The sequence below is a fragment of the Arthrobacter sp. TMS2-4 genome, from assembly GCF_054511075.1.
The window spans coordinates 455,923-512,644 of the sequence record NZ_JBTNDI010000001.1 but is presented as its reverse complement, the minus strand read 5'-3'; the positions used below and the strand labels follow the sequence as shown (position 1 = coordinate 512,644).

Annotated in this window: 52 protein-coding genes and 1 tRNA gene; 25 read left to right on the top strand and 28 right to left on the bottom strand. The window is 70.3% G+C overall.

What is annotated here, in order from left to right; genetic code table 11:
- From ACX80F_RS02345 to ACX80F_RS02335, 3 genes are all read right to left on the bottom strand, one after another.
- A complete protein-coding gene (locus tag ACX80F_RS02345; protein WP_459334768.1) occupies nucleotides 1-510 on the bottom strand; it encodes a hypothetical protein in 510 nt (169 codons plus the stop codon).
- 139 nt (nucleotides 511-649) lie between these two features.
- Nucleotides 650-1,672 (bottom strand): MraY family glycosyltransferase, encoded by a 1,023-nt coding sequence (locus ACX80F_RS02340; RefSeq protein ID WP_459334767.1) that lies wholly within the window; start codon nucleotides 1,670-1,672, stop codon nucleotides 650-652.
- Nucleotides 1,669-3,624, bottom strand: coding sequence for a polysaccharide biosynthesis protein (locus ACX80F_RS02335; RefSeq protein WP_459334766.1), 1,956 nt, complete (start codon nucleotides 3,622-3,624; stop codon nucleotides 1,669-1,671). Before ACX80F_RS02335 ends, ACX80F_RS02340 begins: the two co-directional genes overlap by 4 nt.
- A gap of 200 nt (nucleotides 3,625-3,824) precedes the next feature.
- Between ACX80F_RS02335 and ACX80F_RS02330 the strand changes: the two genes are divergently transcribed.
- Together ACX80F_RS02330 and ACX80F_RS02325 are read left to right on the top strand one after the other, a co-directional pair.
- Nucleotides 3,825-4,799 carry a glycosyltransferase gene (locus tag ACX80F_RS02330; RefSeq protein WP_459334765.1) on the top strand — a complete coding sequence of 325 codons (975 nt, stop codon included), beginning with the start codon at nucleotides 3,825-3,827 and terminating at the stop codon, nucleotides 4,797-4,799.
- A complete protein-coding gene (locus ACX80F_RS02325) occupies nucleotides 4,799-5,749 on the top strand; it encodes an NAD-dependent epimerase/dehydratase family protein (RefSeq protein ID WP_459334764.1) in 951 nt (316 codons plus the stop codon). The genes ACX80F_RS02330 and ACX80F_RS02325 overlap by 1 nt, the downstream gene beginning before the upstream one ends.
- A gap of 1 nt (nucleotide 5,750) precedes the next feature.
- On the opposite strand, the gene ACX80F_RS02320 is transcribed toward ACX80F_RS02325, so the two are convergent.
- The 10 genes from ACX80F_RS02320 to argS all read right to left on the bottom strand — a co-directional run bounded on the left by ACX80F_RS02320 (nucleotide 5,751) and on the right by argS (nucleotide 18,685).
- On the bottom strand, nucleotides 5,751-6,449 hold the full coding sequence (locus ACX80F_RS02320; RefSeq protein WP_459334763.1) for an L-threonylcarbamoyladenylate synthase: 699 nt from the start codon (nucleotides 6,447-6,449) through the stop codon (nucleotides 5,751-5,753).
- 69 nt (nucleotides 6,450-6,518) lie between these two features.
- The gene (locus tag ACX80F_RS02315; RefSeq protein ID WP_459334762.1) at nucleotides 6,519-7,460 is read right to left on the bottom strand and encodes a glycosyltransferase; all 942 of its coding nucleotides are present in this window, start codon (nucleotides 7,458-7,460) and stop codon (nucleotides 6,519-6,521) included.
- The gene (prmC, locus tag ACX80F_RS02310; protein ID WP_459334761.1) at nucleotides 7,457-8,326 is read right to left on the bottom strand and encodes a peptide chain release factor N(5)-glutamine methyltransferase; all 870 of its coding nucleotides are present in this window, start codon (nucleotides 8,324-8,326) and stop codon (nucleotides 7,457-7,459) included. Before prmC ends, ACX80F_RS02315 begins: the two co-directional genes overlap by 4 nt.
- A gap of 2 nt (nucleotides 8,327-8,328) precedes the next feature.
- Nucleotides 8,329-9,408, bottom strand: a complete 1,080-nt coding sequence (gene prfA / locus ACX80F_RS02305; protein ID WP_459334760.1) for a peptide chain release factor 1 — start codon at nucleotides 9,406-9,408, stop codon at nucleotides 8,329-8,331.
- 125 nt (nucleotides 9,409-9,533) lie between these two features.
- Nucleotides 9,534-11,720: a transcription termination factor Rho gene (rho, locus tag ACX80F_RS02300; protein ID WP_459334759.1), complete on the bottom strand. Its 2,187-nt coding sequence runs from the start codon at nucleotides 11,718-11,720 to the stop codon at nucleotides 9,534-9,536.
- 330 nt (nucleotides 11,721-12,050) lie between these two features.
- Nucleotides 12,051-13,034, bottom strand: coding sequence for a homoserine kinase (thrB, locus tag ACX80F_RS02295; RefSeq protein ID WP_459334758.1), 984 nt, complete (start codon nucleotides 13,032-13,034; stop codon nucleotides 12,051-12,053).
- A 1-nt stretch (nucleotide 13,035) separates the two neighbouring features.
- Nucleotides 13,036-14,139, bottom strand: a complete 1,104-nt coding sequence (thrC, locus tag ACX80F_RS02290; protein WP_459334757.1) for a threonine synthase — start codon at nucleotides 14,137-14,139, stop codon at nucleotides 13,036-13,038.
- A complete protein-coding gene (locus tag ACX80F_RS02285; protein WP_459334756.1) occupies nucleotides 14,140-15,471 on the bottom strand; it encodes a homoserine dehydrogenase in 1,332 nt (443 codons plus the stop codon).
- Nucleotides 15,468-17,039 (bottom strand): diaminopimelate decarboxylase, encoded by a 1,572-nt coding sequence (lysA, locus tag ACX80F_RS02280; RefSeq protein WP_459334755.1) that lies wholly within the window; start codon nucleotides 17,037-17,039, stop codon nucleotides 15,468-15,470. The genes ACX80F_RS02285 and lysA overlap by 4 nt, the downstream gene beginning before the upstream one ends.
- Nucleotides 17,036-18,685, bottom strand: coding sequence for an arginine--tRNA ligase (gene argS / locus ACX80F_RS02275; RefSeq protein WP_459334754.1), 1,650 nt, complete (start codon nucleotides 18,683-18,685; stop codon nucleotides 17,036-17,038). The genes lysA and argS overlap by 4 nt, the downstream gene beginning before the upstream one ends.
- A 214-nt stretch (nucleotides 18,686-18,899) precedes the next feature.
- Between argS and ACX80F_RS02270 the strand changes: the two genes are divergently transcribed.
- From ACX80F_RS02270 to ACX80F_RS02235, 8 genes are all read left to right on the top strand, one after another.
- On the top strand, nucleotides 18,900-19,430 hold the full coding sequence (locus tag ACX80F_RS02270; RefSeq protein WP_459334753.1) for an FMN-binding protein: 531 nt from the start codon (nucleotides 18,900-18,902) through the stop codon (nucleotides 19,428-19,430).
- A 5-nt stretch (nucleotides 19,431-19,435) separates the two neighbouring features.
- A complete protein-coding gene (locus tag ACX80F_RS02265; protein WP_459334752.1) occupies nucleotides 19,436-20,296 on the top strand; it encodes an FAD:protein FMN transferase in 861 nt (286 codons plus the stop codon).
- The gene (locus tag ACX80F_RS02260; RefSeq protein WP_459334751.1) at nucleotides 20,293-21,804 is read left to right on the top strand and encodes an FAD-dependent oxidoreductase; all 1,512 of its coding nucleotides are present in this window, start codon (nucleotides 20,293-20,295) and stop codon (nucleotides 21,802-21,804) included. Before ACX80F_RS02265 ends, ACX80F_RS02260 begins: the two co-directional genes overlap by 4 nt.
- Before the next feature lie 111 nt (nucleotides 21,805-21,915).
- Nucleotides 21,916-22,317 (top strand): VOC family protein, encoded by a 402-nt coding sequence (locus ACX80F_RS02255; protein WP_459334750.1) that lies wholly within the window; start codon nucleotides 21,916-21,918, stop codon nucleotides 22,315-22,317.
- 123 nt (nucleotides 22,318-22,440) lie between these two features.
- Nucleotides 22,441-23,199 (top strand): LamB/YcsF family protein, encoded by a 759-nt coding sequence (locus ACX80F_RS02250; protein WP_459334749.1) that lies wholly within the window; start codon nucleotides 22,441-22,443, stop codon nucleotides 23,197-23,199.
- Complete coding sequence (locus tag ACX80F_RS02245) at nucleotides 23,196-24,848, top strand: 5-oxoprolinase subunit B/C family protein (RefSeq protein WP_459334748.1); 1,653 nt, start codon at nucleotides 23,196-23,198, stop codon at nucleotides 24,846-24,848. The genes ACX80F_RS02250 and ACX80F_RS02245 overlap by 4 nt, the downstream gene beginning before the upstream one ends.
- A gap of 11 nt (nucleotides 24,849-24,859) precedes the next feature.
- Nucleotides 24,860-26,614: an ATP-binding protein gene (locus ACX80F_RS02240; protein ID WP_459334747.1), complete on the top strand. Its 1,755-nt coding sequence runs from the start codon at nucleotides 24,860-24,862 to the stop codon at nucleotides 26,612-26,614.
- A gap of 38 nt (nucleotides 26,615-26,652) precedes the next feature.
- Complete coding sequence (locus tag ACX80F_RS02235; RefSeq protein WP_459334746.1) at nucleotides 26,653-27,339, top strand: GntR family transcriptional regulator; 687 nt, start codon at nucleotides 26,653-26,655, stop codon at nucleotides 27,337-27,339.
- A gap of 15 nt (nucleotides 27,340-27,354) precedes the next feature.
- On the opposite strand, the gene ACX80F_RS02230 is transcribed toward ACX80F_RS02235, so the two are convergent.
- Nucleotides 27,355-28,161 (bottom strand): putative hydro-lyase, encoded by an 807-nt coding sequence (locus tag ACX80F_RS02230; RefSeq protein WP_459334745.1) that lies wholly within the window; start codon nucleotides 28,159-28,161, stop codon nucleotides 27,355-27,357.
- Nucleotides 28,152-29,369, bottom strand: coding sequence for an NRAMP family divalent metal transporter (locus ACX80F_RS02225; RefSeq protein ID WP_459334744.1), 1,218 nt, complete (start codon nucleotides 29,367-29,369; stop codon nucleotides 28,152-28,154). Before ACX80F_RS02225 ends, ACX80F_RS02230 begins: the two co-directional genes overlap by 10 nt.
- A 131-nt stretch (nucleotides 29,370-29,500) precedes the next feature.
- Here ACX80F_RS02225 and ACX80F_RS02220 point away from each other — a divergent pair, with 131 nt between their 5' ends.
- Nucleotides 29,501-29,698 (top strand): hypothetical protein, encoded by a 198-nt coding sequence (locus tag ACX80F_RS02220; protein WP_459334743.1) that lies wholly within the window; start codon nucleotides 29,501-29,503, stop codon nucleotides 29,696-29,698.
- Nucleotides 29,699-29,775: 77 nt separating this feature from the next.
- Here the strand turns inward: ACX80F_RS02220 and ACX80F_RS02215 are convergent, their stop codons facing one another.
- Nucleotides 29,776-30,564 (bottom strand): hypothetical protein, encoded by a 789-nt coding sequence (locus tag ACX80F_RS02215; protein WP_459334742.1) that lies wholly within the window; start codon nucleotides 30,562-30,564, stop codon nucleotides 29,776-29,778.
- A gap of 249 nt (nucleotides 30,565-30,813) precedes the next feature.
- Here ACX80F_RS02215 and ACX80F_RS02210 point away from each other — a divergent pair, with 249 nt between their 5' ends.
- The 8 genes from ACX80F_RS02210 (at nucleotide 30,814) to ACX80F_RS02175 (ending at nucleotide 37,527) form a co-directional block, all read left to right on the top strand.
- The gene (locus ACX80F_RS02210; protein WP_459334741.1) at nucleotides 30,814-32,130 is read left to right on the top strand and encodes an ATP-binding protein; all 1,317 of its coding nucleotides are present in this window, start codon (nucleotides 30,814-30,816) and stop codon (nucleotides 32,128-32,130) included.
- Nucleotides 32,131-32,160: 30 nt separating this feature from the next.
- Entirely contained in the window at nucleotides 32,161-33,132 is a 972-nt protein-coding gene (locus tag ACX80F_RS02205; RefSeq protein ID WP_459334740.1) for an NAD(P)-dependent alcohol dehydrogenase, read from the top strand.
- 117 nt (nucleotides 33,133-33,249) lie between these two features.
- Nucleotides 33,250-33,322, top strand: a tRNA-Arg gene (locus ACX80F_RS02200).
- 103 nt (nucleotides 33,323-33,425) lie between these two features.
- Nucleotides 33,426-34,157 carry a DUF4129 domain-containing protein gene (locus ACX80F_RS02195; protein ID WP_459334739.1) on the top strand — a complete coding sequence of 244 codons (732 nt, stop codon included), beginning with the start codon at nucleotides 33,426-33,428 and terminating at the stop codon, nucleotides 34,155-34,157.
- Complete coding sequence (locus tag ACX80F_RS02190) at nucleotides 34,154-34,612, top strand: hypothetical protein (protein WP_459334738.1); 459 nt, start codon at nucleotides 34,154-34,156, stop codon at nucleotides 34,610-34,612. Before ACX80F_RS02195 ends, ACX80F_RS02190 begins: the two co-directional genes overlap by 4 nt.
- On the top strand, nucleotides 34,609-35,643 hold the full coding sequence (locus tag ACX80F_RS02185; protein WP_459334737.1) for an AAA family ATPase: 1,035 nt from the start codon (nucleotides 34,609-34,611) through the stop codon (nucleotides 35,641-35,643). Before ACX80F_RS02190 ends, ACX80F_RS02185 begins: the two co-directional genes overlap by 4 nt.
- A complete protein-coding gene (locus ACX80F_RS02180; RefSeq protein WP_459334736.1) occupies nucleotides 35,636-37,000 on the top strand; it encodes a DUF58 domain-containing protein in 1,365 nt (454 codons plus the stop codon). The genes ACX80F_RS02185 and ACX80F_RS02180 overlap by 8 nt, the downstream gene beginning before the upstream one ends.
- Nucleotides 36,997-37,527, top strand: coding sequence for a hypothetical protein (locus ACX80F_RS02175; protein ID WP_459334735.1), 531 nt, complete (start codon nucleotides 36,997-36,999; stop codon nucleotides 37,525-37,527). The genes ACX80F_RS02180 and ACX80F_RS02175 overlap by 4 nt, the downstream gene beginning before the upstream one ends.
- Before the next feature lie 73 nt (nucleotides 37,528-37,600).
- Here the strand turns inward: ACX80F_RS02175 and ACX80F_RS02170 are convergent, their stop codons facing one another.
- The gene (locus ACX80F_RS02170) at nucleotides 37,601-39,280 is read right to left on the bottom strand and encodes an HNH endonuclease (protein ID WP_459334734.1); all 1,680 of its coding nucleotides are present in this window, start codon (nucleotides 39,278-39,280) and stop codon (nucleotides 37,601-37,603) included.
- A gap of 260 nt (nucleotides 39,281-39,540) precedes the next feature.
- Here ACX80F_RS02170 and ACX80F_RS02165 point away from each other — a divergent pair, with 260 nt between their 5' ends.
- Nucleotides 39,541-39,894: an IS110 family transposase gene (locus ACX80F_RS02165; protein ID WP_459334733.1), complete on the top strand. Its 354-nt coding sequence runs from the start codon at nucleotides 39,541-39,543 to the stop codon at nucleotides 39,892-39,894.
- A 9-nt stretch (nucleotides 39,895-39,903) separates the two neighbouring features.
- Here the strand turns inward: ACX80F_RS02165 and ACX80F_RS02160 are convergent, their stop codons facing one another.
- Together ACX80F_RS02160 and ACX80F_RS02155 are read right to left on the bottom strand one after the other, a co-directional pair.
- Nucleotides 39,904-40,587, bottom strand: coding sequence for an NAD(P)H-dependent oxidoreductase (locus ACX80F_RS02160; RefSeq protein ID WP_459334732.1), 684 nt, complete (start codon nucleotides 40,585-40,587; stop codon nucleotides 39,904-39,906).
- Between the two features lie 49 nt (nucleotides 40,588-40,636).
- Entirely contained in the window at nucleotides 40,637-41,161 is a 525-nt protein-coding gene (locus tag ACX80F_RS02155) for a TetR/AcrR family transcriptional regulator (protein WP_459334731.1), read from the bottom strand.
- 288 nt (nucleotides 41,162-41,449) lie between these two features.
- On the opposite strand from ACX80F_RS02155, the gene ACX80F_RS02150 reads away from it, so the two are divergent.
- Nucleotides 41,450-42,484, top strand: a complete 1,035-nt coding sequence (locus ACX80F_RS02150) for a helix-turn-helix transcriptional regulator (RefSeq protein ID WP_459334730.1) — start codon at nucleotides 41,450-41,452, stop codon at nucleotides 42,482-42,484.
- Between the two features lie 14 nt (nucleotides 42,485-42,498).
- Nucleotides 42,499-46,542 carry an ATP-dependent RNA helicase HrpA gene (hrpA, locus tag ACX80F_RS02145; RefSeq protein WP_459334729.1) on the top strand — a complete coding sequence of 1,348 codons (4,044 nt, stop codon included), beginning with the start codon at nucleotides 42,499-42,501 and terminating at the stop codon, nucleotides 46,540-46,542.
- On the opposite strand, the gene ACX80F_RS02140 is transcribed toward hrpA, so the two are convergent.
- The 4 genes from ACX80F_RS02140 to ACX80F_RS02125 all read right to left on the bottom strand — a co-directional run bounded on the left by ACX80F_RS02140 (nucleotide 46,514) and on the right by ACX80F_RS02125 (nucleotide 49,395).
- On the bottom strand, nucleotides 46,514-46,972 hold the full coding sequence (locus ACX80F_RS02140) for a hypothetical protein (protein ID WP_459334728.1): 459 nt from the start codon (nucleotides 46,970-46,972) through the stop codon (nucleotides 46,514-46,516). The two genes, hrpA and ACX80F_RS02140, sit on opposite strands and share 29 nt — an antisense overlap.
- 196 nt (nucleotides 46,973-47,168) lie before the next feature.
- The gene (locus ACX80F_RS02135) at nucleotides 47,169-47,594 is read right to left on the bottom strand and encodes an HIT family protein (protein ID WP_459334727.1); all 426 of its coding nucleotides are present in this window, start codon (nucleotides 47,592-47,594) and stop codon (nucleotides 47,169-47,171) included.
- A 183-nt stretch (nucleotides 47,595-47,777) separates the two neighbouring features.
- On the bottom strand, nucleotides 47,778-48,605 hold the full coding sequence (locus ACX80F_RS02130; RefSeq protein WP_459334726.1) for a sulfurtransferase: 828 nt from the start codon (nucleotides 48,603-48,605) through the stop codon (nucleotides 47,778-47,780).
- A gap of 130 nt (nucleotides 48,606-48,735) precedes the next feature.
- Nucleotides 48,736-49,395: an MBL fold metallo-hydrolase gene (locus ACX80F_RS02125; RefSeq protein ID WP_459334725.1), complete on the bottom strand. Its 660-nt coding sequence runs from the start codon at nucleotides 49,393-49,395 to the stop codon at nucleotides 48,736-48,738.
- Nucleotides 49,396-49,472: 77 nt separating this feature from the next.
- Between ACX80F_RS02125 and ACX80F_RS02120 the strand changes: the two genes are divergently transcribed.
- From ACX80F_RS02120 to ACX80F_RS02110, 3 genes are all read left to right on the top strand, one after another.
- Nucleotides 49,473-49,967, top strand: coding sequence for a Fur family transcriptional regulator (locus ACX80F_RS02120; protein WP_459334724.1), 495 nt, complete (start codon nucleotides 49,473-49,475; stop codon nucleotides 49,965-49,967).
- A gap of 91 nt (nucleotides 49,968-50,058) precedes the next feature.
- Nucleotides 50,059-50,568, top strand: a complete 510-nt coding sequence (locus ACX80F_RS02115) for a MarR family winged helix-turn-helix transcriptional regulator (protein WP_459334945.1) — start codon at nucleotides 50,059-50,061, stop codon at nucleotides 50,566-50,568.
- 69 nt (nucleotides 50,569-50,637) lie between these two features.
- Nucleotides 50,638-51,177: a MarR family winged helix-turn-helix transcriptional regulator gene (locus ACX80F_RS02110; protein WP_459334723.1), complete on the top strand. Its 540-nt coding sequence runs from the start codon at nucleotides 50,638-50,640 to the stop codon at nucleotides 51,175-51,177.
- Nucleotides 51,178-51,216: 39 nt separating this feature from the next.
- Here the strand turns inward: ACX80F_RS02110 and ACX80F_RS02105 are convergent, their stop codons facing one another.
- From ACX80F_RS02105 to ACX80F_RS02085, 5 genes are all read right to left on the bottom strand, one after another.
- A complete protein-coding gene (locus ACX80F_RS02105) occupies nucleotides 51,217-52,122 on the bottom strand; it encodes a metal ABC transporter permease (protein WP_459334722.1) in 906 nt (301 codons plus the stop codon).
- Between the two features lie 3 nt (nucleotides 52,123-52,125).
- On the bottom strand, nucleotides 52,126-52,968 hold the full coding sequence (locus ACX80F_RS02100; RefSeq protein ID WP_459334721.1) for a metal ABC transporter ATP-binding protein: 843 nt from the start codon (nucleotides 52,966-52,968) through the stop codon (nucleotides 52,126-52,128).
- A gap of 103 nt (nucleotides 52,969-53,071) precedes the next feature.
- On the bottom strand, nucleotides 53,072-54,085 hold the full coding sequence (locus tag ACX80F_RS02095; RefSeq protein WP_459334720.1) for a metal ABC transporter solute-binding protein, Zn/Mn family: 1,014 nt from the start codon (nucleotides 54,083-54,085) through the stop codon (nucleotides 53,072-53,074).
- Nucleotides 54,086-54,177: 92 nt separating this feature from the next.
- Nucleotides 54,178-55,266, bottom strand: a complete 1,089-nt coding sequence (locus ACX80F_RS02090) for a hemolysin family protein (RefSeq protein WP_459334719.1) — start codon at nucleotides 55,264-55,266, stop codon at nucleotides 54,178-54,180.
- On the bottom strand, nucleotides 55,263-56,690 hold the full coding sequence (locus tag ACX80F_RS02085) for a hemolysin family protein (protein WP_459334718.1): 1,428 nt from the start codon (nucleotides 56,688-56,690) through the stop codon (nucleotides 55,263-55,265). The genes ACX80F_RS02090 and ACX80F_RS02085 overlap by 4 nt, the downstream gene beginning before the upstream one ends.
- Between the last annotated feature and the right edge of the window lie 32 nt (nucleotides 56,691-56,722).

Here is a 56,722-nt window from a genome sequence, read left to right as displayed (position 1 = left end):
TCAGTGCCCTTCCCGTCGCGAGGGCGCGGGGGGACCCGCCACCGCCCCGGGCGTGTCGTCGTAGAGGGGCGTACGGAGCCGCGAGAACGCGACGACCTCCGCGACCTGCCACACGACGACGGTTGCGAGGGCGCCCCAGAAGAACCAGGTCCGGTCCAGCCAGCCCGGCGTCCCGAACAGGAACAGGACGGCGGCGAACCCCACGACCTTGATGGCGTAGGTGACGGCGAACAACCCGAGCGCCCCGGAGGGGTTGGTCCTGCCGGTGAAGTGGCCGATGAGGAGGCTGAGGCCGAAGAACACCATGACGAGGGCCGCGCCGAACAGGACACTCAGGCCGGCGGCGGGTGAGGCCGCCAGCAGCGCCGCGATCGCGAGCAGGACGGCGACCGACGCTCCCCCGGCCGCACTCCATCCGAGGATGCGCAGCCAGGGACTCTCCGTGGGCCCCGACGCCGGGGAGAACGTCGCATGGTCGGCTCCGGTGGCCGGGTCCTCCGGTCGTGGCACGTGCTGTCCGCTCTGTCGGCTGCGCCGTGGGCGCCCTGCTGGTCCCCGAACGACGGCGTCGTGAGGTCTGGGGCCGGAACTGCGGGACGGTGGGTCACCGCGCCCGGCGCCTGAAATTCTACCCCACAGGGGGGTTCGATCAGGCGTCGATCGCCGCCCGACGACGCGCGAGTGCCCGGAAGATCCGCGGGGAGTAGAGGTACAGCGCGACCACGGCCGCGGCGAACAGCGAGGCCGATACCGCGAGCGGCGCGGGCGCGGTGGCGAGCACGAAGCCCGCAGCACCGGTGAGTGCGGACAGCACGCTCACGAAGAGCGCGACCTGCACGTGGTTCAGCCCCGTGTCGGTGAGCCTCTGGTACACGTGCTGCCGGTGCGCGACGGCCAGCCGCTCCCCGCGCCGCGCACGGCGCAGGAACGTGGTGAACGTGTCCGCCAGATAGATGAGCACCGGCGAGAGGAGGTACTCGAGGTAGACGCCCGCGAGCAGGCCCGTGACGGCGATGGCCGCGATCGACGCCCCGAGCAGGTAGCTGCCGACGTCGCCCAGGAACACGAAGCCCCGGCCCAGGTTCCAGGGCAGGAAGCCTGCGAAGGCGGCGGCGACCACGAGCCCGGCGACCGTGAGCCACAACTGGTCGCTGAGGAACCCGGCCCACGAGTAGAAGAGGCCCACGACCACCCCGTGCATGCCGGAGATGCCGTTGATGCCGTCCATGAAGTTGGCGGCGTTGATGTACGTGGCCACGGCGACCGCCCCGACGGGGACCCACCAGTAGCTGCTGTCCTCGATGGTCGTCGCGAGGACGACCGTGCCGAGCACCCCGATCAGGAGCTGCGCGGTGGCCCGCACCCGGATGGTCAGGCCGCGGAAGTCCTCGATCCAGCCCAGGGTGGCGGCCGCCCCCACCATTCCGATCACGGCGAGGATGAGCGAGCGGTCGACGGCGACGAGCCCGATGGCCAGGGAGACGGCCAGTGCCACGAGGATCGCGACCGCGACGGCCATCCCCATGCCCCGGATCACGACTGTGGTGTGCGAGGAGCGGTCGTTGGGGATGTCGACCACACCCCACCGCTTCAGCAGGGGCTTCACGGCCACGGGCAGCGCGAGGGACAGCCCCAGGGCGACGAGCCCGACGATCACCAGGTCGGCGCTCATGCTGCGGGTCCGGCGCTGGCGGTGGACGGCGCCGGGCTGGCGGCCGGTCGTGGGGTGCCGGCGGCCGGAGGCGCGGTGCCGGCGGGACGGCCCGCGACGTCCCGGCCGTCCTCCGGGAGGACGTCGAGCTGCCCCTGCCCGAAGCCACCCTCGGTCTTCCAGCGCTGGAGGCTCAGCGTGCCCGGGTTCAGCGCGTCCACGGACGTGTGGGAGATCTTCGGGTGCAGGGGACGGGAATCGTTCTCGCCCACGCCCATCAGGTCCTCGTGCATCTTCTCCCCCGGCCGCAGGCCCGTGAAGACGATGTCGATGTCCTTGCCGGACATCGCGATCATGCGCTGGGCGACGTCGAGGATCTTCACGGCCTCACCCATGTCGAGGATGAGCACCTCCCCTCCCCTGCCGATCGCGCCCGCCTGGACGACGAGCTGGCAGGCCTCGGGGATGGTCATGAAGAAGCGCGTCACCTCGGGGTCGGTCACCGTGATGGGACCGCCGTTGCGGATCTGCTCGGTGAACAGCGGCAGCATGGAACCACGGCTGCCGATCACGTTGCCGAAGCGCACCGACACGTACCGCTGGCCCGTGGCCTCGGCGTGCCAGGACGTGAGCTTCTCGGCGACACGCTTGGAGTGGCCGAGGACGCTCGTGGGGTCCGCCGCCTTGTCCGTGGAGATGTTGACGAAGTTGGTCACGCCGACGGCCGCGGAGGCCCGGAGGACGTTGAGCGAACCCTGGACGTTCGTCTTCCAGGCTTCCTCCGGGTACTGCTCGAGCAGGGACACGTGCTTGAGGGCGGCCGCGTGGAAGACGACCTCGGGCCGGCGGTCCTCGAAGATGTTCAGCAGGGCGTCCGCGTCCCGGATGTCGGCGAGGACGGTGTCGCGGCCGGTCAGCAGGCCGCGCCCGGTGAGCGAGATCTGCGTGGACTGCAGCCCGCTCTCGTCGCGGTCGAGCATGATGAGCTCGGACGGGGCGAAGGCCGCCAGCTGGCGGCACAGTTCGGAGCCGATCGACCCACCCGCCCCGGTCACGAGCACGCGCTTGTCCGCGACGTACCCGGCAACCTCGTCCGGGTGGATGTCCACCGGACGGCGTCCGATGAGGTCCTCGACGGCCACCTCGCGGAAGTCCGCGATGGCGGCGCCTGCGGCTCCGAGCATGTCCCGGAGCGGGGGCAGGACGAGCACCCTGATGCCGAGGCCGGCCACGAGGTCGGATACGCGGCGCACCTGCGCGGCCTCCACCTCGGAGAACGCGATGACCAGGACCGAGGCCTGCGTCCTCGACACGACGTCCCGCAGGTCGTCTACCCGCCCGAGGACGGGCACGGTGGAGAGCCGCAGGTGCTTCTTGGCCGGATCGTCGTCGATCAGGCCGACCGGGAAGTAGGGCGAATCCGGGTCCTGCATCATGCGGCCCACGAGCGAGTTGCCGAGGAACCCCGCACCGTAGATGAGCGTGCGCTGCGCGTCCTCGCCGGGCTTCGCCTTGCTCTCCACGTACATCCGCTTGAGGTAGCGGGTGGCGGCCAGGAACATGCAGGCGAACGGGAACGCGATGACGCCGATGCTGCGCGGGACCTCGATGACCGTGAAGAACGCCACGCTGACGAGCACCAGGATGACGGCGACCAGCACCGCGACGATGACGAGGAGCTTCGCCTCGTGGAAGCTCCCGAAGCTGTACCTCCCCCGGTACAGCGCGAAGCTGAGGCCCACCGCCAGCTGCGAGACGACGGCCACCGCGCAGAACACGGCGATGCCCGGGACGTTGATCTCCTTGACGAGGAGTTCGTAGCGGAGGATCAGCGCGAGCAGGATGGCCACGATCCAGGCGGCGGCGTCCAGCAGGTACTGCGACCACAGCCAGATGGCCGGTTTGTCACCGGAGGCGGCCAGGGCCGTCGAGCCGGTTGTCCGGGCGGAGGCCCGGCCTTCGTTGAGTCCCATGATTCCTAACGGTGTCATGCAGGCGGTCCACCGCAAACCGGGCGTGCGGCTGCCCGGGAGCGCCCGTCACCCGTGGTGTCGGACCCGTCCGGCCGGGGCTGGAACACGGTGTAATAGACTGCTGGTACCCCAGAATACTAACCGCCCCGCCTGTGCCAGGTCCGTTCCGCACCGTCATGGCGCGGCCCGGAAGGAACAGGTTGCACGTCCCCGACGCCGGCTCTCCCCGTGTATTCCTCGTGGTCACGACCTTCAACCGGGCGGCCCTCCTGCAGGAGCTCCTCGAGTCGATCGCGGCGCTCCGACCGGCGCCCGCCGCCGTCGTCGTGGTCGACAACGCCAGCTCCGACGGCACCGGCGACGTCCTCGCCGACATCCGTCTCCCGGTACCTCTCATCGTGGAGCGCCTGCCCGTGAACGCGGGCGGCTCGGGCGGCTTCGCGGCCGGCGTCGCGCGCGCCCTCGAGGAGGGTGCCGACTGGCTCTGGCTGATGGACGACGACGTCGTCGTCCTCCCCGACGCCCTCGCGTCCTTCGAGCCCTGGATGAGCCGGTACTCCTGCATCCACGGACGCCGCTACGACGCCGCGGGCCGGCCCTTCTTCTGGCAGCACGTCCTCGACGAGTACACCGGCGTCCATCTGCCGGTCCGGGGTGACGTCTTCGCCGGGTCGCCGGTCTTCCACACCAACGTGGCGTGTTTCGAGGGAATGCTGATCGCGGCGGACGTCGTCCGCGAGATCGGCCTGCCCGACGCCCGGTTCTTCCTCAACGGCGACGACCTCACCTACGGGTGGCTCGTCTCCCGGCGGTACCCCGTGGCGTACATCGACGCCTTCGTGCTCCGCAAGACACGCGCGCAGCGGCAGGTCGACCTCGGCGTCCGGCACCTGAACGAGTCGAGCGACCTGTCGCGTTTCTGCGGGATGCGCAACCGCGGGCACCTTGCGCGGTATCTCCAGCTCCATGGCCGCTACCATCGGGCAGGATTCGGTCTCGGCACGTTCCTGTCCGCCGCGAAGGAGCTCGTCCGCCTGGTCGCCGTCGAGCGCTCGATCTCCGGCGCCTCCCACGTGTGGCGAGGGTGGCGGGCCGCCCGCGTGATCCTCCGTGATCCCCACTGGCAGCCCGAGCCGCCCCTGCCGGACACCGTCCGCCGGACGGGCGGTTCCTGATGCGCTGGCTGGTGCTCGGCGGCTCCGGCTTCGTCGGCTCGGCGGTGCTGCGGGCCCTGCACGCGGCGGGCATCGACGCGCACGCCCTGTCCGCGCCGCGGTTCACGACGACGGCCGACGCACCGGAGGCCCTCCTCGCTGCCGCGGCCGCCGCGGACACCGCCGGGCTGGAGACCGCGTTGGCGGGATATGACGTCGTCGTGAATGCGGCCGGCCTCGCCACCCCCTCGGCGACCGACGGTGCGGACCTGCTCGGTGCCAATGCCCTGCTGCCCGCCGTGCTCGTCCGCGCGGCGTCGGCCGCAGGGGTCCGCCGCCTGATCCACCTCAGCAGCGCAGCCGTGCAGGGCCGGACACCGATGCTCGACGAGACCGGGACCGTCCGGCCCTTCTCGGCCTACTCCCGCAGCAAGGCGCTCGGCGAGCAGGCACTGGAGGCCGCGGCGGCGCGGGAGCGGTCCCTGTCCGTCGTGACGGTGCGGGCCACGTCGGTGCAGGGCGAGGGGCGTCCGACGACGGCGGCCCTGGCGCGTCTTGCCCGCTCGCCGCTCGCCTCGGTGGCATCCCCGGGGACCGCGCGATCGCCGGTCACGTCGGTCGACACTCTCGCGGAGCTGGTCCTGGCCGTCGGCCGCCATCGCGGCGTCCTTCCGGCACGGGTGCTGCAGCCCTGGGAGGGCCTCACGGTGCGCACGGTCCTCGAGGCGGCGGGCGGGCACCCCCGGGTGCTGCCGGCGGTGCTGTGCCGCTCCCTTGTCCGGACCGGCTATCTGCTCTCGGCCCTGGTGCGCGGACGCCTCGACGGGCACGTGCGGCGCGCCGAACTGATGTGGTTCGGCCAGGACCAGGTGACCGGCTGGGCCGCTGAGCAGGGCCTGGTCCCGGCGGGCAGGATCCGCGACGTCCTCGCCGACGCGCGCCGGGCAATCCCGGGGACCGGCGGGCGCTGAGCTATGTCCCGGCGGCCGGCGCGGCGGGAGCCCCGCCGTCGATCCCGCCGTCGATCCCGACGACGCCCGGCACGACCTCCCGCAGCTGCCCGAGCGACACAGTGCCCTGCCGGACCACGCGCAGTGCCTCCCCTGTCGCGTCGACGATGGTGGATCCCGTGCCACCGGCGTCGGCCCGCGGACCGGCGTCGAGGTAGACGGCCACCGACTCCGAGAGCTGCCCGGCGGCCTCTGCCGCCGTCGTCGCGGCCGGGTGGCCCGTCCGGTTCGCGGAGGACACCGCGAGCGGGCCGGTGAGCGTCAGCAGTTCGAGAGCCAGATCGTCGTCGGGCATGCGCAGCGCGACGGTGCCGAGGGTGTCCCCGAGATCCCAGGTGAGTGATGGCTGCGCCAGGCAGATGAGGGTGAGGCCGCCGGGCCAGAACGCTTCGGCGAGACGGCGGGCGTCGGGGTGGATGTCGGTCGCGAGGCCGTCGAGGGTCTCGATCCGCGGGATCAGGACCGGGGGTGGCATGTTCCGTCCGCGCCCCTTGGAGGCGAGCAGGGTGGCCACGGCCTGCGGGGAGAAGGCGTCCGCGCCGATGCCGTAGACGGTGTCGGTCGGCAGGACGATGCACTGCTTGAGCGATACCGCGCGCTGGGCGGCGGCCAGCCCTTCGCTTCGCTGGGCGGGATCGGAACAGTCGTAGCTCGTTGTCACCCGATCATCCTTCCACTGCTGGACGCGGCCGCGCACATCGGGCGCGTCCACCCGCCCGAGGCCCGTGCATCAGGACGACGGGGGCGGTCCGAAGCCTGTCCCGCGGAGCCCCGCGGAGTAGGCGGCGAACCAGGCCCGCAGGCCCCTGACGTCGCGCTGCGTGATGAAGTAGTAGGGGAAGCCGATGACGTCCGCCACGAACCACCGGAGGTTGCGGTACTTGCGGGCGAGGTAGGCGCGGTTCCGGAAGTAGGAGAATCGTTTGAAGTCGCCGTCGGGGATCACCGGGGTGATGAATCCGCCGAAGATCGGCTTCATCTCCGACCACGTGGCCGGATGCCGCACCGCCACCGTGGCGAGTGTCCCGTACTTCAGGCCGGCCTTCCGCACTCGCGCCAGGAAGTCCACCTCGTCGCCGCGGATGAAGAACTTCATGTCCGGCAGGCCGATCGTCGAGAACACCTCCGCGCGGACGAGGGCACCGTTGAAGAAGTGCACCATGTCGGGCAGGTAGCCCTTGGCCTCGAGGGCGGCGCGGTCGTTCGTCAGCAGTCCGTTGATACGGAAGTTGAAGGACAGCCGCGAGGGGTCGGACGTCGCCGCGACGAGCGGGCTCACGATGTCGAGGTCGTGGTCGTGCGCGGCCTTCAGCAGCTCGGCGAGGCACCGGCCGTCCTCGGGGTGGCCGTCGTCGTCCATGAGCCAGATCCACTCGGCGCCGCTCGCGATGGCCGCGAGGATGGCGAAGGCGAAGCCGCCTGCTCCCCCGAGGTTGGCCTCCGAGCGCAGGTAGTGGATGGTGCCGCCGGCCGCCGTGGCGGCGTCGACGACGTCGGTCGCGGGTTTCGTCCCCGAGTCGACGAGGGCCACGGTGCCGATCGGTGCGGTCTGGGCCGCGAGGGAGCGCAGGAGCTGTGCCAGTTCCTCGTGCCGGTCGTAGGTGACCGCCGCGACGGCGACCGTGGCGGTCACGCCCGCGTCCGGCCGGGCGGGTGGGGTGTGCTCGGTCATCGGTGTGCCTCTCGGGTGTCGTTCGCCGGGCCGGCGGTGGTCAGCACGGCGCTCGTGGCGCGGTCGCGGCCGGTGAGGTCCTGGTGCGTGGAGACCGCGGTCCAGAGGCCCGTCCGCTCGAGGAAGGCGGAGACCCACGGGGCCTGCACCTCCGCGTGCTCCATCACGAAGCACCCTCCGGGCTTCAGCAGGCGGGCCGCGGACGCCGCGGCGGCGCGGGGCAGCTCCAGGCCGTCCGCTCCCCCGCCGTACAGTGCCATCCGCGGGTCGTGCTCGGCCACCTCCGGCTCGTGCGGTACGGCGCCGGCGGGGATGTAGGGGGGATTGGAGACCACGATGTCGAACGTCCCGTCGTGCTCAGGGAGGGCCGTGGCGAGGTCGCCCTGCACCAGCTGCACGCCGTAGCGCGCGAGATTCGGTCCCGCCCAGGCGAGGGCGAGGTCGCTGAGTTCGACGGCGTACACGTCGGCGCCGGGCACCTCATCGGCGACGGCGGCGGCGATGGCGCCGGACCCCGTGCCGAGGTCGACGATCCTGGGCGCGGCGAGGCCCAGGGCCCGGTCGATCACGAGTTGCGCGACGGTCTCGGTCTCCGGCCTCGGGACGAAGACACCGGGGCCCACGGACAGCTCGATCCGGCGGAAGTACGCGACGCCGGTCAGGTGCTGCAGCGGCACGCGCCGGGCACGCTCGTCGACGAGGGCCTGGAAGCCCACGGGTACCGCCGATCCCATCAGCGCCAGGGCCCGCAGCCGTCCGCGGGAGACTCCCAGCAGGTGGGCGGCCAGCAGCTCGGCGTCGACCCGCGGACTGGGGACACCCGCCGCGCGGAGCTGCCGTTCGGCGGCCCGCAGGGCTTCCTCCACGACTACTCGTCCGCGCCGATGGCGTCCAGGCGGGCCTGCTCGTCCATCTCGATGGCCGACTGCACCACGGGCTCGAGGTCTCCGTTCATGACGGCGTCGAGGTTGTAGGCCTTGTACCCGGTCCGGTGGTCGGCGACGCGGTTCTCCGGGTAGTTGTACGTGCGGATGCGCTCCGAACGGTCCATCGTGCGGATCTGTGACTTCCGGATGTCGGAGTTGGCGGCGTCGATCTTCTCCTGCTCGTGGGCGAGGATACGGGAGCGGAGCACGCGCATCGCGGCTTCACGGTTCTGCAGCTGGGACTTCTCGTTCTGCATGGCGACGACGATCCCGGTGGGCAGGTGCGTGATACGCACGGCCGAGTCGGTCGTGTTCACGGACTGGCCGCCCGGGCCCGAGGAGCGGTAGACGTCGATCTTGAGGTCGTTCTGGCTGATCTCGACCTCTTCGGGCTCGTCCACCTCGGGCAGCACGAGCACGCCGGCGGCCGAGGTGTGGATGCGGCCCTGCGACTCGGTGACGGGCACGCGCTGGACGCGATGCACCCCGCCCTCGAACTTGAGGCGTGCGTAGACGCCCTCCGCGGGGTCGTTCGAGGACCCCTTGATGGCCATCTGCACGTCCTTGTACCCGCCGAGGTCGGACTCGTTCGCGGAGATCAGCTCGGTCTTCCAGCCGCGGGACTCCGCGTAGCGCGTGTACATGCGGAGGAGGTCGCCGGCGAACAGCGCGGCCTCGTCGCCGCCCTCGCCGCCCTTGACCTCGATGATGACGTTGCGGCTGTCGTTCGGGTCGCGGGGGATGAGGAGTCGGCGCAGCTTCTCCTGCGCCGTCGCGAGCTGCTCCTCGAGGACGGGCACCTCGGCCGCGAACTCGGGATCCTCGGACGCCATGCCGCGGGCGGCCTCGAGGTCGTCCTCGAGCGCGCTCCAGCGGTTGTGCGCGTCGACGATGCGCCCCAGTTCCGCGTACCGGCGGCCGAGCCGGCGGGCCAGCGACTGGTCGGCGTGGACCGCCGGGTCGGCGAGCTGGTCCTGCAGCTCGGAGTGTTCGTCGAGCAGTCCCTGGATGGACTCAAACATCGGATGTACCTCTTTCGGCTTGTGCAGCCAGTCTACGAAGGTCGAGGGGGCAGAGAATCCCGGTTAACGGGCAAAGCCGCTCGTACTGCCGGCCGGGGCCGGCAGTACGAGCGGCGGGGTAAGCCCTAGTCGGAGTCCTTGGAGCCCAGTGTGGTCTTCTGGACCTGCATCAGGAACTCGACGTTGGACTGCGTCTCCCGGATCTTGTTGGTGAGCAGTTCCAGGGCCTGCTGGGTCTCAAGGCCCGACAGGACGCGGCGCAGCTTCCACATGATCTTGACCTCGTCGGGCGAGAGCAGGTTCTCCTCGCGACGCGTGCCGGAGGCATTGACGTCGACGGCGGGGAAGATGCGCTTGTCGGCGAGGTTCCGCGAGAGGCGGAGCTCCATGTTGCCGGTGCCCTTGAACTCCTCGAAGATGACCTCGTCCATCTTGGACCCGGTCTCCACGAGGGCGGTCGCGAGGATGGTGAGCGAACCACCGTTCTCGATGTTGCGGGCGGCACCGAAGAAACGCTTCGGCGGGTACAGCGCCGCGGAGTCGACGCCACCGGAGAGGATACGGCCCGACGCCGGAGCGGCCAGGTTGTAGGCGCGGCCGAGGCGGGTCATCGAGTCCAGGAGCACGACGACGTCCATGCCCATCTCGACGAGACGCTTGGCACGCTCGATGGAGAGTTCGGCGACCGTGGTGTGGTCGTCGGCGGGGCGGTCGAACGTCGAGGCGATGACCTCTCCCTTGACCGTCCGCTGCATGTCCGTGACTTCTTCGGGACGCTCGTCGACGAGGACCATCATGAGGTGGACCTCAGGATTGTTGATCGTGATGGCGTTGGCGATCGCCTGCAGGATCAGGGTCTTGCCGGCCTTGGGCGGCGACACGATCAGGCCACGCTGGCCCTTGCCGATCGGGGCTACGAGGTCGATCACGCGGGGACCGATCTTCTTCGGGTCCGTCTCGAGGCGCAGGCGGTCCGAGGGGTACAGCGGGACGAGCTTCGCGAACTCGACGCGGTCCTTCAGCTCCTCGGCAGGCTTGCCGTTGATGGAGGTGACACGGACCAGCGCGTTGAACTTCTGGCGGGTGCTGGCCTGGGTCTCGCCCTCGCGGGGAGCACGGATGGCTCCGACGACGGCGTCGCCCTTGCGCAGGTTGTGCTTCTTGACCTGGGCGAGCGAGACGTAGACGTCGTTCGGGCCCGGAAGGTAGCCGGAGGTACGCACGAAGGCGTAGTTCTCGAGGACGTCGAGGATGCCCGCGACGGGCAGCAGGACGTCGTCGTCGGTGACCTCGACGTCGTCGACCTCGGGGTTCTGGTTCCGGCCCCGACGGCGGTCGTTGCGCTCGTTGCGGTCACGGAAGCGGCTGTTGCGGTCCTCGGGACCGTTCCCTCCGTTGCGGTTCGCACGGTTGCGGCGGTTGCGTCCGCGGCCCTCGTCCTCGTTGGAGTTGTTGCCGCGGTTGTCGCTGCGCTCGTTGCCGCTGCGGCCGCCGTCGTTCTGGCCGTCGTTGGTCGACTGGCCGTTCGACGGGCTGTTGAACTGGTTGCCCGACTGGTTGCCCGACTGGTTGCCCGAGCCGTTGCCCGACTGGTTGTCGTCCCGACCGTTGCGGGAGCGGCTGCGTCGCTCGCCGCGGGCGTCGCCCTGCTGCCCGGATGGGGAGTCGGCCTGCGCCTCGCCCTGCCCGGCGTTGGTGGACTCGCCCACCGCGCCGTTGGAGGACTCGTTCTGGCCCGAGGGCGCGTCGGAGCGGTCCTCGCCGCGGCGGTTGCGGCGGTTGCGCTGGTTGCGGCCGCCGTTCTCGCGGTCGCCGCGGTCCTGCTGCTCGGAGCCCGCGCCTTCCTCGGCGACGTCGCGCGACGGGGCCTCGGCCTGGTCGGCGGTTGCGGTATCGGCCGCCGGCACGGAGACCACGCCGTCGCTGCCCGCGCGGCGGTTGCGGTTACGGGTACGGGGCTGGCGCTCGGCCGGGGCGGACTGCGCGTCCTGCCCCCGGGTGTCCTCTGCCCCGGTCTGGGTGCCGTCCGCAACAGGTCGCTCTGCCTCGGCAGTGCGCTCGGTGCGCTCGGTGCGGACGCTGGGGGCCTGCTGCCGGTCGGCGACTGCCCCACCGCGCTGGTGGTCGGAGATCGCGGAGACGAGATCGCTCTTGCGCATCCTCGACCCACCGGTGATGCCGAGCTGGCCGGCAAGCGCCTGCAGCTGCGCGAGCTTCAGGCCGGCAAGCCCACTGCTCTTGGAAGTCGTTGCGCCGGTTGCTTCAGCGTCTTGGGTGGCCACACCTGGTAACAGGTCAGTGGTTTCAGTCACGAAGGATCCTTCCCCCTCGTCGGGCGGCCACATGATCAGTGGTCCGCGGTGGTTTGCCCCGTGCCGCATATGAAGCAGGCGGGGGATCAGCCGAACCGGATGTGATCCGGCAGGCCTGGATGATGCTGGGAGCCAGAGAATGTCCCTGCGCGGGAGGATGAGTCCATACGCTCCGGGATAGGGTCGGAGGCTACACCGTCAGGATGTGCTGCTGCTGATGGTACCTGCAGTGTTGCGGCGGTCCAGAGAGGACGGCCGACTCAACAGAAGCACACGGCACATCTCGCCACGTACTGTCGAGATGCACAGTAGGTCGGCGTGAACGCCGCACTACCCGTGGTGCCTTCCTATTTTAGCACCTTCCCGCTCCACAGCCAGCCGGAGCACCCGCCATGCTCCCGGCGTGTCGCCCACGCCGATCAAGCGGTGCAGCGCCTCCTCGGCCGCGTCGGCTCCGGCCTCTCCCACGGCGAGGGTCAGGACGCTGGGCCCCGCCCCGGAGATGGTGCTGGCGAACCCGGCGGCGCGCAGCCCGCGCAGCAGGGTGGCGCTCGTCAGCATGGCCGGCGCGCGGAAGTCCTGGTGGATCGAGTCGTGCGTGGCGGGGAACAGCAGGGACGGATCGGCGCCGAGCGCATGCACCATCAGGGCCGCCCGGCCTGCGTTGGCCGCGGCACTGGCGTGGGACACGGACGCGGGAAGCAGCGCCCGGGCGCTCTCGGTGGAGAGCGCCAGGTCGGGCACCGCGAGGATCGGGACGACGTCCGGGTGCACCTCCACGCGTGTGCTGTGGAACGCCCGCCCGCTCTCCCAGGAGATCGCGAGGGCGCCCATCAGGGCGGGGGCTACGTTGTCCGGGTGTCCCTCGATCGAGGCGGCCCACTGCAGGAGGTGTGCGGCGTCCATCCGCTCGTCGACCGGCAGCAGCGCGTTGCCGGCGAGGACCCCTGCGACGATCGCGGACGCGGAGGAGCCGAGGCCCCTGCCGTGCGGGATCACGTTCACGGTGTCGAGTTCGAGACCCGGAGCACGGCGCCCCGCCCGGTGGAGGGTGCTGATGAGGGAGCGCGCCACGAGGTGCCTCCCGTCGAGCGGCAGGTCGTCGGCACCCTCTCCCGTGGGCCGCACGGTCGTCGAGCCCGACGTCGTCGTGCGGACGCGCACGGTGTCGTGGAGCGAGAGCGCCAGTCCGAGCGCATCGAAGCCGGGACCGAGGTTCGCGCTCGTGGCGGGGACGCTGACCTGGACGTCCTGGCCGGCTGCGACGAGCGGGAGGTCGAGCAGGTCCTCCGGGAGGAGTGCCGCATGCAGCATGTCAGTCCTCGAGTCCCAGGGCGGCGGCGACGCTCACGACGTCGAACTCCACCTTGGTGGGCTCGACGTCGGCCCCGTCCGCGGTGCGCAGCGCCCACTGCGGGTCCTTGAGCCCGTGGCCGGTGACGGTGATAACGATCGTCTTGCCCGTCGGGACGACGCCCTCGGCATGCTTCTTCAGCAGGCCGGCGACACCCGCGGCGGACGCGGGTTCGACGAAGACGCCCTCGCGGGAGGACAGCCAGCGGTGGGCGTCCAGGATCTCCTCGTCGGTCACGGCCTCGATGAGCCCGCCGGACTCGTCGCGCGCGGCGACCGCGAAGTCCCACGACGCCGGGTTGCCGATGCGGATGGCGGTCGCGATGGTGTCCGGCTCGGTGATCGGGTGGCCCTTCACGAGCGGCGAGGCGCCCTCCGCCTGGAAGCCCCACATGATCGGGGTGTGCGTCGCGACGGCGGGGAGTTCGCCGTGGTACATGGAGTCGTAGGGTGCGGCGTACTCCTTGTAGCCCTTCCAGTACGCGCTGATGTTGCCCGCGTTGCCCACCGGCATGAGGTGGTAGTCCGGGGCGTCGCCGAGGGTGTCGACGACCTCGAAGGCCGCCGTCTTCTGTCCCTCGAGGCGCGCCGGGTTCACCGAGTTGACGAGGAATACCGGGTACGCCTCCGCGAGCTTGCGGGCGACGTCGAGGCAGTTGTCGAAGTTGCCGTTGACCTGCAGCAGCTGCGCGCCGTGCGCGATGGCCTGGCTCAGCTTGCCCATCGAGATCTTGCCGTCCGGCACGAGCACGGCGCACGTGATGCCGGCCTGCGTGGCGTAGGCAGCGGCCGAGGCGGAGGTGTTGCCCGTGGAGGCGCAGACCACGGCCTTCGCTCCGGCGGCGACGGCGGCGGTCATCGCCATGGTCATGCCCCGGTCCTTGAAGGATCCCGTGGGATTCATGCCTTCGACCTTGAGGTAGACGCTCGAACCCGTCAGCTCACTCAGGTGCCGGGCGTGCACGAGCGGCGTGCCGCCCTCGCCGAGGGTGATGACCTCGGTGGTGTCGGTGACGGGCAGGCGTTCGGCGTATTCGCGGATGACTCCGCGCCACTGGTGGGCCACTTAGATTCCCTCTACTCGGAGCACGGATGAGACGGCGGTGATGACCTCGAGCGCAGCGACCTGCTCGACGGTCGCGGCGAGGGACGCCTCGGGTGCGCGATGGGTGACGATGCGCAGTTCCGCGGTGGTGGTGCCGTCGGGCCCGCCCTGGTGGATGCGCTGGCGCATGGTCTCGATGGAGACGCCGTTCTCGGCGAAGATCTGGGCGATCCGGGCGAGGACACCCGGCTGGTCCGCGACCTCGAGGCCGATGCAGTAGCTCGTCCGGACGGTGTCGATGCTCAGCGGCGGGACGTGCCCGGTGGTGGTCTCGGTGCGGCCCGGTCCGCCGAGCACCATGCGGCGCGCCGCGCTGATGACATCGCCCAGCACCGCCGAGGCCGTGGGGGTTCCGCCGGCTCCCTGGCCGTAGAACATCAGTTCCCCGGCGTTCTCCGCCTCGATGAACACGGCGTTGAACGCGCCCCGGACGGCGGCCAGCGGGTGGGTGCGCGGAAGGAGCGTGGGGTGGACGCGGACACCTACCCCGGCAGCACCGGCGTCATCGGTGAGTATCTCGGCGATGGCCAGCAACTTGATGACGTAGCCGTCCTCCGCCGCGGCGGCGATGTCGTCGGCCGTGACCGAGGTGATGCCCTCGCAGTGGACGTCCTCGAGGGCGAAGCGGGTGTGGAAGGACAGCGAGGCGAGGATCGCCGCCTTCGCGGCGGCGTCGTGGCCCTCGATGTCGGCGGTCGGGTCCGCCTCCGCGTACCCGAGATCCTGCGCGTCCTTGAGTGCATCGGCGAAGGAGGCTCCCGTGGAGTCCATCTGGTCGAGGATGTAGTTCGTGGTCCCGTTGACGATGCCGAGCACACGCGTGATGCGGTCGCCGGAGAGGCTGTCCCGGATGGGGCGCAGGATCGGGATGGCGCCCGCGACGGCGGCCTCGTAGGAGAGCTGGACGCCTGCGGCGTCGGCCTGCTCGTAGAGCTCGGGGCCGTCCTGGGCTAAGAGCGCCTTGTTGCCGCTGACCACCGTGGCCCCGTGCCCGATGGCGCGGAGGATCAGGGACTTCGCGGGCTCGATGCCGCCCATGAGCTCGATGACGATGTCGGCGTCCTCGACGAGCTTCTCGGCGTCGAGCGTCAGGAGCCCGGCGGGGAGGTCGACGTCACGTCGGCCGTCGAGGGTACGGACCGCGATCCCGACGAGTTCGAGGGGCGCTCCGGCACGGCGTCCGAGGTTCTCCGCGTCCTCGAGCAGGATGCGGGCAACCTGCGAGCCGACGTTGCCGCAGCCGAGCAGGGCGACGCGGAGGGGCTGGCGGGAAGGCGTGGCTGGGGTCATCATACGGTCCGTGGTGCTCCTGGTTCCGGGGCGGGTGAGGCGGCGTCGTGCGACGCCGGTGGGCGCTGGACGTCCCTGCGGAACAGGTCCTCCTCGGTCTCGCCGCGCACGATCAGCCGGGCACGGCCGTCGGCCACCGCCACGACGGGCGGGCGCGTCAGGTAGTTGTAGTTGCTCGAGAGCACCCAGCAGTAGGCTCCGGTGCCCGGGACGGCGAGGAGGTCACCGGCTTTGGTGTCCTCGGGGAGGTAGACGTCCCGCACCACAATGTCACCGCTCTCGCAGTGTTTTCCAACCACGCGGGAGAGCACCGGGTCCGCCTCGGGCATCCGGGAGGCCAGGGCGGCCGAGTAATCCGCGCCGTAGAGCACCGGGCGGGCGTTGTCGCTCATGCCGCCGTCCACCGACACATAGCGTCGCGGGTGCGTAACGGAGGCGTCCTGCAGTTCCTCGGACCCGTTGGCCGCGGCGTCCACGCGCACGGTCTTCGTGGTGCCGGCGGTGTACAGCGTGAACGTCGTGGGACCGACGATGGCGCGACCGGGTTCGATCGAGATCCGCGGGACCTGCAGGCGCAGCTCCCGGCAGGTCGTGCCGACGACGGACGCCATGGCGCGGGCGATCTCCGCCGCCGGTCGCGGTTCGTCCTCCTCGGTGTAGGCGATGCCGTAGCCGCCGCCGAGGTCGAGTTCGGCGAGTTCGACGCCGTGCCGGTCGCGGACCTCCGCGAGGAAGCCGAGCAGCCGCTGTGCTGCCAGTTCGAAGCCCTCGGGCTCGAAGATCTGCGACCCGATGTGGCAGTGCACGCCCAGGAGGTTGACGCCCGGGTGGGCGAGGGCGTCCGCGACGGCGCGCGCGGCGGGCGAGGCGACGTCGTCCTGACCCCCGCCCTCCCCCGGAGCCTGGCCGGGGCCCTGCTCGGTGGTGAGGGACAGGCCGAACTTCTGGTCCTCGTGCGCCGTGGCGATGAATTCGTGCGTGGAGGCGTGGACGCCCGGCGTCAGGCGGAGCATCACGTTGGCGCGGCGCCCGCGCTGCACGGCCAGGTCGCCGACGAGGGCGACCTCCTGCAGGCTGTCGACGACGATCCGGCCGAGGTCGGCGTCGATGGCGCGCGTGATCTCCGCCGCGGACTTGTTGTTCCCATGGAGCCCGAGCCGGTGGCCGGGCATGCCGGCGCGGAGGGCGACGGCGAGTTCCCCGCCCGAGCAGGTGTCGAGGCCGAGGCCTTCCTCGCGGACCCAGTGGACCACCTCGGTGCACAGGAAGGACTTGCCGGCGTAGAAGACGTCCACTCCCCCGCAGAGGTCGCGGAAGGCGTCGTCGAAGGCGTCGCGGAATGTCGCGGCGCGCGAGCGGAAATCGCGCTCGGACATGACGAACAGCGGGGTGCCGTACTCGTCGGCGAGGTCGGTGACGGTGACACCGTCGATGCGCAGCACTCCGTCGTCGCCGCGCTCCACGTCCTCGGCCCACAGCTTCGCGTCCAGCCGGGCCTGGTCCTGAGGGAGCGTGAGCCATTCGGGGGCGAGCGGTGAGGCCTCGGTCGGCGCGGCCCTGTCCACCGTCACATCCTCTCCGGTGCGGAGACGCCGAGGAGGTCGAGGCCGTTGGCCAGGACCTGCTGGGTGGCGTTGTTCAGCCACAGGCGTGAACGGTGGACGTCCTCGACGGGCGCGTCGCCGAGCGGCGCGACCCGGCAGGCGTCGTACCAGCGGTGGTAGGTCCCGGCGATCACCTCGAGGTGGCGGGCCACCCGGTGCGGCTCGCGGAAGGTTGCGGCCTGCGCGACGACGCCGGGGAACTGGCCGAGGGCCGCGAGCAGCTCACCCTCGGTGGGGTGGCTGAGCGACGCCGCGTCGAAGGACCCGGTGTCCACGCCCGCCGAGACGGCGTTGCGGGCGACGGCGTGGGTCCTGGCGTGGGCGTACTGCACGTAGAACACCGGGTTCTCGTTGGTGCGCCGGGTCAGCAGGTCGAGGTCGATGTCGATGTTCGAGTCCGCGGAGAACCGGGCGAGGGTGTACCGGGCGGCGTCCACACCGACGGCGTCCACGAGGTCCTCGAGCGTCACCACCGTGCCGGCGCGCTTGGACATGCGGACGGGCGCGCCGTTCTGCATGAGGTTCACCATCTGGCCGATCAGCACCTCGACGCTGTCGGGGTCGTCGCCCAGAGCGGCAGCGGCGGCCTTGAGGCGGGCCACGTACCCGTGATGATCGGCGCCGAGCATGATGATGTTGAGGTCGAACCCCCTGCGACGCTTGTTGACGAAGTAGCCGATGTCACCGGCGATGTACGCCGGGGCACCATCGGACTTGATGACCACGCGGTCCCGGTCGTCACCGAAGTCGGTGGACTTCAGCCACCAGGCACCGTCCTCGAAGAAGAGGTTGCCCGATTCCTTGAGTTGCTCGAGCAGCCCACCCACGAAGTTGTTCTCGAACAGCGAGTGCTCATGGAAGTAGACGTCGAAGTCGACACCGAAGTCGTGGAGCGACGCCTTGATGTCGGTGAACATGAAATCGACGCCGACCGCACGGAAGCGCTCGACGGCGTCCGCTTCGGGGAGCGCCAGGATGTCCGGCTCGGCGGCCATCACGCGCTGCGCGATGTCCTCGATGTACTGTCCGCCGTACCCGTCGTCGGGGGCGGGCCTGCCGGCGGCGCTCGCGTGGAGCGAGCGGGCGAACCGCTCGATCTGCGCACCGTGATCGTTGAAGTAGTACTCGCGCACCACGGTGGCACCCTGCGACTGAAGCACCCGGGCGAGAGCGTCCCCTACGGCGGCCCAGCGCGTCCCGCCGATGTGGATCGGGCCCGTGGGGTTCGCCGACACGAATTCGAGGTTGATTTTCTGGCCTGCGAGCGCCGTGCTGCCACCGTACGCCGGGCCCGCCTCGACGATCGTGCGGGCGAGCTCGCCGGCCGCTCCGGCGTCGAGCGTGATGTTGAGGAAGCCGGGGCCGGCGATCTCCACGCTCTTGACGCCCTCGATACCGGCGAGGCGGTCACTCAGGATCTGGGCGAAGTCGCGGGGGTTCATCCCGGCCTTCTTGCCGAGCTGCAGGGCGATGTTCGTGGCCCAGTCGCCGTGCTCACGGTTCTTCGGCCGCTCGACACGCACCTCCGAGGGGAGGTCGATCGTGAGGTCGCCGGCCTCGACGGCGGCCGTCAGGCAGGCGGAAATAGCGGCGGAGAGTTCTTCGGGAGTCACTCGTCCAGCATAGCGGCGCGGTCCCGGCGGCCCGGATTTTCGTGACGTGGGTCAAGTCTCCGCGGGCTCCCGCGGAGGAACAGTCCGGAGCGGTACCGGAAACGAATGGGTGAGGAGATCGTCGGGCTGACCACCGCCGTCGGTTTCAGGTTCAATGATATCGACGGCACGGGCGTTCGCCCGGTCCGCCGCCGCACACCGACAGGAGCACCCCATGACCAGGATCGGCCCCACCCGCACCGCCGTCCGAGCCGCGGCCGGCGCCCCCGGGCTCCGCCACCAGAGGGTCCTGACGGCGCTCGCGGTCGTGTCGATCCTCGGCGCCACAGGATGCGCCGGAGCCGAGGCCGAGGAGCCCACCGGAGGAACGCCGGCTTCCGAACAGCCCGCGACCGACGCTCCCGCGCCGACGGCAGCAGCCGGCGGAGCCGCCGGATCGAGCGGCGGGGCCTACGAGGACGGCACCTACACCGAGACGGGCAACTACCAGTCCCCTGCCGGGCAGGAGGAGGTGGGCGTGACGCTCACCCTCGAGGCCGACGTCGTCACTGCCGTCGAGGTGGAGCCGATGCCCGACAACCCCACGACCACGGAGTACCAGGGCCGCTTCGCGGGCGGGATCTCCGAGGCCGTCGTCGGGAAGAAGCTGGACGAACTGTCCGTGGACAAGGTGGCCGGGTCGTCCCTGACGAGCGGCGGGTTCAACGACGCCCTGGGCAAGATCAAGAGCGAAGCGCAGCTCTAGCCGGGATGGCGGATTCCTTCAGCTTCGAGGCGATCGGCACCGACTGGCGCGTGGACACCGGTGCGGCATTGCTGCCTCCCCAGCGGGCACGGCTGCTGTACCTCGCCGAGGAGTACGACGCGCTCTACTCCCGGTTCCGCGCCGACTCCGGCGTCACGGCCCTGGCGGCTGCGGGCGGCTCGCTGCCTCTCCCGCCCCACGGTGCGGACCTCGGTCGCCTGCTGCGCTCGCTCTACGAGCTCACGCACGGCGGTGTCTCACCGCTCGTCGGTGACCCGCTCGCCGCTCGGGGCTACGACGCCGGCTACTCGCTCACGCCCACGGGGCCGCCTGCCCCCGCCCGGGCCTGGGACGACGTCCTGGTCTGGACGGAGGGCGCCGTCACGCTCCGGGAACCGGCGATCCTCGACGTCGGCGCGGCCGGCAAGGGACAGCTCGTCGACCTCATGGTCGAGTACCTGCACGCCGAGGGCCACGACGACGTGATCGTCGATGCCAGCGGGGACATGCGCAGGGCCGGCGACGGCACCATCACCGTCGCCCTCGAGCACCCCTACGACCCGACGTCGGCGATCGGCGCGGTTCCACTGGGGACCGGCGCACTGTGCGCCTCCGCCTCGAACCGCCGTGCGTGGGGCGACGGCCTGCACCACGTCCTGGATGCGAGGACCGGCCGGAGCGTGGACACCGTCGTCGCGACCTGGGCGATCGCGACGGACGCCATGACCGCCGACGGCCTGTGCACCGCCCTGTTCCTCGCCGATCCCGCCGACCTCGCAGGGACGTTCGCCTTCGACTACGTCCTCATGTATTCGGACGGACGCGCCCGCTGTTCCGCACCCCTCGCAGGAGCCCTCTTCTCATGACCGCAGCGCTCGACGGCCTCCTGGGCCGCATGACCATGTACCGGCTCACGCTGACGCTCCTGGGGATCCTGACCGTCCAGGCGCTGGTCCTCTCGCTGGCCGGCCTGCTCGCATTCACCCCGGCGGAGATCGGCGGGACCCTGGTGGCTGCCGTGGGCGGCACGATCATCGGTACCCGGCTGATGGCGTTGATCCTCCGGCTGCGTCCCCACGGCGAGTCCTCGCTCATCACCGGGCTGATCCTGTTCCTGATCATGTTCCCGTCGGACACCGGAGCGGGGCTCGGGGGCATCCTCGCCGCCGGGGTAGCGGCCGGCGCCTCGAAGTTCCTCCTGGCGGTGCGGGGCCGCCACGTCTTCAATCCGGCGGCGACGGGCGCCGTGGTCGCCACCCTGCTCGGCGTGGGAGTCGCCGGGTGGTGGGTCGCGAATGCCTACATGCTTCCCGTCGTCGCGGTCGCAGGCGCGCTCCTGCTGTACCGGACGCGGAAGCTGTCCATGGCGGCCGTGTTCCTCGTCGTGACCATCGGCATCCTTCTCTACGGCCTGGTGCAGAACGGCGTCATGCCCGCAGCCGGTCTCCAGCTCGTCCTCACCTCCTACCCCGTCCTGTTCCTGCTCGGCTTCATGCTGACCGAACCGCTGACCCTGCCGCCGCTGCGATGGCAGCAGTGGCTCGTCGCCGCCGTCGTGGGCGGGGTGTTCGCCCTGCAGCTCTCCATCGGACCGGTCTTCCTGGGGCCCGAGTTCGCCCTCGTGCTCGGCAACGCCCTCGCCTTCGTCATGGGGCAGCGCCGCGGCGTGCGGCTCTCCCTCGCAGGACGACGGCAGCTGACTCCCACCAGCACGGAGCTGGTCTTCGAGCCCGAGCACCCCGTGCGCTTCCGTGCCGGCCAGTACATGGAGCTGACCCTGCCCCACCGCGGGGTCGACAGCCGCGGCAGCCGCCGGGTCTTCAGCATCACGTCCGCGCCGCAGCAGCGCGACGCGGTGACCTTCGGGCTGCGGACCACCGACGCGGGCAGCTCGTTCAAGAGCGCCCTCCTCGCTCTCCCGGACAACGCGCGCGTCACGGGAACACTCGTCGGGGGCGACTTCCACCTGCCCCGCGATCCGGCGGCGCCCCTGCTGCTGGTCGCGGGCGGCATCGGGGTGACACCGTTCATCAGTCAGCTCCGCGACCTCGCCGAGCGCGGCGAGGAGCGCGACGTCGTGCTCGCCTACGCGGTCCGCACTGAGCAGGAGATCGCCTTCCGGGACGAGCTGGCCGGGCTGGGCACGCGCGTGGTGCTGTTCGTGCCGACGACCGGTGACGCCCCGGCCCTGCCCGGCGAGTGGTCCTTCGCTGGGGCGGAGCCGACGGCGGACGCGCTCCTCGCGGCGGTGCCGGACCTCGCCCGACGGAAGGTCCTCGTCTCGGGCTCCCCCGCGTTCATCGGACGAGTGCGCGCGGCGGTGCGCACAGCAGGCGTCTCGCGCGTGACCACCGACGCCTTCCTCGGCTACTGAACCGCGGTCGGCTCCCGTCCGGCCCTTCTCAACGCTCACGATGCGGCATACTCTGGGCGGCACTTCGGCCGGTGAGGACGGACTCCGGTCGGTGAGGACGAGGAGTGAGCCATGAGGATAGCCCTGACGAGTCTGTTCGTCGACGACCAGCGGGAGGCCCTCGCCTTCTACACCGACGTGCTCGGGTTCGTGAAACGCCAGGACGTCCCCCTCGGCACGTACTCCTGGCTCACCGTGGTGTCCCCCGAATCACCGCAAGGGCCCGAGATGCTCCTGGAGCCGTCCAACCATCCGGCCGTGAAGCCGTTCCGGGATGCCCTGGTCCGGGACGGCATCCCACTGGCCCAGTTCGCGGTCGAGGACGCCGAGGCCGAGTACACCCGACTGAGCGGCAGGGGCGTGACCTTCACCCAGCCGCCGCTGGACATCGGCGCAGCCGTCGTGGCGATCTTCGACGACACCTGCGGCAACCTCATCCAGCTCATGGAGGCGAAGCAGGACGACGAGTCCTAGCCGTGTGGCGCCGTCGCACCGACGGGTCAGGACGCCTCCGGCCTTCCTGAGCAGAATTATTGTTGAACAATCCGATGGACTCGGGCATCCTAGAGGAACCACTCAGGAGAGACGAGGATCACATTGGTTTCTATCGACCTCAACAGCGACGTCGGCGAATCGTTCGGCAACTGGAGCATGGGGGACGACGCCGCGATCTTCCGTTCCGTCTCCAGCGCCAACGTCGCCTGTGGCTTCCACGCCGGAGACCCCTCCACCATCGCGCAGACCTGCCGGGATGCGGTGACCGCCGGTGTGACGATCGGCGCGCACGTCGGCTATCGGGATCTGGCCGGGTTCGGCCGCCGCTTCCTGGACTGCTCCCCCACTGAACTGGCCGACGACGTCCTGTATCAGATCGGTGCCCTCGACGCGATCTCCCGGGCGGCGGGCGGCACCATCAAGTACGTGAAACCCCACGGCGCCCTCTACAACACCATCGTCACCCACGAGGTCCAGGCCCGGGCCGTGGTGGATGCGGTCAAGGCGTTCGGCGGCGACCTCCCGCTGCTGCTCCTCCCCGGCTCCGTGGCGCTGACGGCAGCGGAAGCGGCAGGCCTCCGCGGCGTGGCCGAGGCCTTCGCCGACCGGGCCTACAACCCGGACGGCACCCTGGTGTCCCGCCGCGAACCGGGCGCGGTCCTCCACGACGAGGACGAGGTCTCGGCCAACATGGTCCGTCTCGCCGGCGACGGAGTTCTCATCGCCCGCGACGGCTCGACCATCAGGACCGCGGCGGAAAGCATCTGCCTCCATGGCGATACCCCCGGTGCCGTGTCCATGTCCGCCGCCGTCCGCCGCGCGCTCGAGGCCGCCGGCGTATCCATCCGGAGCTTCGTGTGAGTCTTCCGGAGATCCGCTGGGCCGGACCGCGCGCCCTCCTGATCCAGCTTGAATCGCTGGAGTCGGTCCTCACGGTGCATGCCCGGCTGCAGCGACACCCGCTCCGTGGGCAGGTCGACGTGCTCGCGGCGGCCCGGACCGTCCTGGCCGTCTTCGATTCCGGCGTCAACGCCCGCGCCGCGCGCTCCGCCGTCGCGCAGCTGGACACGGCGCCGTCCCCGGACGCTGCCCCGATCGGTGACCCGGTCCGGATCGAGGTGGTGTACGACGGCGACGACCTCGCCGAGGTGGGCCGCCTCACCGGCCTCGACCCCGACGGCGTCATCGCCGCACACACGGGCCAGCTGTGGACCGCCGCGTTCGGCGGGTTCGCCCCGGGATTCGCCTACCTGGTCGGGGAGAACGAGTCGCTCACGGTCCCCCGCCGCACCACGCCGCGCACCGCGGTCCCCGCCGGGGCGGTGGCGTTGGCGGGCAACTTCTCGGCCGTCTATCCGCGCCGCTCGCCGGGCGGCTGGCAGCTCATCGGGCGAACCGCCTCGCGGCTGTGGGACCTGGACCGGGATCAGCCGGCCCTCCTCCGACCGGGGACCGCTGTGCAGTACGTGGCCGTTCGGGAGTCGGTCGTGCTCGCTGACCGGGCGGACGCTCCAGCCAGGACGTCGGAGACCCCGCTCGGGCAGGCGGACGCCCTGGAAGTCCTCGCCCCAGGGCCGCAGTCGCTCGTCCAGGACCTCGGCCGGCCCGGCCTCGGAGACGCGGGCGTGTCGAAAGCCGGTGCCGCCGATACCGCGAGCGCCCGGCAAGCGAACCGGCTGGTCGGGAATGCTCCCGGTGACGCAGTCATCGAGACGATCCTCGGTGGCCTCACCCTCGAGGCCCACGGAGAGCTGACCGTGGCCGTGACCGGGGCACACACGCCCCTCGGGATCAGCGGTGACGGAAGAACCCGCCCGGCGCCCATGTGCTCACCGTTCGCCCTGCACGACGGGGAGACCCTCCGCCTCGACCTGCCCGACGCCGGACTGCGCACCTATCTGGCCGTCCGCGGCGGCATCGACGTGCCGGAGGTGCTGGGCAGCCGTTCGACCGACGTGATGTCGGGGATCGGCCCGGCGCCCCTCGCTGCGGGAACCGTGCTGCCGATCGGCACGATCGACCGGGGCCGCATCGTCGGCGCTGCCGAACCCTCCACCCTTCCCGACGCCGTCCGGTCGGGAACGCAGGAACCGGTGGTCCTCCGCATCACCGGAGGTCCACGCCACGACTGGTTCACCGCTGACGCCCACGAGGCGCTCACCGGCCAGACCTGGAGCGTGACCGCCGAATCGAACCGGATCGGGGTGCGCCTCGCCGTCGGTGAACCGGGCACGACCGGCCGGCCGCTGGAACGCCTCACCACCGACGAGCTGCCCAGCGAAGGGGTCGTCGCCGGATCGCTGCAGGTACCGCCCTCGGGCCTGCCCGTGCTCTTCCTCGCCGACCACCCGGTGACCGGCGGGTATCCGGTGATCGGCGTCGTCGTCCCCGACGACCTGGGCATCGCTGCCCAGCTGGTGCCGGGAACCCGTCTCCGATTCCGGGCCGTGGATCCCGAAAGCCTGCAACCCGTCCCGCCCCGGCACCCGCTCCCCACCCGAAGCTCGTGAAAGTAGCAGCCATGAAGAAGGTCCTGATCGCCAACCGCGGCGAGATCGCCGTCCGCATCGCCCGCGCGTGCACCGATGCGGAACTGACCTCCGTCGCCGTGTACTCCGAGCCCGACGCCGACGCGCTCCACGTCCGCCTCGCCGACGAAGCGTATCCGCTGGGCGGATCGGCGAGCGCCGACACCTACCTCGCCATGGACAAGCTCCTCGCCGTCGCCGCCAGGGCCGGCGCCGACGCCGTCCACCCCGGCTACGGTTTCCTCTCGGAGAACGCCGACTTCGCGGACGCGGTGCAGGACGCGGGGCTCATCTGGATCGGTCCGTCGCCGGACGCGATCCGCAGCCTCGGCAACAAGGTCACCGCCCGCGAGATCGCCGTCAAGGTCGGCGCACCCCTCGTCCCCGGATCCGACGGACCTGCCGCCGACGCCGAGGAAGTCCACGCCTTCGCCGAGCAGTACGGCGTCCCCGTCGCGATCAAGGCCGCCTACGGAGGCGGCGGCCGGGGCATGCGGATCGCCTACCGGATGGAGGACATCGACGACGCGTTCGACTCGGCGGTCCGCGAGGCCACCGTCGCCTTCGGCCGCGGTGAATGCTTCGTCGAGCGGTTCCTCGACAAGCCGCGGCACGTCGAGGCGCAGGTCCTCGCGGACACCCACGGGAACATCGTCGTCGTCGGGACCCGAGACTGCTCACTGCAACGCCGAAACCAGAAGCTGGTCGAGGAAGCCCCCGCGCCGTTCCTGACCGACGACCAGCGCACCCGCATCCACGAGTCGGCCCGCGCCATCTGCCGCGAGGCCGGCTACACCAGTGCCGGCACCGTCGAATACCTGGTGGCGCCCGACGGCGTGATCTCCTTCCTGGAGGTCAACACCCGCCTGCAGGTGGAGCACCCCGTGACCGAGGAGACCTCGGGCATCGACCTGGTCCGCGAGCAGTTCCGCATCGCCGCCGGCCTGTCCGTCAGTGTCACCGAGGATCCGGCACCGCGGGGCCACGCCATCGAATTCCGGCTCAATGCCGAGGACGCCGGCCGCGGGTTCCTGCCCTCCCCCGGCCCGGTCGACATCTTCGAGGCTCCCACCGGGGCCGGCATCCGCGTCGACACCGGGGTGCGCTCCGGGTCCAGCGTCCCCGCCGAGTACGACTCCCTGATGGCCAAGCTCATCGTCCACGGCGACGACCGGCCGCAGGCACTCCGCCGTGCCCGGGCCGCCCTCGACGAACTGCGGATCGAAGGCCTCCCCACGGTGGTCCCCTTCCACCGTGCGGTGGTCCGGGACCCCGACTTCACCGACCCCGACCGGCTGGGCGTGTACACCACGTGGATCGAATCGGCATTCGCCGGACGCTTGGACGCCGCCCTCTCGAGCGGGACGGCGGGGCAGCTGGCCCGCCGGGAGACCCTGACGGTGGAGATCGACGGCAAGGCCGTCCAGCTGGGGCTGCCCGCCGAGGTGTTCGCCGCGCTGATGAACGGCGGCGGCAACGGCGGTCCGGGCGCCGCCGTCGCGTCCGCCGTCGCCACCGATGACGGCTCCACGGTCACGGCCTCGATGGGCGGCACGCTCGTGAAGTGGCTGGCCGACGACGGCGCCACCGTCCGCGCGGGACAGCCCGTCGCGGTGCTCGAGGCGATGAAGATGGAGACCGAGGTCCTGTCGAGGGTTGCCGGCACCTTCCAGCGCGGCGGACAGGAGCCGGGTGCCGCCGTCGCACGCGGTGAGGCCCTGGGCGGTGTCCTGGGGACGGTCGGCTAACATCGGCTGGTGACGGGAAATGGGGGGAGACCACGGCAATGAGAGCAGTAGAGGAGCTCGATCGCGCGACGGCGGGAACGGCCGAACACGCGCACACGGCAACCTGGATCGCCACCGTATTGCGGAGTCGCATCGCCGCCGGTGAGCTCACACCCGGGTCGAAGCTGTCGGAACAGGCGCTGTCGACGGCGCTCGGCGTATCCCGGAACACGCTGCGCGAGGCGTTCTCCACGCTCGCCGGCGAATCGATGGTGACCCGGATCCCCAATCGCGGCGTGTTCGTCGCCTCCCCCGGAGCCGACGAGGTGCGCGAGATCTACCGCGTCCGCCGGATGATCGAACCTGCCGCAGCGCTGTGGGGCGAGGTGACCCCCGAGGTGCTCGACACCATGGAGGCCATCGTCCGGCGGGCGCAGGAAGCGCGCGACGCCGGAGCGGTCGCCGATATGGCGGACGCCAATCAGGCGCTGCACCGCGCCGTCGTCGGCCTGACCGGGAGCCAGTCGCTGCAGACCCTGATGGACCGCGTGCTCGCCGAGATGCGGCTCGTGTTCCACGCCATGGCCTCGGCCCCGGACTTCCACAGCCACTACGTGGACCGCAACGTGCAGCTCGTCGAACGGCTCCGGGCCGGGCAGCGTGAGGAGGCGGCCTCAGGCCTGAGCGCGTACCTGGACTCCGCCGAGGCCGAACTCCTGGACCGGCTCGTCGACGGGACCGCATAGCCCCGACCGCCTGGACTACGGCACCAGGTAGTCGCTGTCCCGGGCGTCGGTGATGAGCATGTGCCCCGGCGCGTGGCCGATGGCCAGCGGCGGCCGGGACTGCATCACGGCCGCCTGCGGGGTCACCCCGCAGGCCCAGAACACCGGCAGATGCCCCTCGGGGATCCGCACGGAGTCACCGAAGTCCGGCGACCCCAGGTCGACCCCCAGTTCCTCCGGATTGCCCACGTGCACCGGCGCGCCGTGCACGGCCGGGTAGCGCGAGGTGATGCGGACGGCGTCCGCCACCTGCGCCGCCGGCACCGGGCGCATCGACACCACCAGGGGACCGGCCATCGCACCGGCGGGAGCGGCCTCCCGGTTCGTCCGGTACATCGGCACGTTCACCCCCTGATCGATGTGCGCGATCCTGACGCCGCCGTCCTGCAGCGCCGTCTCGAAGGTGAAGGAGCACCCGAACAGGAAGGTCACCAGGTCGTCGCGCCAGTGAGCCAGGACGTCGGTGGGCTCGTCCACCAACGTGCCGTCGTGGTAGACGGTGTACCGGGGGACGTCGGTCCGGATGTCCCCGCCCGCCAGCAGCGGGCCGGAGGTCTCACCGGGTTCCAGCACCCCGAGGATCGGGCACGGTTTGGGATTGCGCTGGGCGAAGAGCAACAGGTCGAAAGCCTGCTCGCGCGGGATCGACAGCACGTTCACCTGCGCGTAGCCGCGTGACCAGCCCGACGTCGGCGTCACCAGGCCGGCCCGGAAGGCGGCCCGCGCGTCAGCGGGCAGCGTCGCCGCCGGATCGTCCGGGAGGCCGGCCGGAGTCAGCCCCACAGCTGGGCCAGCCCGGTGAGTGCGGTGTAGCCGAGGAACAGGGTCAGGAACCAGGTGATGATGCCGACGATCAGCAGCCACTTGGGGTAGACGTACCCGTTCAACAGGTCCCGGCGGCGCCACGCCACCCAGAGCAGCACACCGAAGCCGACCGGCAGGATCAGGCCGTTGAACGCCCCGGCGAAGATCAACAGTTCCTGGGGTGCCTGCCCCAGGAAGAGGTAGACCACGGCGCAGCCGGCGATGAAGACGACAGTGATGAGATTCCGCCTGCGCTCGCGGGTCTTCGAGGTGGTGATGAAGGAGACGGAGGTGAACGCGGCGCCGATCACCGAGGTGAGAGCGGCCGCCCAAAGGACGATGCCGAAGAGCCTCATGCCGATGTCGCCGGCTGCGATACCGAAGGCTTCGGCGGCCATGTTCTCACTCGACAGAACCGCTCCACCAGCCACGACGCCGAGGATCGCCAGGAACAACAGGACCCGCATGACGCCGGTGACCAGGATGCCGAGCACCGAGCTGCGGGTGATCTGCTTGACGTTCTCGACACCCGTTGCGCCGGAGTCGAGCATGCGGTGCGCACCGGCGTAGGTGATGTACCCGCCCACAGTGCCGCCCACCAGGGTGGTGATGATGAGGAAGTCGATCTGCTCCGGAAGGACCGCGTTCCTGAGCGCGTCACCGACGGGCGGGGCCGCGACGATGGCCACGTAGATCATCAGGAGGATCATGAGTCCGCCGAGGAGCACCACGATGCGGTCCAGTGCCATGCCGGCTCTCTTGCTGATGAAGATCATGATGGCGATGCCCGCCGAGACGGCGCCGCCGATCTTCGGGTCGATGCCGAGCATCGCGTTGGCACCGAGCCCGGTGCCGGCGATGTTGCCGATGTTGAAGACCACGCCGCCCACGAAGACGAGTCCGGCGAGGAACCAGCCGACGCCGGGAAGAACCTTGTTGCCGAGCTCGTGGGCGCGGAGTCCCGAGACACCGATGACGCGCCAGACATTCATCTGGACGGCGATGTCGATGAGGATCGACGCCAGGATGGCGAACGCGAACGCTGCACCGATCTGGGCGGTGAACACTGTGGTCTGGGTGATGAAGCCCGGCCCGATGGCGCTGGTGGCCATGAGGAACATGGCCCCCAACAGCGCGGTGCGCCGGGCGGAGGAGCTCAGCTTCGGTCTATTCTGGGTATCTGCCATGGGATCCGTCCGATTCATCGAGGTGACTGGAGTCACATTTCGTGATGGGGCTGACGCTACAGGTTGTTGAACAATGTTTGCAAGGGATTGTTCAACAACTTTCTATCCGGCGATTCGGGCTTCGGTGCGGCATGGCAGGCTGTCGGAACGCGATCCACATCGCCTCCGAGCCGGTCAGCGAGGACGTGGAGTACCCGAAGGGGTTCTACCTCCGCATCGTGGACGGACAGTCCTGGCTGAGGGGCTATCGGTGTGATGCCACGTACGTGTGGTCGCCGGAGCAGCGGGTCGCGTTCGTGGTGTCCGATGGCCACGACGGCGCGACATGACCCTACGAGGTCGGTACGAGCCGGCCATCAGCGGCAATGCGGCCTACATCCGCCCGGTGGGCGAATCTCTGCCACGGTCACCGTTTCCGGATCCCGGCGGCCAGCAGTACGACGGCGGCGGCCGCCGCGGCGGCGGCGACCGCGGACCTCGACCGTCGTCGCTGCCCGACCATCACGCCGGCGAAGGCCCAGAGGAGTGTCCCGACGTAGGTCCGGGACGAGACGCTCGCCCGTTCCGGACCGGCGGCCGCTCGGGCGCCGAGCGCACCCAGCCCGGCGAGGAGGGTCGCTCCGACCGTGGCAGCCTTCGGTCCCGCGGGAACGATGCCCCGTGCGACGAGTACGGCGGCCAGGTTCACGCCGCACGCCACCTGGCCCCACGCGGCCAGCATGCCCGCGGTGGGAGCGGCCACGGCCACCTCGGCACCGCTCAGTCCGCCCACCGCCTCCGCCTGCGCGATCCGGCGTCGTCCCCTTTCGGCCAGCACGGCGAGCGCGGTCAGCGCCGCCTGTGCTCCCCAGACCCGGCCGGACCGTGCCAGCGGCGCCCAGAGACCGGCTGCGGCGAAGGCCCCGGCGAGGGGCCAACCCGCCGCCCGCCAGACGTCCCGGGTACGGGCGGGGCCGCGAGCCTGCTGGACCGCGTAGGCGATGGACGACGCGAAGATCGGGAACCAGACGGCGAAGGCGTAGGGGGCCGGCTGGATCACGTTGGGCGGAGTGTCCTCTCCGCGGAACCGCGGGCCGTAGACGGTGGGCAGCAGCACCTGGCCCGCGGCCGCGACGCACGTGAACGCCTGCCGCGAGCGGTCCCCCGCCGCCGCTGCCCATACACGATCGATGCTGCTGGAGGAAAGGGCTGTCATGGGGCTCCTCAGTGGATGACGTCGGCCCGGGGATGGACCTGGTGGTTCGCGTCGGGCTCACACGGTTGCCAAGCTACTGCCTCCGGCACCGGCACCCCTCACCGGTTGCGGGTGAACCAGGCCGTGAGTGCGCGCAGGGACGTCGCAGACTCCGGACCGTGCAGCCGTGGAGTGTGGCGGCCCGTGACAACCCGATTGACATGGCCGGTCCGTCGCACCAGCGTGGTAGGAAACCTCGAGGAGACACGGATGACCAGCTGGCGGATCAGGGATTTCCACTCGGCGGACCTGGACGGAATCCTGCACCTGTGGGAGACCCTCAAGGCGAACAACGTCGACCCGGTGTATGCCCTCTCCGAGGTGCTCGCATCCTGCGAGAAGGATCATGCCGTGGTCGCCGTACAGGGCGACCACGTGGTGGGAGCGGCCGTCGGACGCGCCGCGCACGATCAGGGCTGGATCGTCTTCCTCGCCACGCTTCCCGAGTTCCGCGGCCGTGGAATCGGCACGTCGCTGCTGACGGCGGTCGAGAACAGTATGTCACCGCACGGGCTGAACAGGCTCTCGGCGCTGATGCCGGATTCGGAGGCGAGGGTCGAGGCGTTCCTGAGCCGCGGCTTCGCGTTGAAGAAGAACCTGCGGTACTTCGAGCGCACCATCCCCGTCCAGCGCCAGGAGCTCGGCGCCCTGGGTCAACTCGGTGGCCGCATCCTGGCACGCGACCAGTGGGAGAAGGTGGCGGGGATGCGCAAGGAGAAAGAGTTGCTCGAGCGCCGCCTGGTACTCCCCCTGGCCGAGGCCGATCTGGCCGACGAGTTCGGCGTCGTGCCGCCGCGCGCCGTCGTCCTCTTCGGACCACCCGGCACCGGCAAGACCACTTTCGCCAAAGCCATCGCCTCCCGCCTGGAGTGGCCCTTCGTGGAGGTGTTCCCCTCCCGCCTGGCAGCCGATCCCCAGGGACTGGCCGGCGCCCTCCGTGAGACCTTCCTGGAGATTGCCGAGCTGGAACACGCCGTGGTGTTCATCGACGAGGTCGAGGAGATCGCCTCGCACCGCTCCGGTGAGCCGCCGTCGCCCCTGCAGGGTGTCACCAACGAGCTCCTGAAGATCATCCCGGCCTTCCGGGAACAGCCCGGGCGCCTGCTGGTGTGTGCCACCAACTTCATCCGTTCCCTGGACTCGGCGTTCCTGCGGCACGGGCGGTTCGACTACGTCATCCCGATCGGCCTGCCGGACCGGCAGGCCCGCGAAGCGATGTGGCGGCGCTTCATTCCCGCTCCCGTGGCGGCTTCGGTGGACGTCGCACTGCTCGTGGACCGCACGCAGGGTTTCTCCCCCGCGGACATCGAGTATGCCGCCCGCAGCGCCTCCCAACGGGCACTGGAGAAGGCTGTGTACGACGACGGCGGGTTGGCCTCCGGACGCATAGCGTCCGTCCGCGAGGACGGCCGCAAGGGTCCCGCCACGCAGGACTACCTCGACGCCATCGGGGAGACGCGGACCACCGTCAGCGATGCGGTCCACCAGGACTTCCTGGAGGATATCGAGACCCTCGGCCGCGTATAGAAGCCACGAAACCTCCGAAGGAGCATCCACATGAGGGCAATCGTGCAGGACGAATACGGAGACGCGGATGTGCTGCGCCTCGAGGACGTCGAGCGACCGGAACCCGGACGCCATCAGGTCCTTATCCGTGTCCGGGCGGCGGGCGTCGATCCCGGCGTGTGGCACATCATGGCGGGCCGGCCGATCGGCGTGCGGCCCGCCTTCGGTATCCGCAGGCCGCGGCAGCGCACCCGCGGGGCTGATGTGGCGGGCATCGTCGAAGCGGTCGGCCCCGAGGTCACGCGGTTCGCCCCGGGCGACGAGGTCTTCGGTGTCGCATCCGGCAGCTTCGCCGACTTCGCGCTCGCCTCGTCGGAGAAAGGGCTGGCACACAAGCCGGCAGGGCTGGGCTTCGCCGAGGCGGCGGTCATGCCGATCTCCGGCTGCACCGCGCTCCAGGGGCTCCGCAGGGGTGGCGTGGCAGCAGGCACACGCGTGCTCGTGCTCGGCGCCTCGGGCGGCGTCGGATCGATCGCAGCGCAATTGGCCAAGGAGTTCGGCGCCCACGTCACTGGAGTCGCGAGCACCAGCAAGCTCGACTTCGTCCGCGACCTCGGCGCCGACGAGGTGCTTGATTACACCCGTCAGGACCCCGTGGACGGTACACGCCGCTTCGACCTCATCCTCGACACCGGCGGCAACCGCCCGCTACGGACGCTGCGACGGGCCCTCACCCCCGACGGGACACTCGTCATCGTCGGTGGGGAGGGCGGCCGAGGACTGCTCGGCGGCTTCGAGCGGGCGACGCTCGGCGCACCGGCCCTGTCGCTCGTCACCCGCCAGAAACTCCGGGGGCTCATGGCCGTGACACGCCGCGACGATCTCGACACCCTCGGCGGGTTGATCGAGGCCGGCCGACTGCGCGTGCCGCTCGATCGCACCTTCCCGCTCGAGGCGGCTCCGGACGCCATCCGGTACCTGCACGCCGGGAAGGTGCGCGGCAAGGTCGCCATCACCATCTGACCGAGTGCGCGGGTAACCGTGGCGATCAACCCACGGACCCCGTGCCGGCGTTTTCCCCACCATGCGCCACCTGCTAAGCTCAATAAGTCCCTTACGGGTACGGGAGTTTCCGTATCTGCCTTCGTAGCTCAGGGGATAGAGCGTCTGCCTCCGGAGCAGAAGGTCGTAGGTTCGAATCCTATCGAGGGCACATCCACCGCCGTCGGCCATCAGGCCGACGGCGGTTCTGTTTTGGTAGGCTCCACAGGATGCGGCCCTCGGGACCCGCACGAGCACCTATCGGCAGGGGGAACGTGGGGACGACAGCCGGACCGCCGCGCGCCCCCGCCGTCCTGGCCCTGATCGTCCTCGCCCTCACCGTGCTCGCCGCAGCCTTCCTCGGCGAGTTCTCCGCCGAACCCGTGACGGTCGCGCCGGACTCCTCCACCCGACGGACGGACGCGCCGCCCCCGACCGCCACGGTCACAGCACCACCACCGTCCGAGGGCGAGCGCCTCGTGATCGACGGCGGCACGCTGGCAGCGGGAGCCCTGATCCTCCTCATGCTCGCGGTGGCCCTCCTGACCCGGTTCCTGCTGCGGTTCCGTGGTCGGCACGGACCCGACGGGGATTCGCCGGAGCAGGCCGGGCCGCACCACGCCGGTACCGTCACCCTGGTGTCCGAGGCCCTGCCGCGGTGGGTCAGGGAGTCGAGTGCCGCGCTGCTGGACGGCGGCAGCACATCGGACGCGGTCATCCGCTGCTGGCTCGAGTTCGAGCGCATCTGCGCCGACGCGGGCGTCGGCCGCACACGCACGCAGACGACGTCGGACTTCGCGTCCGTTGTCGCGATCAGGCTCGATCTTCCTCCCGGGCCGCTGACCACCTTGAACCACCTGTACCAGCGCGCGCGTTTCGGGCGGGCCGGTCAGGATCGCTCCACCGGTTCCCTCGGCCCCGCCGACCGCGAAGCAGCGGCCGCGAGCGTCGACGAGCTGGGACGGTCCCTCGCCGCACGGGCCCGGCACTCAGGGGCACGGCCGTGAAGCGGTCCGCGTGGGCCATCACGGCCGTGCTGATCGGCCTCGCGCTCGTCGCCGTCTGGTTCTTCGGTCTCGATGCCCGGCACGCCGTCGTCCTTGTCGGGGCGGCGGGCGCTGCGGGCATCGCGAACGGCGTCCTCGAGGGCTTGGACGTCCCACGGGTCGTCCTGCCGCGTCCGCCCGAACCGGAGCGCGGACTCGCCGACCTGCAGGCGCTCGAGTTCTCCCTCGCGTCCGCAGACCCCGGGATGCGCGCCCTCCTCGAAGTGCGGACCCTCGCCCGCTCGGTCGTGGCGGCACGGCCCCATACGCCCCGGAGCACAGCGCTCGACGCCTTCGTCGCCGACCCCCGGCCACCCGAGCTGACCCACCGCGAACTCCAGGCTCTGGGCGTGGAACTGGAACGCATCGTCCTCTCCCCCGCACCCGATCCGACTTCTCACCAGGAGGCGCCATGACTGAGCCGAACCCCCACCCGCCCGGCGCCGGTCAGGAGCCGGGCGCGGTCCTCACGGGCCCGGCTGACAGCACGGCAACGGCTTACGCCGCCCGGGTGGGCCGCGAAATCCTCGCCCGCGCGGGTACCGTCGTCGTCGGCGCCGAAGGAGCCCTGCGCCTGGCACTGGCGGCCGTGCTCGCGGGAGGTCATGTCCTGTTCGAGGACCTGCCGGGTCTCGGGAAGACCCTCGCAGCCAAGACCCTCGCCCAGGTGCTGGGCCTCGACTTCCGGCGCCTGCAGTTCACGCCTGATCTCCTGCCCTCGGACGTGACCGGATCGTCCATCTTCAACCCGGCCACGCGCGAGTTCGAGTTCAGACCCGGCCCCATCTTCACGGGACTGTTCCTCGCCGACGAGATCAACAGGACGTCCCCGAAGACCCAGTCCGCGCTCCTCGAGGCGATGGCGGAGGCACAGGTGTCCGTGGAGGGCGCCACCCTGCCCCTCCGGCGTCCATTCCATGTGTTCGCCACCTCCAACCCGATCGAGTTCGAGGGCACGTACCCGCTGCCCGAGGCACAGCTGGACCGCTTCCTGGTCCGCCTACGCTTCGGCTACCCCGGGCCCGGCGGCGAACAGGACATCATCTCGCGGCGCATCACGCGGCGGAAGGACGAGACGCACGTGGCGAACGTGACGACGGCCGAGGGGCTGCTGCGCCTGCAGGCCGCCGCCGAGTCCGTGAACGTGGACGACGACGTCATCGACTACGCGGTCCGGCTCACCGCAGCGACACGGACCCATCCGGCCGTGGAGGTGGGCGCGTCTCCCCGCGGGTCACAGGCACTGGTCCTGCTGGGCCGCGCACTCGCCGTCCTCGACGGCCGCACCTTCGTACTGCCGGAGGACGTGAAGGAGGGCGCCGAGGCCGTGCTCGCCCACCGGCTGACGCTGACGCCGTCGTCCTGGGCGCAGGGCGTGGCGACGGAGAAGGTGGTGTGGGACGTACTGGCCGAGGTGCCCACCCCGCCGACCGTGCCGCGTGGCTAGGGCCGCAGCAGCCGCCCGGTCCCCCGTCTGGGCCCTCGCGGTCATCCTCATGCTCGTGTGCGCCGTGGCGGGCCTCGTGTCCGGCCGTCCGGACACCGTGGCTCTCGCCGCGCCGTTCGCGTTCCTCGCGCTCGCCGGTCGCGCCGGCCCGGCGCAGGGCACCGCCCGCACGATCCATATCTCGCCGGACCGATCGGTCGACGCCGATGGCCAGCGCCTGCGCGTGCGGCTCGCCCCGCGGGAGGCCGGCACCCCGGCGTCGGGACGCCTGATGGTCACCACCCTGGCCGCTCCCGGGTGTCCGGAGGACGCCGTCGTCCTACTGGACGACGAGGAGTGCCCGTTCCTGGTGGATGCGCCGCCGTCGGGGGAACAGGACGTCCTCGCGTACGGTGCCGCGAGCTTCACGGCGGATCTGGCCCGGCCCACCGCCTTCGCGCCCGCGCCGCCGCTCCGCGTGAGCATCCTGCCGCGAGTCGGGCCGACACTCGCGCGGCCGGTCTCCCGGCGGCTCGTGGGCCTCGCCGGGACCCACCGGTCGGGACGCCCGGGCGACGGCGGTGAACTGCGCTCCGTCGCTTCCCTGCAGCCCGGAGATCCGCTGCGGCGGATCGACTGGCGTGCCACGGCCCGGCGGTCCACCGACCAGGACAGGCTCATGGTGCGGCGCAGCTTCGCGGATGCGGAGGCCTCGGTCTTCCTGGTCGTCGATCAGGCACATGACCTGCCGTCCTCGACGGAGGACTGGTTCGCCGCTGCTCCTCCGCGCCTGGCCGCCGGATCGCTGCACGTGGCGCGGACTGCTGCGACGACGGTTGCTGCCTCCTACCTCGCTGTCGGTGACCGTGTAGGCCTCGACGACCTGTCGGGGACGCGGCGTGCCCTGCGCTCGGCGGCGGGAGCACGCCACCTCGAGCAGATCCGGGTTCGGCTGGCGGGTACTGCTGTGGTGCCGCGGCGTCGCCGCCGGAGGGATCCCGTGCCGCCGCAGGGTGCCGTCGTCGTCGTGTTCTCCGCTTTCCTGGACGCCGAGCCGGCACGCCTGCTGCGCTTCTGGCACGCACAAGGGCATGTGGTGGCCGGGATCGACTGCATGATGCCGCTGGACCGTACGGAGACGACGACGGCGCAGGCCGAGGCCGTGCGGCTCACGCTTCTGCGGCGTCGACTGCTGCTCGAGGGCCTGCGGGGCGACGGCATCCCCGTGATCGCCGGAGCGACCGCCGACGCGCAGCGCCCCGTACGGGGGGACGGTTTCGATGCGCCCTACGGGCCGGACCTCGACACCGGCCTCCGGCTGCTGGCGCGGCAGGCCGATCGGCGTACCGGCCAGGGTTCGAGCCGGAGAACCTCATGAGACCGGAGCGATCCGCCCGGCCCGCAGGTTCGCCCGCCGTGCCCGACCGGAACGGCCTCGTGGCCCTGTGGGTGATACGCAGCGCGACGGCCCTCCTGGCGGTCCTTCTCGGCAGCATCGCCTGGAGCGGCTCGGCGTGGATCGTCCTGACCATCGTCGTGGCCGCGGGCGCGGCGGTACTCCCGTCGGTCGGCCTGGTCACGCTGTCCCTGCTGCTGCTCTCGATCGCGTATGCGGTGAACGTGGCTGAAGGGTCCGCGTGGCTCCTCGTGTTCGTTGCCGGACTGCATGCCGTCTTCATCCTGTACCTCCTGCTCCTGCATCTGCCCCTGCGGGGGTGGATCAGCACTGCAGCGCTGCGTCAGCTCGCGCTGTCCTACCTCCGGATCCAGGCCGTGGCGCAGCCCGTCGCCGTCCTTGCCCTGCTGGTGGGCGACGCCGGGTCCAGCCTCCCCGTGGTGCTGGCGGGCGTAGCAGCCCTTCTCGCGTGGGCGGTCTGGCTGGTGAGGGGACGCGCAGAGGGGTGATGTGCCGACTCACGACAGTGCCATCCTGAGCGAGCCCCCGTGCGTAGCTCGGTCACGTGCCCTGTCCGGTGGTTCAGGCCGGGACGAGTCCTGCGCTCTTTCCCCGTTCCGAGCTCTGTCCCCGCTCTGTTCGCTGTGCCCGGGCCCGTCGTTGCGCTGTGATCCTCCGGCGGACAGCCGGTTGTTGGTGGGCCGGCGTGTCGTCGGGCGGCGAACTGCACTTGTTGCCGGGGAGGGGTGGTGCGGTGGAGTGGTAGGTGTGGCCGGTGGGCGTGCTGATGGCGAGGGCGTGCCTGGCGCCTGGATCGTGACCGGAATCAAAGCCGGGGTCGGGATTGAGGCTGCTGGGTGGTGCTGTGGTTTTCCAGCCGGGGAGTTCTTTGGTGTGGTTGCATGCCTCGCAGAGCCCTGCCCCGTTGGCGAGGTTGGTGGGTCCGTTGGTGTGCCAGGGGATGATGTGGTCGTAGTGCCGGATCGGGGCGTCGCAGTACGGGGTGCGGCAGAGGTGGTCCCGGGCCTGGATGAACCGGCGTTGCCCGGCGGTGAAGAGGCGGGCGCGGGAGTCGGCGGCGATCAGCTCTCCGCTCCCGGGGGCGGTGTAGAGGCGCCGGAGCCAGACCTGGAAGGCCTGCGCGGCTGCGGGATCGGCGGCGGGATCGGCTGCGGGATCGGCTGCGGGATTGGCTTCGCTCCTCGACGCGTGTCCTGCACCCTGTCCGGGCCGCCTGGTGGGCTGATCGGGTGCGTGCTCCGCCCGGTGCCCTGCCGGTCGCCCGGCCTGCTGTCCGGGGGGCCCTGCGTTCTTCTGGGTGAGGAGGTCTCGGGCCCAGCCGGCGGGGACGATCCCGTAGCCCGGCAGTCGGGCCGGTTCGCTCTCGCCCTGGAACAGGGTGCGGTCGGTCATGATCAGCTGCACCTCGATGCGGGAGAACCCGCCCGGGGTGCCGGTGGTGCGTTCGACGAGGGCGTCGGCCATGAGCTGGCCGCGGCTGCGGGAATCACCTTTAGCGCGCTCCATGTCGGCGTGCCGGGTGAGTTCCGCGTGCACCGCCACCCCCTGCGCGACGGGGAGCAGCGCGGTGAGGTAGGTCATGGTGTCCGGTGCCGGGCGCAGACTCACGTGCCGGTCCGCCGCGGCCCGGCTCGCCCGCTCGGTCACCGACCGCGGGTCCCGCCGGTACGCCGCCGCCCGCACCGCGGCGACCAGTGCCCGGTCTCCGGCGCCGTCGAACGTGCCCGCATCCGCTGCCACCTCGTCGTCGACCGCGCACCGGTCCGCCGCTGACAGGCACGCCGTTTCCCGGACCATGAGGGTCGCCCGCCACTCATTCACCTGTCCCGCCTCCAGGGCTGCCAGGGTGTGGGGCATCTCCGTCACCAGCGCCCGCGCCAACCCGAGTAGCCGGCCACCCCGTGCCGGGGACTCCCGGCGGGCCAGGGCGAGCTGCGCGGCCACCCCACGACCCTGCTCAACGGCAGGGACACCGGCCGCGGCATCGCACTGACGCCGGACCAGATCGAACGCCACCGCAGCCCGCGCCTGCCGGCCCGCGATCGCCGACTTCAACTCCTCCAGGGCACGCACCTCATCGATCAACGAAGCACCATCCGCCGACATGGGCAGGGAGCCCATCGCGTCGATCAGCTCCCGCACACAGCCAACCCGCATGGAACCGGCCGGAACCGCACTCTGCCGGGGAGCGCCACCGCTGACGGTGACCACTTCGGGAGGAGCGTTCCGGCTGCTGTCCATACTGAATTCTCCCAACCACCACCGACATTATTGGGGCCCTTGCTACCCCGTAATAGTGAAAAATGATCGCGGTTCCGGTGTGGCTCTCTGTCCACCTGACGCAGCTCTGTGGGTCGCTGTCTTTCACAGGACTTGTCCGCCGGCCCTCGATCGCTTCACGTGCTGACGGGTATGGCTTGAGAGGGGCCTGACGAGATCCCCGTACCGAATTGCCTGCCTGTCCTGGCCGCGTGGAGATTCACTGCTATCGAGAGGCAGACATGTCAGAGACTGAGGTGCAGGACCGTCGCGTTGTGGTCGGAATCGGCACCCATGCTGATACCCATCACGTCGCCGTTGTCACCGAGTACGGGAAACCCTTGGCTGATCAGAAGTTCCCCACGACCGCTGTGGGCTACCAGGAGGCTCTCGACTTCATCACGGGGTTCGGGGAGGTCCTGCAGGCCGGGATGGAAGGCACTGGAACCTACGGAGCTGCACCAACAAAGATCCTGCTGGGCGAAAGAATGCTGGTTATCGAAGTGAACAGCCTGATCGTCAGCAGCGTCGACTCAAGGGTCGACGTGGCTCCTCCTACCGATCGGAATCAAGGCGGTGTACTGGAAGGATGTTGACGCGACGATTCAGGCTCGACGCGCAGCTGGGGTGACTTCAAGGTGCCGTAGATGCTCTTCCTTCGCATTTCGTGGAACCCTGTCGGGATTGACGAAGGCTTCCCCGATTCGGCGGGCAATCTGCAACCCGGTGTCGCGTTGGGGACGGTTGTTGTCGCCTTCGACGTCGAAGATCACGTGACTTTCGACGTCGGTCACTCCGCAGTACGCGAAGATACCGACGTCGAGCTGCGTCCGCATGGCCTGGCGATACCCGTATCTGTCGTAGGTGCGCTCCTTCGATCCACCGATACCGATGAGTGTCGTCGGTGTGTTGCGAAGGAGTGAGGTCAAAGGTTCTCGACCCCGATCCTCGACCCCTTGGCCGTACTGGTAGGCCCAACCCCCGGTGAACACGCGTTCTATCCAACCCTTCATCAGCGCGGGCATGCTCCACCAGTACACGGGGAACACGAACGCCAACCGGTCGGCAGCATCGACACGCTCGTGCATCTCGGTGATACCCGGTGGGGTAGGACCACCCCAGAAGTGTGCATGATCAGCCTCCGTGAACCGAGGATCAAAGTTCTCCTGGTGCAGATCGAGCACGTCAATAGTGTGGCCCAGTTCCCGGAAGGGCTCGTGGAAGGAGTCCACGACGGCCGACGGGTACCTGTCGGACAATGGGTGGGAAGAGACAGTTAGCAGATGCATGGAGAGCTTGTACTTTCTTTGGCGAGATGGAGGTGAGACCTGCGACCTCTCAGGGGCATCGCATGAGCATCGCTGCCGCGCTCCGGGCAGCTGAAACCGCTGGAAGTCCGCGGTAGGAAGCCGCCGAGGTCGCACCTTCGAACAGCACCAAGACCTGATCAGTCAAGAGGTCACTACAGGGTTCACCCTCTTGCTGCACGAGCTTGTTGATGAGTTCGCGGAGACGTCGACGGTAATTTGAGACCTCTTCCAATGCCGCAGGGAACTCTGCACTCAGCTCTCCTGCAGCACGCAGGAACAGGCATCCTCGGGCTCCCTCGGACTGCACCCACTGCTCCAGGGCGGCAAACAGTCCGTCGACATCGTCGACGACGTCGAGTCGTTCGAAGAACCGGGTGCTACGGATGCGGAGCACGGCAGCGATGAGGTCTGACTTACTACCAATGTGCTTGTAAAGCGTCCGGGTCGATACGCCGGCTGCTCGAGTAAGGGCGTCCATCCCGCTTGCGGCGAACCCACCGCTATCGAACACGCGTTCAGCGCTGGCGGTGATCTGTTCTGATAACGAGGGCATACCGACGATAGTACAACGATCGTTTTACATCTTCCACCAATCAGCCGACTAGGGCCGGTCTGGTACGGATCGACTGGAATCAGCCCCTCCTCCGATCGCCAAGGAAGTTTCTGAAGCACCTCTCGACAGTTATGGGAGCGTCCCGTAAACAGATCGACCGACTCTTTCAGGAGAACGCTCTGTAGCGTCGATGTCAGCCCTCCGATCCGAACCCTCGGTCACGGGATCCGACGAGACGGCGCCTGATCGCGGACGGTCTCCGTCCGCATTCCGCCGTACCGTTGTTCCATGATCGAGACCTCGGCACGCCTGCTGCAGCTCCTCTCGCTCCTCCAGCTCCGACGCGAGTGGACCGGCCCCGCGCTCGCGCAGCGCATGGGCGTCACGGAACGCACGGTCCGGCGGGACATCGGCAAGCTGCGTACGCTCGGCTATCCCATCAACGCCTCCCCCGGCGTGGCCGGCGGATACCAGCTCGGTGCCGGCGCCCAGCTTCCGCCCCTCCTGCTCGACGACGACGAGGCACTCGCCGTCGCGATCGGCCTGACCGCCGTCACCGCCAGCCCGGTCTCCGGCGTGGGGGAAGCATCCGTGCGCGCCCTCACCAAGCTCGAACAGGTCCTGCCGCCCCGGCTCCGGCCCCGCTTCGCGGGACTGCGCTCGGCAGTGACGCGGATGGCGGCGGTCAGCACGCCGGTGAACCCGGAGATCCTGACCGCACTCTCCGCAGCCATCACCGAGCGCCGCAGCGTCGCGTTCCGCTACGACCGGCACGACGGCGAGTCGTCCCGACGCGTCGTCGAACCGTACCGGCTCGTGGACACCGGCCGACGGTGGTACCTGGTGGCCTTCGACCGCTCGCGGGAGGACTGGCGGACGTTCCGCGTGGACCGGTGCCGGAGCGTGCCGGTGGCGCGGGACCGCTTCCTGCCCCGTCCCCTGCCCGCGCCCGACCTCGCGGTCTACGTGCAGGAGTCCATCACGCGCTCGCCCTACTCCTACGACGCCGTCATCCGGTTCCACGCGCCCCTGCACGAGCTGGAACCTCACGTCCCGCCCAGCACGGGCACCCTCGAGGCCGATGGCGAGCACCACACGCTCCTGCGGGCGGGCTTCGACTCCCTCGACTTCCCGCTGGCCTACCTGGCGAGCTGGGACATCGACTTCGAGGTCCTCGAACCGGCCGCGATGCGCGAGCGTGCCGTCGTCGTCGCCGCCCGGCTTCACCGCGCGACCGGGGCAGGAGCGCCGGAACCACCCGACGACGGGGCGCCGGACTCCGAACCCGGTGAACATCCCCTGGGGCCCCGCACGAGGAACTAGACTGGCAGGCAACTATGCCACTGACAATCTCCTACCCCGCGGATCTCCCAGTCTCGGAACGCCGGGCCGACATCATGGCCGCCATCGCAGCCAACCAGGTCACCATCATCGCCGGCGAGACCGGGTCCGGGAAGACGACGCAGATCCCCAAGATGTGCCTCGAGCTCGGCCTCGCGGAGCACGGGCTGATCGGTCATACCCAGCCCCGGCGCCTCGCGGCCCGCACCGTCGCCGAGCGCATTGCCGAGGAACTGCAGGTCCCGCTGGGTGAGGAGGTGGGCTACCAGGTCCGCTTCACCGGCTCGGTGGGCCGCCGCACCAAGATCAAGCTGATGACGGACGGCATTCTCCTCGCCGAGATCCAGCACGACCGGATGCTCCGCAAGTACAGCACGATCATCATCGACGAGGCCCACGAGCGCAGCCTCAACATCGACTTCATCCTCGGCTACCTCAAGCGGATCCTGCCCGAGCGGCCGGACCTGAAGGTCATCATCACCTCGGCGACCATCGACCCCGAACGCTTCGCGGCGCATTTCGCCGCCGACGCCGCCGTCACGGACACCTCTCCCGCTCCGATCATCGAGGTCTCAGGGCGCACCTACCCCGTCGAGATCCGCTACCGGCCGCTCGACCAGCCGCCGGGCGGGCTCGACGAGGGCGAGGGCGGCGCGGACAGCGAGCTGGAGGAGGAACGCGATCCGCTCGACGCCGTCTGCGACGCTGTGGACGAACTGTCCTTCGAAGCGCCCGGTGACGTCCTCGTGTTCTTCTCCGGCGAGCGCGAGATCCGCGACGCCGCCGACGCCCTCCGCGCACGCATCCAGTCCACCACCCGCCTGCGCGGTACGGAGGTGCTCCCCCTCTTCGCGAGGCTCTCCCTCGAGGAGCAGCACCGCGTCTTCCGCCCCACCGGCAGCCACCGCCGCATCATCCTCGCGACGAACGTCGCGGAGACCTCGCTCACCGTGCCCGGCATCAAGTACGTCATCGACACCGGCACCGCACGCATCTCGCGGTACTCGCACCGCACCAAGGTGCAGCGGCTGCCGATCGAGCGGGTCTCCCAGGCCTCCGCGAACCAGCGGTCGGGCCGCAGCGGCCGCGTGTCCGACGGCATCGCCATCCGCCTCTACTCGGAGGAGGACTACGAGTCACGGCGCCCGTTCACCGAGCCGGAGATCCTGCGGACGAGCCTCGCCGCGGTCATCCTGCAGATGGCGGCCATGGGTGTGACCCGCAGTCCCAAGGACATTGCGGAGTTCCCGTTCGTCGAGCCTCCCGAGACCAAGGCGATCAACGACGGCGTCGCCCTGCTGCGCGAGCTCGGTGCGCTGAAGGACGACGGCGGTCTGTCTCCGGTGGGCCGCAAGCTCGCCCAACTCCCGGTCGATCCGCGCCTCGGGCGCATGATCGTGGAAGCGGGGACGCGCGGTGCCGTCAAGGAGGTCATGGTGCTCGCCGCGGCGCTGACCATCCAGGATCCGCGGGAGCGGCCGTCGGCGGACCAGCCGGCCAAGCAGCAGCAGGCCGCGGAGAAGCACAAGCGCTTCGTCGACGAGAACTCGGACTTCACCGCCTACCTCAACCTGTGGCGGTACCTGCAGGAGAAGCAGGACGAACTCTCCTCGACGCAGTTCCGGAAACTGTGCCGCACGGAGTTCATCAACTACCTGCGGGTGCGGGAGTGGCAGGACCTCTTCCAGCAGCTGCGCCAGCTCGCGAAGCCACTGGGCATCACACTGCCCGCCGGCCCGGTGGATCCCGTGGGGCTGCACGAACAGATCCACATCAGCCTGCTCTCGGGTCTGCTCGGCAACATCGGCCTCTACGACCAGCGCAAGCGTGAATACTCCGGCGCCCGCGGGACCCGCTTCGCCGTGTTCCCCGGCTCTGCCCTCTTCAAGAAGTCACCGGACTGGGTCATGGCCGCGGAACTCGTGGAGACCTCCCGGCTCTGGGCGCGCGTCGTGGCGCGCATCGATCCGCTGTGGGCCGAGCAGGTGGCGCCTCACCTCGTGAAGCGCACGTACAGCGAGCCGCACTGGTCCCGGAAGATGGGCTCGGTCATGGCGTACGAGAAGGTGACGCTCTACGGTGTGCCGATCGTGCCGCAGCGCCGCATCAACTACGGGCGGATCGACCGCGAGGTGGCCCGCGAGCTGTTCATCCGGCATGCCCTCGTCGAGGGCGACTGGAAGACCCACCACACGTTCTTCAGCCGCAACCAGGCCCGCCTCGCCGAGGTGGAGGAGCTCGAGAACCGCCTGCGACGGCGTGACCTGCGGGTGGACGACGAGACCCTGTTCGAGTTCTACGACCAGCGGATCGGACCGGACGTCGTCTCCGAGCGGCACTTCGACTCCTGGTGGAAGCAGGCGCGCCACGAACGCCCGGACCTGCTCGACTTCGACCCGGAGCAGCTGCTCGCCGAGGACGCGGCGGAACTCGACGAGACGGCCTTCCCGAGCACCTGGCACCAGGCGGGCTTCGAGCTGCCCCTGGCCTACGAGTTCTCGCCGCTCACCCCCGGCGCGCACGACGGCGTCACCGTCACCATCCCGGTCCTGTTCCTGAACCAGCTGGACCCGAAGCCGTTCCGCTGGCAGATCCCCGGCCAGCGCGTGGAACTCGTCACCGCGCTCATCAAGTCGCTGCCGAAACAGGTACGGAAGAACTTCGTGCCTGCGCCCGATGTCGCCCGGAGCGCCGTCGCGGCCCTCGCGGCGGACTTCGATCCGGCGCAGGACGATCTGGAAGCGTCCCTCGAACTCGCGCTGCGCCGCCTGCGGGGCCATGTCATCCCGCCCGGATCGTGGACCTGGTCCGCGGTGCCGCCACACCTGCTCATGATGTTCCGGATCGTCGACGCCGCCGGGCGCGTGCTCGACGAATCCCGTGACCTCGAGGCGCTCAGGGAGGCCCTCGCGCCTGCGGTCAGCCGCGCGATCGCGGAGTCCCTCGGCGCCACGCCGGGGAGTACCCGTCCGGCGGGCGGACCGGGCCGCGGGGGGCGCGGCAAGGCGTCCGCAGGTCCCGCCGGTCGGAACGACACGGGACCGGGGCCGGCCGGTCGCGGCTCCGGTCGGACGCCCGCGGTAGACGCCTCCGGTGCGGGCGGGCAGTCCGCGCAGGGGTCGTCCGAGTCGCGCGGGGTGGTAGCCGTGGCGCAGGCTCCGGCGATCGCCGAGCGCACGGGTGAGAGCACGTGGGTCTTCGGTGACCTCCAGCGTGAGGTGTCCCGGACCGTCGCCGGGCACCGGGTCACCGGGTTCCCCGCCGTCGTCGACGAGGGCACCTCGGTGGGCCTGCGGGTGTTCCCGACTCCGGGTGAGCAGTCGACGGCGATGCGGGCCGGGATCATCCGACTCCTGTCCCTGCGCATCCCGAGCCCGGCGAAGTACGTCCTGGAGCACCTCAGCAACACCGAGAAACTCACCTTCAGCCAGAATCCGCACGGCAGCGTCGCCGAGCTCATCCGCGACTGCTCACTCGCGGCCATCGACAAGCTCGTGCCGGATCAGCTGCCCTGGTCCGAGGAGGCGTTCAACCGGCTCTACGAGGACGTGCGCGCGGAGCTCATCGACACCGTCTTCATCGTGACGGCGACGGTGGAGAAGGTGCTCTCCAGCAACCGGCGCATCCAGAAGCAGCTCAAGGGCACCACGAGCCTGGCACTGATCACGGCCCTGAACGATGTCCGCAGCCAGCTCGAGCACCTCGTCCACCCCGGCTTCGTCGCGGCCACGGGATACTCCCAGCTGGCTCATCTGCCGCGCTACCTGCGGGCCATCGAGGTGCGGCTGGAGAAGCTGCCGACCAACGTGCAGCGCGACGGACTCGGCACCGCGGTCATCCAACGGCTCGAGGACGAGTACGACGACGCCGTCGCCTCCCTCGCTGCGGGACGGCACCGGCCCACGTCCCTGGCGCGCGTCCGCTGGATGATCGAGGAACTGCGGGTGAGCCTGTTCGCGCAGGACCTCGGCACCGCCTACTCGGTGTCCGAGAAGCGCGTCCGGACGGCGCTCAACGAGGCCCTCGCCGAGACGCGCTGACCTCGAGCCGCCCGACGTCGTCCGGTGCGGGGGCACCGACCGGCGTCCGCCCGTCCCTGGCACGGGCAGCGAGGTTCCGCGCCCGCTCGGCCACCGACGTCCGCGGGTCGTCCGCCAGGCGCTCGAGCTGGGGTTCCAGCCACACGCGCAGGACGGGATCGCCGTCGGACCAGGCGGAGAGCGTCTCCATGGTGTTGATCAGGACGATCCAGTCGTGCTCCTGCTCCAGGTTGCGCTGCAGGACAACCGTCGCGCGGTCGCGCTGGTCCGGCGTCAGGTCCGGTGTGAGCCGCAGGAACAGCTTCGCCAGCGTCCACTGCGCGGACGCCTGGTCCAGCGTCCCGATGTCATCGATGAGCCGGTCCGCGAACGGGATCAGCCACTCGTGCCGCGCGGCTTCGAGGCGCTTGAGGGCGCTGGAGGTGCGCAACCGGACCACCGGGTCCGCACTGCGTAGCAGTCGAACAACTCCTGCAGCCGCGACCGGTCCGCCGCCACCAGTTCGGCGACCTCGACGGTGCGTCCCATCGAGTTGGGGTGCCCGCCCGTCAACATGCTCTCGATAGCTTCCATGCACGGGGAACCTACCAGCGGGACGCGGATAGCGGTAGCGGTCTACGGCCCCTTCAGGAAGGCACGGAGGCGGAATGCCCGGCATCCCGCAACGCGCTTCGCAGGGCCTCGGCATTCCGGTCCATCGCTGCCGGATCGGGCGCGTGGTCCACCCGCTTGACGTCGAAATCCTCCGGCGACTGCGTCGGCCAGACGTGCACGTGCAGGTGGGGTACCTCGTAGCCCTCGAGGAGGACACCGACGCGCCTGGCTCCGAAGGCCGCCTCCTGCGCCCTGCCGATGGTCTGTGCCACGGCCATCACCCGGGTCAGGGTCTCCGGATCGGCCTCGAGCCACTGCGTGATCTCCCGCCGCGGCACCACGAGGGTGTGCCCGGGGGTGATCGGGGCGATGGTGAGGAACGCGACGACGTCGTCGTCCTGCCACACGAAGCGGCCGGGCACCTCGCCGTTGATGATTCTGGTGAAGAGGGTGGTCATCGGTCCTCCTGGGGTTGCTGCCGTCGGAACGCCACGACCCGCCCGCCGGGCAGGCAGCGGGATGCCGCCGCGCAGGGGCGGCGGTGCGGGTCGTCCGGGGGTCATGACCCGACGCTACCGCGCCGCCGTGCGGCGGGGCCACCGTGCGCCCCGCCGCCGGTCCGTTCCGAGCGCCCCCGCGGGTCAGGCACCCGTCGCGACGGGCAGTCCCTCCGTCGTCGACCACTGGGACCACGAGCCCGGGAACAACGCCGCGTCGATCCCGGCGATGTCCAGCGCCGCGATCGCGTGGGACGCCGTGATGCCCGAACCGCAGTAGACCACGGTGCGCCCTCGTCCCGCACCCAGGCCTTCGAAGCGGCGGCGGAGCTCCTCCGCGGACCGGAAGCGGCTGTCGTCGCCGAGGCTGTCGGCCGCCGGGGCGCTGACTGCGCCGGGGATGTGGCCGGCCTTCGGATCGATCGGTTCGTGCTCGCCCCGGAAGCGTTCACCGGCGCGGGCGTCGAGGACGACGTCGCCCTGCGCGGGGTCGAGCAGATCGGGGATGGACACCACGGGCATCCGGCCCGAGGTGAGGTGGACGCTGCCCACGCAGTGCCGCTCCTCCCCGCCCTCGACGTCGTACCCTGCCTCCCGCCAGGCTCTCAGCCCGCCGTCGAGGAGGCCGACCGACGCGAAGCCGGCGTCGCGGAGGAGCCACCAGAGGCGTGCTGCGGCGAGGTTCCCGGAGTCGTCGTAGGCGACCACGGTGTCGCCGTCGCTGAGCCCCCACTGGCGGGCGGCCTCCTGGAGTGCCTCCGGGTCGGGCAGCGGATGGCGCCCGAGGCCGGGACCGCCGGGGCCGCAGAGCTGCGTCTCCAGGTCCACGTACACGGCGCCGGGTATGTGGGCTTCGCGGTAGTGCCGGTGGCCGTGGGGATCGCCCAGGGACCAGCGCACATCCAGCAGGATGGTCTGCCGGCCGGAGGTCATCCGGTCCCGCAGCTCCTGCACATCCATCAGAGTCTTCATCGAGATCTCCTGTCGGAACGGGTGACCGGACCACGGAGTTCACCGCGGCCGGTCCTGATGCAGGCCAGTCCACCACACGCGGATGCACCCACCAAGGAACCGGTCCTGCGACCCACGGGGTCGACCGGAATCAGACGTCGATGCTCTCGCGGACCGCGAGGTGCCGGTAGGACGTGCCGTACCGCGCACCCAGTCGCGTGAGATGGCCCTCGACGATGCCGAGGCCGTTCTCGTTGAGCAGGGCGTCATGGATCTGGAAGGCGCGGGGCGCCCGGACCGACGCCACGAAGTCGACGACCTCGGCCAGCTTCGACCACGGCGCGTGCACCGGGACCAGCAGCGTCTCGACGCCGATCCCGTCCGGCACGATCAGCGCGTCACCCGGATGGTAGACGGAGTCCTGGATGAGGAAGCCCACATTGGCGATGACGGGGATCAGGGGGTGGATCAGCGCGTGCTGCCCGCCGAAGGTCCTCACCCGGAACCCCCCGGCCGTGAACTCCTCGCCTCCGCTTACGGCGTGGATCCGCTCCCCTGCAGCGTCACCCAGACCCTCGATGACGGCGTCGGCCACGGTGCGGGGTGCCCACAGTTCCGCCGAGGGGTTCTCCGCCAGCACGGCGACCACGCGGGCGACGGCGATGTGGTCGGGATGCTCGTGCGTGATCAGGACGGCCGCGGCTCCCGCGAGCGCCTCCTCGACCTCGGAGTAGGTGCCCGGATCGAGCACGAGCACGGATCCGTCCTGTTCCAGCCTCACGCACGCATGGGAGTACTTGGTCAGCAGCATCGCCTCAGACTACCGGCGCCCGCGCTGATAATCTTGTCTCTGATCCCGGGCATCCGAGCCCGCAGGAAGGGTAGGACATGACGCCAGAGGCGACTTCCCAGGCAGGAACGAGGACGGGCTCGGCTGCGCCGCCGGCGCGACCCACGCCGCCGGCTCCACCCGCCCGCAGGGGTTCCGAGCAGCGCGTCACCCGGCAGCGGCGTGCCGTGAGCGCTGCCCTCGACGCCCTGGACGACTTCGTGAGCACGCAGGAGCTCCACCGCGTGCTCCACGAGCGCGGCGAGTCCGTCTCGCTCGCCACCGCCTACCGCATCCTCCAGTCCATGGCCGACGACGGCCTGGTGGACGTCCTGCGCAACGGCGACAACGAAGCGGTCTACCGCCGGTGCGCCGTCGACCACCACCACCATCACCTGCTCTGCAGGAACTGCGGACGCGCCGTTGAGATCGAGGCGCCGGCCGTCGAGCAGTGGGCCGCCCGGGTCGCGGCGGACCACGGATTCACCGATGCGGCCCACACCGTCGAGATCCACGGCCTGTGCCCGGACTGCACGGCGGCTGCCCGGCCCTGAGCCCCGACCGACGCTGCACTGTACTCCTCCGCGCGCCACTGCGGCCGGGGGTGCGGACGGTGTCGGTGCCGTCGCATAGGCTGATGCCGTGATGTCCCCGAACAGCGCCGCGCGCGACGCGGATCCCGTCCACGACCTCGTGGATGCCGTGCGCCGGTACCGGGACGCCGAAAAGTTCATGCGGAGCCAGAGCCGCGACTCCATGCACCTCGGCAAGACCGACATGACCGCGCTGCGCGTCATGCTGCGCGCGGGCCAGGCCGGGCAGCCGCTCAGCGCCGCGGCCCTGTCCCGTGAGCTCGGGATCTCCTCGGCCGCGACCACGGTGCTGATCGACCGCCTGGAAGAGAGCGGCCACGCCGAACGACGCCGAAGCGTCACGGACAAGCGGGCGATCGAGATCTGGCCGACGACGACGACCGAGCACGAGGTGCGGTCCACCATGGGCACCCTGCACGAGCGCATGATGCAGATCGCCTCCGCCCTCCCGCCCGAGGACAGCGTCACCATCCACCGGTTCCTCGTCGCCCTCGGCCAGGCGTTGCCGGAACTGGATTTTCCCGCCGTCGGGCCTGCCGGTTTCTCCGCCGGAACCTCCTGACACCCGCGACGCCGCCGCACCCGCCGTGTAGCTAGGGAGACTGACTACTAGATGGTCTAGGATAAGTCCATGAATCCTTCGGACGCGCGGCAGGGAGCAGGATATTGGTATCCCCCGTCCGGAGAAGGCGTAGCCCACCCGGCCGCGACGGGCATCGACGTCCTCAATGCACTCAGGGCCTACCGGACCGTGGAGAGTGGCCTCCGACGGACCCTCAGCGAGCGACTCGGCATCAACGAGACCGATCTCGGAGCCCTGCGCTACCTCCTCGGCGTCTGGCAGAAGGACGAGGGGGCGAGCCCGAAGGAACTCGCGCTCGCCCTGGGGATCTCGAGTGCATCGACCACACTCGTCATCGACCGACTCGAGAAGGCCGGTTTCACCCGGCGCCGCCGCCATCCCGTCGATCGCCGCTCCGTCATCCTGAGACCCGGGGACAAGGCCACCGGAGAGTTCCGGGCCGCATTCGACATCGAGAAGCGCGGCGTCCTCGCCGCCGCCGACGGGCTCACGGGCGAGGAGACCGAGACGGTCACCCGCTTCCTGCGGAGCATGGAACGGGCGATCGCCGACGCCGTCCGGCAGCCGGGCCACGACTCCCACTCCTAGGCCCGCAGCGTCTGGTCCCTGCTCCGTGGATATCCGCTCTCAGGCGGGGACACCGGCGCTCGTCCGCTCCGCTCCGACGCTCTCGCCCGCTCGGCGTGAGTTCCGCCGCGAGCGGCGGAAGCCGATCAGGCGGCACACGAGGTAGATCGCGAACGAGATGGTGGTGACGTAGGGGCTGATGGGGATGCGTCCGCCCAGGGCGAGCAGGATCCCTCCCACCACGGAAGTACACGCGAACACCACACTGAGCAGCACGACCATCCCGGGCGCCGACGAGACCTTCAGCGCGGCGGCTGCGGGCGTGATCAGCAGGGCCAGGACCAGGAGGGCACCGACCACCTGGATGGACAGGGCCACGGAAACTCCCAGCAGCACCATGAACAGGATCGAGAGCCCGCCTACCGGCACGCCGCGGGCCTCCGCGAGATCGGGATCCGCGCTCGCGAACGTCAGTGGGCGCCAGATCGCGGCCAGCGCGAGCATGACGACGACCGCGCACCCCACGAGCAGGTTCAGCTGGACGTCGTCGACCGAGACGATCTGCCCGGTCAGGAGGCCGAACTTGTTGGCGGCGCGCCCCTCGTAGAGCGCGAGGAACAGGATCCCGAGGCCGAGCCCGAAGGGCATGACGACGCCGATGATCGAGTTCCGGTCGCGGGCGCGGATGCCCATCAGTCCGAGGACGAGAGCGGCGAGGACGGAGCCGACGAGCGAACCGCCCACCACATTGGCCCCTACGAGCAGCGCGAATGCCGCCCCGGCGAAGGAGAGTTCGGCGATGCCGTGCACGGCGAAGGCGAGGTCGCGCATCATCACGAAGGTGCCGATCAGCCCGCCGAGGAGTCCTAGCACCGCTCCGGCGATGAGCGAGTTCCTGACCAGCGGCAGCAGCTGGGCGTAATTGTCGAACGTGAAGATGGCGTCGAGGATGTCCTGGAAGTCCATGCCCTAGGCGCTCTCGTGATGGTGTGTCGTGGCGTCCGGCAGACCGACGACGACGATCCTCCCGTTGCTGTGGAGCACCTCGACGGGGCTGTCATACAGATCCGAGAGCACCTCGCTGGTCATGACCTCGGCGGGGCTGCCCACCCGGAACTTCCCGTCGGCGAGGTACAGCACGCGGTCGACGTAGTCGATCACGGGGTTGATTTCGTGCGTCACGAAGACCACCGCACTGTTCTCCTCATGGCACTGCCGGTTGATGAGCGAGCTCACGGCCTGCTGATGATTCAGGTCCAGCGAGAGCAGCGGCTCGTCGCACAGGAGGACGGCCGGGTCGGTGGCGAGCGCCTGCGCGACGCGGAGCCTTTGCTGCTCGCCCCCCGAGAGCAGGCCGACGGGCGCATCCGCGTAGGATTCGGCGCCGACGTCGCGCAGCAGCCGGTCCACGTGCTCGCGGTACCCCCGGCTCCTCACGCGCAGCCCCCAGCGGTGCCCGTCCACGCCGAGTCCCACGAGGTCGCGGGCCCGCAGCGGCGTCTCGGGCGGGAAGGATTTCTGCTGCGGGATGTACCCGAGAGCCCTGCTGCCCCGCGTGACGGGGCCGCCGTCGATCATCGCGGTGCCGGAGTCCAGGGGCTGCAGTCCCAGCAGGACTTTCAGGAAGCTCGTCTTGCCCGAGCCGTTGGGGCCCAGCACGGCGAAGAACTCGCCGGGCATGATGTCGAGGTCCAGCCCTGCCCACAGTGTGCGGCTGCCGAAGGACAGCGCCGCGTCACGCAGACTGATCGCCGGTCGCACGGCAGTCCCCCCGGAGGAGGAGGTCGCCGACCGAGGCAGTGTCGAGGTCATGCGGATCGGCTTCCAGTCTGTCGTGGTTCGCGGTGTGTTCAGTGTGATGCAGTGGTTCGACGTGCGTTCCGGGCACGTGGTGCAGGGTCGTGGCGCGGGTTCCTCAGGAGCCGAGGGCGGCTTCGATGCTGTCGGTGTTGCCCGCCATCCAGGACACGTAGTCCTCGCCGTCGGGCAGGGTCTCGGTGAACTCGACGATGGGCAGGTCTGCCTCCTCGGCGACGGAACGGACGGCTTCCGTCTGCGCTCCCTCGGTCTGGCCATTGTAGGCAAGGAAGGCAAGGCCGCCACCCGAGGCGAGGGTCTTCATCTCGTCCAGGGCCGCCACAGGGACGTCCGACTCCTCCTCGATCGCCTCGATGAAGCCCTCCGGCGTCACGTCCTCGAGACCGGCGGCCTCGAGCAGGTACGCAGGGACGGGCTCGGTCACCGCCACCTCGACGTCGTTGCCTTCGTTCTCCGAGGCCAGCGCTGCCAGTCGCTCCTGGACGGGCTGCAGCTCCTCGACGAAGGCGTCGGCGCGCTGGCGGTAGGCGTCGGCGTTGGGCTCGTCCAGGCGGGCCAGCTCGTCGGCGATGGCGCCCGCGAGCGTCGCCATGACCGGCAGGTCGTACCAGACGTGCTCGTTGAAGGATCCGTGGGCGTGTTCCTCACCCGCGTGCTCCTCACCCGCGTGTTCCTCCTCGCCGGCGTGGTCCTCCCCGCCGGCGTGGTCCTCACCGGCATGCTCCTCGAGGCCGGACAGCTCGACGGCATTCAGGACACTGTCGACGCCGGTCTCGTCTGCGAGGCGGCCGAGGAAGGCGTCGTACCCTCCACCGTTCTCGATGACGAGGTCCGCCTCCGAGACGGACAGCTTGTCCTGCACCGTCGGCTCGTACGAATGCGGATCCTGGCTCAAGCTGTTGACGATCGACGTGACCTCGACGTCGTCGCCGCCCACCGCAGCGGCGATGTCGCCGTACACGTTCGTCGCGGTGACGACCGTGACCGCCGCATCGCCCGCAGCCTCCGCCTGCCCGTCCGTGGCGCCGGACCCTCCGTCCCCGCAGGCTGCGAGTCCGAGGGCCGAGACGGCCACCAACGCGGGAAGAGTGAGACGACGGGAGACACGCATGGGACCTCGATCTGACTAATGAGAATTGTTCCGGCTAGGCCTCCGAGCATAGCCCAGACGCGAATCGTTCGCATCTCCACCCCCGCCGTCGGTCAGGCACCCGGGGTGTCGGGCCCACCGATGCCCTCTCCCGACCTGCGAGCGCCCTGATTCTGGGTGGCGTCGCGGATCTCACCGATGAGCTGCTCGATGACGTCCTCGAGGAAGAGGACACCGCGCGTCGAGCCGTCGGGTCCGAGCACCCGCGCCAGGTGGGATCCGGTCCGCTGCATCACCGTCAGGGCGTCCTCGATCTCGTCCTGCAGCGACAGATTGGCCAGCGTACGGACCTTGTTCTCCGTGATGGGCCGCCGGTACATCGCCTGCGGCATGGACATGATGTCCTTCAGGTGCATGTAGCCGGTGAGGTTGTCGTGTTCGTCCACCATGACGAACCGGGAGAACCCGGTCCGGCCGACGGCGCGCTCGAAATCCTCCGGGGTGGCGTCGGTGCGGACGGTGACCAACTCGCCCAGCGGCACCATCGTGGTCTCCGCCGTCTGGCCGGAGAACTCCAGGGCCCCCGTGATGAGGCCCGACTCGTCGTCCACGAGTCCGCTCTTCGTCGACTCCTCCACGATCGACTGCACCTCCTCCAGCGTGTAGGTCGAGGACACCTCGTCCTTCGGCTCCACCCTGAGGGCGCGGAGGATGTGGTTCGCAGCCCAGTTGAGCGACGAGATCACAGGGTTGACGATCCGCGCGATCATCACGAGCGGTGGGGCCAGGAGGAGCGCTGCCTTGTCCGCGACGGACACCGAGATGTTCTTCGGCACCATCTCACCGAAGGTCACGTGCAGGAAGGTCACCAGGAGCAGGGCGATCGCGAAGGCCAGACCGCCGGCCAGGGCTTCGGGGATGCCGACGGCCTCGAGGGGAACCTCGAGCAGGTGATGGATTGCCGGCTCCGCGACCTGCAGGATCAGGAGCGAGCAGACCGTGATGCCCAGCTGTGCGCACGCGAGCATGAGGGAGACGTGCTCCATGGCCCAGATGGTGGTCTTGGCGCGCTTCGAGCCCGCCTCGGCCAGGGGCTCGATCTGGCTGCGCCGCGCCGACATGATGGCGAACTCCGCACCGACGAAGAAGGCATTGCCGGCCAGGAGGACGACGAGCCACACGATTCCCGCCCAGTCACTCATCGCGAGTCCTTCCGGTAGGCCGTGCTGCCGGCGAGGACGGGTCCGGTGGTTCCCTCGGCGCCCGAGGAGCCCTGGGGCACCGGCTGGTGCTCGGGCACGACGGCGCTGTCGGCGTCGTGCTCCGTGCTGACGGGCGCGGGACGGAACTGGACGCGGTCGATGCGCCGTCCGTCCATGCGTTCCACGGTGAGCGTTCCCGCGGGGACGTCGACGGCGTCCCCGGGCGCTGCGACCCGGCCGAGCTCGGCCATGATGAACCCGGCGACGGTCTCGTAGCCGGCCTCGTCGGGCACCACGAGGCCGGGGATCTGCAGGGTGACCTCGTCGGGGCGCATGAGGCCGGGGAAGAACCAGTCCCCCGCGGCGCTCTGCAGCACCCCGAGCTTGAGCTTGTCATGCTCGTCCGCCACCTCGCCCACGATCTCCTCGACCAGGTCCTCGAGCGTGGCGACGCCGGCGGTGCCCCCGTATTCGTCGAGCACCACGGCCAGTTGAAGGTTCGCCTCACGCAGTTCGCTGAGGAGCGAGTCGAGGTGCACGGTCTCGGGGACGCGCAGGACGTCGGTCATGATGGTGCCGGCGGGCAGCTCCGCGCGCTTGTGGCGCGGCACCGCGACGGCCTTCTTGACGTGGACCACGCCCCGGATGTCGTCCGCGGACTCGCCGATCAGCGGGAAGCGCGAGAAGCCGGTGCGGCGCGCGGCTTCGACGACGTCGGCCACCGACTGGTCCGAGTCGATGACCTCCATGCGGATCCGCGGGGTCATGACGTCCGCCGCCGTCCGCTCGGAGAAGCTGAACGTGCGCGCCAGGAAGTTCGCGGTGCCCTGGTCGAGCGTGCCCATCTCGGCGGAACGCCGCACGAGCGAGGAGAGCTCCGACGGCGTCCGTGCGCCGGAGATCTCCTCCTTGGCCTCGAGCCCGAAGATGTTGAGGATGCGGTTGGAGAACCCGTTGAGCACGAGGATGGCGGGCTTGAAGACGGCCGTGAACATCAGCTGCGGGCGGGCCAGCGCCCGGCCGACCCTGAAGGGCAGCGCGATGGAGAGATTCTTGGGGACCAGTTCACCGATGAGCATGGACAGCAGGGTCGCGAGGATCATCGCGATGACGAGCGAGGCGGAGGCGACAAGGGCCTCCGAGAGGCCGAGCGCGGCGAGCGGCGTCTCGAGGAGCTTGCCCACGGAGGGCTCCATGACGTAGCCGGTCAGCAGCGTGGTGAGCGTGATGCCCAGCTGACAGCTGGAGAGCTGCGTCGAGAGGGATTTCAGGCAGCGCAGGAGGGGCGCGGCCTTCGTGTCCCCCTCGTCCACCGCGCGCTGGACGTAGGTCTGGTCGAGGGCCACGAGGGCGAACTCGACGGCCACGAAGAAGCCCGTGCCCAGGACGAGGAGCAGGCCGGCGGCCAGGTAGATCCATTCCACCGCTACTTCCCCTCCTCGGTCAGGCCGGGGCG

Coding starts and splice junctions, on each gene's coding strand:
- ACX80F_RS02340 (WP_459334767.1), bottom strand. CDS start 1,672: ATGAGCGCCGACCTGGTGATCGTCGGGCTCGTCGCCCTGGGGCTGTCC.
- ACX80F_RS02335 (WP_459334766.1), bottom strand. CDS start 3,624: ATGGGACTCAACGAAGGCCGGGCCTCCGCCCGGACAACCGGCTCGACG.
- ACX80F_RS02325 (WP_459334764.1), top strand. CDS start 4,799: ATGCGCTGGCTGGTGCTCGGCGGCTCCGGCTTCGTCGGCTCGGCGGTG.
- ACX80F_RS02315 (WP_459334762.1), bottom strand. CDS start 7,460: ATGACCGAGCACACCCCACCCGCCCGGCCGGACGCGGGCGTGACCGCC.
- prfA (WP_459334760.1), bottom strand. CDS start 9,408: ATGTTTGAGTCCATCCAGGGACTGCTCGACGAACACTCCGAGCTGCAG.
- thrB (WP_459334758.1), bottom strand. CDS start 13,034: ATGCTGCATGCGGCACTCCTCCCGGAGGACCTGCTCGACCTCCCGCTC.
- ACX80F_RS02285 (WP_459334756.1), bottom strand. CDS start 15,471: ATGATGACCCCAGCCACGCCTTCCCGCCAGCCCCTCCGCGTCGCCCTG.
- ACX80F_RS02270 (WP_459334753.1), top strand. CDS start 18,900: ATGACCAGGATCGGCCCCACCCGCACCGCCGTCCGAGCCGCGGCCGGC.
- ACX80F_RS02265 (WP_459334752.1), top strand. CDS start 19,436: ATGGCGGATTCCTTCAGCTTCGAGGCGATCGGCACCGACTGGCGCGTG.
- ACX80F_RS02260 (WP_459334751.1), top strand. CDS start 20,293: ATGACCGCAGCGCTCGACGGCCTCCTGGGCCGCATGACCATGTACCGG.
- ACX80F_RS02255 (WP_459334750.1), top strand. CDS start 21,916: ATGAGGATAGCCCTGACGAGTCTGTTCGTCGACGACCAGCGGGAGGCC.
- ACX80F_RS02240 (WP_459334747.1), top strand. CDS start 24,860: ATGAAGAAGGTCCTGATCGCCAACCGCGGCGAGATCGCCGTCCGCATC.
- ACX80F_RS02235 (WP_459334746.1), top strand. CDS start 26,653: ATGAGAGCAGTAGAGGAGCTCGATCGCGCGACGGCGGGAACGGCCGAA.
- ACX80F_RS02225 (WP_459334744.1), bottom strand. CDS start 29,369: ATGGCAGATACCCAGAATAGACCGAAGCTGAGCTCCTCCGCCCGGCGC.
- ACX80F_RS02220 (WP_459334743.1), top strand. CDS start 29,501: ATGGCAGGCTGTCGGAACGCGATCCACATCGCCTCCGAGCCGGTCAGC.
- ACX80F_RS02215 (WP_459334742.1), bottom strand. CDS start 30,564: ATGACAGCCCTTTCCTCCAGCAGCATCGATCGTGTATGGGCAGCGGCG.
- ACX80F_RS02210 (WP_459334741.1), top strand. CDS start 30,814: ATGACCAGCTGGCGGATCAGGGATTTCCACTCGGCGGACCTGGACGGA.
- ACX80F_RS02205 (WP_459334740.1), top strand. CDS start 32,161: ATGAGGGCAATCGTGCAGGACGAATACGGAGACGCGGATGTGCTGCGC.
- ACX80F_RS02185 (WP_459334737.1), top strand. CDS start 34,609: ATGACTGAGCCGAACCCCCACCCGCCCGGCGCCGGTCAGGAGCCGGGC.
- ACX80F_RS02175 (WP_459334735.1), top strand. CDS start 36,997: ATGAGACCGGAGCGATCCGCCCGGCCCGCAGGTTCGCCCGCCGTGCCC.
- ACX80F_RS02170 (WP_459334734.1), bottom strand. CDS start 39,280: ATGGACAGCAGCCGGAACGCTCCTCCCGAAGTGGTCACCGTCAGCGGT.
- ACX80F_RS02165 (WP_459334733.1), top strand. CDS start 39,541: ATGTCAGAGACTGAGGTGCAGGACCGTCGCGTTGTGGTCGGAATCGGC.
- ACX80F_RS02160 (WP_459334732.1), bottom strand. CDS start 40,587: ATGCATCTGCTAACTGTCTCTTCCCACCCATTGTCCGACAGGTACCCG.
- ACX80F_RS02155 (WP_459334731.1), bottom strand. CDS start 41,161: ATGCCCTCGTTATCAGAACAGATCACCGCCAGCGCTGAACGCGTGTTC.
- ACX80F_RS02150 (WP_459334730.1), top strand. CDS start 41,450: ATGATCGAGACCTCGGCACGCCTGCTGCAGCTCCTCTCGCTCCTCCAG.
- hrpA (WP_459334729.1), top strand. CDS start 42,499: ATGCCACTGACAATCTCCTACCCCGCGGATCTCCCAGTCTCGGAACGC.
- ACX80F_RS02135 (WP_459334727.1), bottom strand. CDS start 47,594: ATGACCACCCTCTTCACCAGAATCATCAACGGCGAGGTGCCCGGCCGC.
- ACX80F_RS02130 (WP_459334726.1), bottom strand. CDS start 48,605: ATGAAGACTCTGATGGATGTGCAGGAGCTGCGGGACCGGATGACCTCC.
- ACX80F_RS02125 (WP_459334725.1), bottom strand. CDS start 49,395: ATGCTGCTGACCAAGTACTCCCATGCGTGCGTGAGGCTGGAACAGGAC.
- ACX80F_RS02120 (WP_459334724.1), top strand. CDS start 49,473: ATGACGCCAGAGGCGACTTCCCAGGCAGGAACGAGGACGGGCTCGGCT.
- ACX80F_RS02115 (WP_459334945.1), top strand. CDS start 50,059: ATGTCCCCGAACAGCGCCGCGCGCGACGCGGATCCCGTCCACGACCTC.
- ACX80F_RS02110 (WP_459334723.1), top strand. CDS start 50,638: ATGAATCCTTCGGACGCGCGGCAGGGAGCAGGATATTGGTATCCCCCG.
- ACX80F_RS02105 (WP_459334722.1), bottom strand. CDS start 52,122: ATGGACTTCCAGGACATCCTCGACGCCATCTTCACGTTCGACAATTAC.
- ACX80F_RS02100 (WP_459334721.1), bottom strand. CDS start 52,968: ATGACCTCGACACTGCCTCGGTCGGCGACCTCCTCCTCCGGGGGGACT.
- ACX80F_RS02095 (WP_459334720.1), bottom strand. CDS start 54,085: ATGCGTGTCTCCCGTCGTCTCACTCTTCCCGCGTTGGTGGCCGTCTCG.
- ACX80F_RS02090 (WP_459334719.1), bottom strand. CDS start 55,266: ATGAGTGACTGGGCGGGAATCGTGTGGCTCGTCGTCCTCCTGGCCGGC.